Origin of the sequence: Erwinia sp., assembly GCF_049696395.1 — a bacterium.
Lineage (GTDB): Bacteria > Pseudomonadota > Gammaproteobacteria > Enterobacterales > Enterobacteriaceae > Erwinia.
In genome coordinates, this window is the sequence record NZ_JBAVTT010000022.1 from 1 (window position 1) to 49,776 (window position 49,776).

The 49,776-nt window shown below is 54.0% G+C and carries 44 protein-coding genes and 1 pseudogene; 23 read left to right on the forward strand and 22 right to left on the reverse strand.

Going from position 1 to position 49,776, the window contains the following annotated elements; genetic code table 11:
• The 7 genes from WCC56_RS02940 to WCC56_RS02970 form a co-directional block, all read left to right on the forward strand.
• Positions 1–762 (forward strand): substrate-binding domain-containing protein (locus WCC56_RS02940; RefSeq protein ID WP_424690948.1); only part of this gene is annotated, 762 nt, incomplete at its 5' end.
• Between the two features lie 2 nt (positions 763–764).
• Entirely contained in the window at positions 765–2,270 is a 1,506-nt protein-coding gene (locus WCC56_RS02945) for a sugar ABC transporter ATP-binding protein (RefSeq protein WP_424690949.1), read from the forward strand.
• Complete coding sequence (locus tag WCC56_RS02950) at positions 2,263–3,252, forward strand: ABC transporter permease (protein WP_424690950.1); 990 nt, start codon at positions 2,263–2,265, stop codon at positions 3,250–3,252. The genes WCC56_RS02945 and WCC56_RS02950 overlap by 8 nt, the downstream gene beginning before the upstream one ends.
• Before the next feature lie 14 nt (positions 3,253–3,266).
• Positions 3,267–4,304, forward strand: coding sequence for an ABC transporter permease (locus tag WCC56_RS02955; RefSeq protein WP_424690951.1), 1,038 nt, complete (start codon positions 3,267–3,269; stop codon positions 4,302–4,304).
• Positions 4,304–4,996 carry a D-allulose 6-phosphate 3-epimerase gene (gene alsE / locus WCC56_RS02960; protein ID WP_424690952.1) on the forward strand — a complete coding sequence of 231 codons (693 nt, stop codon included), beginning with the start codon at positions 4,304–4,306 and terminating at the stop codon, positions 4,994–4,996. The genes WCC56_RS02955 and alsE overlap by 1 nt, the downstream gene beginning before the upstream one ends.
• The gene (alsK, locus tag WCC56_RS02965) at positions 4,993–5,886 is read left to right on the forward strand and encodes an allose kinase (RefSeq protein WP_424690953.1); all 894 of its coding nucleotides are present in this window, start codon (positions 4,993–4,995) and stop codon (positions 5,884–5,886) included. The genes alsE and alsK overlap by 4 nt, the downstream gene beginning before the upstream one ends.
• Positions 5,883–6,845 (forward strand): ribokinase, encoded by a 963-nt coding sequence (locus tag WCC56_RS02970; protein WP_424690954.1) that lies wholly within the window; start codon positions 5,883–5,885, stop codon positions 6,843–6,845. Before alsK ends, WCC56_RS02970 begins: the two co-directional genes overlap by 4 nt.
• A gap of 19 nt (positions 6,846–6,864) precedes the next feature.
• On the opposite strand, the gene nudK is transcribed toward WCC56_RS02970, so the two are convergent.
• The 3 genes from nudK to WCC56_RS02985 form a co-directional block, all read right to left on the reverse strand.
• Entirely contained in the window at positions 6,865–7,443 is a 579-nt protein-coding gene (gene nudK / locus WCC56_RS02975) for a GDP-mannose pyrophosphatase NudK (RefSeq protein ID WP_424690955.1), read from the reverse strand.
• Positions 7,444–7,593: 150 nt separating this feature from the next.
• On the reverse strand, positions 7,594–9,063 hold the full coding sequence (ansP, locus tag WCC56_RS02980; protein ID WP_424690956.1) for an L-asparagine permease: 1,470 nt from the start codon (positions 9,061–9,063) through the stop codon (positions 7,594–7,596).
• A gap of 331 nt (positions 9,064–9,394) precedes the next feature.
• Entirely contained in the window at positions 9,395–9,670 is a 276-nt protein-coding gene (locus WCC56_RS02985) for a YdgH/BhsA/McbA-like domain containing protein (protein ID WP_424690957.1), read from the reverse strand.
• 379 nt (positions 9,671–10,049) lie between these two features.
• Here WCC56_RS02985 and narQ point away from each other — a divergent pair, with 379 nt between their 5' ends.
• Together narQ and acrD are read left to right on the forward strand one after the other, a co-directional pair.
• Positions 10,050–11,741, forward strand: a complete 1,692-nt coding sequence (gene narQ / locus WCC56_RS02990; RefSeq protein WP_424690958.1) for a nitrate/nitrite two-component system sensor histidine kinase NarQ — start codon at positions 10,050–10,052, stop codon at positions 11,739–11,741.
• Between the two features lie 238 nt (positions 11,742–11,979).
• Complete coding sequence (acrD, locus tag WCC56_RS02995; RefSeq protein WP_424690959.1) at positions 11,980–15,096, forward strand: multidrug efflux RND transporter permease AcrD; 3,117 nt, start codon at positions 11,980–11,982, stop codon at positions 15,094–15,096.
• An 84-nt stretch (positions 15,097–15,180) separates the two neighbouring features.
• On the opposite strand, the gene ypfM is transcribed toward acrD, so the two are convergent.
• Complete coding sequence (ypfM, locus tag WCC56_RS03000; protein WP_141653794.1) at positions 15,181–15,243, reverse strand: protein YpfM; 63 nt, start codon at positions 15,241–15,243, stop codon at positions 15,181–15,183.
• Positions 15,244–15,441: 198 nt separating this feature from the next.
• Between ypfM and WCC56_RS03005 the strand changes: the two genes are divergently transcribed.
• Entirely contained in the window at positions 15,442–15,873 is a 432-nt protein-coding gene (locus tag WCC56_RS03005; protein ID WP_424690989.1) for a GNAT family N-acetyltransferase, read from the forward strand.
• A 41-nt stretch (positions 15,874–15,914) separates the two neighbouring features.
• On the opposite strand, the gene WCC56_RS03010 is transcribed toward WCC56_RS03005, so the two are convergent.
• Positions 15,915–16,109 (reverse strand): hypothetical protein, encoded by a 195-nt coding sequence (locus WCC56_RS03010; RefSeq protein ID WP_424690960.1) that lies wholly within the window; start codon positions 16,107–16,109, stop codon positions 15,915–15,917.
• 143 nt (positions 16,110–16,252) lie between these two features.
• Here WCC56_RS03010 and WCC56_RS03015 point away from each other — a divergent pair, with 143 nt between their 5' ends.
• The 3 genes from WCC56_RS03015 to WCC56_RS03025 are packed head-to-tail and all read left to right on the forward strand — an operon-like array spanning position 16,253 to position 17,948.
• Positions 16,253–16,612: an ArsC family reductase gene (locus WCC56_RS03015; RefSeq protein WP_424690961.1), complete on the forward strand. Its 360-nt coding sequence runs from the start codon at positions 16,253–16,255 to the stop codon at positions 16,610–16,612.
• 2 nt (positions 16,613–16,614) lie between these two features.
• Positions 16,615–17,742, forward strand: a complete 1,128-nt coding sequence (gene dapE / locus WCC56_RS03020; protein WP_424690962.1) for a succinyl-diaminopimelate desuccinylase — start codon at positions 16,615–16,617, stop codon at positions 17,740–17,742.
• A gap of 17 nt (positions 17,743–17,759) precedes the next feature.
• The gene (locus WCC56_RS03025; RefSeq protein WP_424690963.1) at positions 17,760–17,948 is read left to right on the forward strand and encodes a YpfN family protein; all 189 of its coding nucleotides are present in this window, start codon (positions 17,760–17,762) and stop codon (positions 17,946–17,948) included.
• 61 nt (positions 17,949–18,009) lie between these two features.
• On the opposite strand, the gene WCC56_RS03030 is transcribed toward WCC56_RS03025, so the two are convergent.
• From WCC56_RS03030 to dapA, 5 genes are all read right to left on the reverse strand, one after another.
• Positions 18,010–20,031, reverse strand: coding sequence for a tRNA(Met) cytidine acetyltransferase TmcA (locus WCC56_RS03030; RefSeq protein WP_424690964.1), 2,022 nt, complete (start codon positions 20,029–20,031; stop codon positions 18,010–18,012).
• Positions 20,032–20,033: 2 nt separating this feature from the next.
• Positions 20,034–20,906, reverse strand: coding sequence for a KPN_02809 family neutral zinc metallopeptidase (ypfJ, locus tag WCC56_RS03035; protein WP_424690965.1), 873 nt, complete (start codon positions 20,904–20,906; stop codon positions 20,034–20,036).
• A gap of 172 nt (positions 20,907–21,078) precedes the next feature.
• Complete coding sequence (purC, locus tag WCC56_RS03040) at positions 21,079–21,792, reverse strand: phosphoribosylaminoimidazolesuccinocarboxamide synthase (RefSeq protein WP_424690966.1); 714 nt, start codon at positions 21,790–21,792, stop codon at positions 21,079–21,081.
• Positions 21,793–21,921: 129 nt separating this feature from the next.
• The gene (gene bamC / locus WCC56_RS03045; protein WP_424690967.1) at positions 21,922–22,956 is read right to left on the reverse strand and encodes an outer membrane protein assembly factor BamC; all 1,035 of its coding nucleotides are present in this window, start codon (positions 22,954–22,956) and stop codon (positions 21,922–21,924) included.
• Positions 22,957–22,971: 15 nt separating this feature from the next.
• The gene (gene dapA, locus WCC56_RS03050; protein WP_424690968.1) at positions 22,972–23,850 is read right to left on the reverse strand and encodes a 4-hydroxy-tetrahydrodipicolinate synthase; all 879 of its coding nucleotides are present in this window, start codon (positions 23,848–23,850) and stop codon (positions 22,972–22,974) included.
• Between the two features lie 158 nt (positions 23,851–24,008).
• Between dapA and WCC56_RS03055 the strand changes: the two genes are divergently transcribed.
• Together WCC56_RS03055 and bcp are read left to right on the forward strand one after the other, a co-directional pair.
• On the forward strand, positions 24,009–24,602 hold the full coding sequence (locus WCC56_RS03055) for a glycine cleavage system transcriptional repressor (RefSeq protein WP_424690969.1): 594 nt from the start codon (positions 24,009–24,011) through the stop codon (positions 24,600–24,602).
• Positions 24,580–25,047, forward strand: a complete 468-nt coding sequence (gene bcp / locus WCC56_RS03060; RefSeq protein ID WP_424690970.1) for a thioredoxin-dependent thiol peroxidase — start codon at positions 24,580–24,582, stop codon at positions 25,045–25,047. The genes WCC56_RS03055 and bcp overlap by 23 nt, the downstream gene beginning before the upstream one ends.
• Before the next feature lie 118 nt (positions 25,048–25,165).
• Here the strand turns inward: bcp and WCC56_RS03065 are convergent, their stop codons facing one another.
• The 4 genes from WCC56_RS03065 to WCC56_RS03080 all read right to left on the reverse strand — a co-directional run bounded on the left by WCC56_RS03065 (position 25,166) and on the right by WCC56_RS03080 (position 29,067).
• A complete protein-coding gene (locus WCC56_RS03065; protein ID WP_424690971.1) occupies positions 25,166–26,239 on the reverse strand; it encodes an AI-2E family transporter in 1,074 nt (357 codons plus the stop codon).
• Between the two features lie 102 nt (positions 26,240–26,341).
• Complete coding sequence (locus tag WCC56_RS03070; protein WP_424690972.1) at positions 26,342–27,949, reverse strand: sensor domain-containing diguanylate cyclase; 1,608 nt, start codon at positions 27,947–27,949, stop codon at positions 26,342–26,344.
• Positions 27,950–28,157: 208 nt separating this feature from the next.
• A complete protein-coding gene (locus tag WCC56_RS03075) occupies positions 28,158–28,310 on the reverse strand; it encodes a hypothetical protein (RefSeq protein WP_424690973.1) in 153 nt (50 codons plus the stop codon).
• A gap of 151 nt (positions 28,311–28,461) precedes the next feature.
• Entirely contained in the window at positions 28,462–29,067 is a 606-nt protein-coding gene (locus WCC56_RS03080; protein ID WP_424690974.1) for a DsrE family protein, read from the reverse strand.
• Positions 29,068–29,889: 822 nt separating this feature from the next.
• Here WCC56_RS03080 and WCC56_RS03085 point away from each other — a divergent pair.
• Positions 29,890–31,350: a M48 family metalloprotease gene (locus WCC56_RS03085; RefSeq protein WP_424690975.1), complete on the forward strand. Its 1,461-nt coding sequence runs from the start codon at positions 29,890–29,892 to the stop codon at positions 31,348–31,350.
• A 36-nt stretch (positions 31,351–31,386) separates the two neighbouring features.
• On the opposite strand, the gene hda is transcribed toward WCC56_RS03085, so the two are convergent.
• From hda to upp, 3 genes are all read right to left on the reverse strand, one after another.
• The gene (hda, locus tag WCC56_RS03090) at positions 31,387–32,088 is read right to left on the reverse strand and encodes a DnaA inactivator Hda (protein WP_306213096.1); all 702 of its coding nucleotides are present in this window, start codon (positions 32,086–32,088) and stop codon (positions 31,387–31,389) included.
• An 86-nt stretch (positions 32,089–32,174) separates the two neighbouring features.
• Complete coding sequence (uraA, locus tag WCC56_RS03095; RefSeq protein ID WP_424690976.1) at positions 32,175–33,458, reverse strand: uracil permease; 1,284 nt, start codon at positions 33,456–33,458, stop codon at positions 32,175–32,177.
• Between the two features lie 67 nt (positions 33,459–33,525).
• The gene (gene upp / locus WCC56_RS03100) at positions 33,526–34,152 is read right to left on the reverse strand and encodes a uracil phosphoribosyltransferase (RefSeq protein WP_424690977.1); all 627 of its coding nucleotides are present in this window, start codon (positions 34,150–34,152) and stop codon (positions 33,526–33,528) included.
• Between the two features lie 243 nt (positions 34,153–34,395).
• On the opposite strand from upp, the gene purM reads away from it, so the two are divergent.
• Both purM and purN read left to right on the forward strand, forming a co-directional pair.
• Positions 34,396–35,436, forward strand: coding sequence for a phosphoribosylformylglycinamidine cyclo-ligase (gene purM / locus WCC56_RS03105; RefSeq protein WP_424690978.1), 1,041 nt, complete (start codon positions 34,396–34,398; stop codon positions 35,434–35,436).
• Positions 35,433–36,071 carry a phosphoribosylglycinamide formyltransferase gene (gene purN / locus WCC56_RS03110; protein WP_424690979.1) on the forward strand — a complete coding sequence of 213 codons (639 nt, stop codon included), beginning with the start codon at positions 35,433–35,435 and terminating at the stop codon, positions 36,069–36,071. Before purM ends, purN begins: the two co-directional genes overlap by 4 nt.
• A 55-nt stretch (positions 36,072–36,126) precedes the next feature.
• On the opposite strand, the gene pstB is transcribed toward purN, so the two are convergent.
• Genes pstB through WCC56_RS03125 form a run of 3 tightly spaced genes read right to left on the reverse strand, consistent with a single transcriptional unit; the run spans position 36,127 to position 40,692 of the window.
• A complete protein-coding gene (gene pstB / locus WCC56_RS03115) occupies positions 36,127–36,900 on the reverse strand; it encodes a phosphate ABC transporter ATP-binding protein PstB (protein ID WP_424690980.1) in 774 nt (257 codons plus the stop codon).
• A gap of 13 nt (positions 36,901–36,913) precedes the next feature.
• A complete protein-coding gene (gene pstA / locus WCC56_RS03120) occupies positions 36,914–38,560 on the reverse strand; it encodes a phosphate ABC transporter permease PstA (RefSeq protein WP_424690981.1) in 1,647 nt (548 codons plus the stop codon).
• Complete coding sequence (locus WCC56_RS03125) at positions 38,557–40,692, reverse strand: ABC transporter permease subunit (RefSeq protein WP_424690982.1); 2,136 nt, start codon at positions 40,690–40,692, stop codon at positions 38,557–38,559. The genes pstA and WCC56_RS03125 overlap by 4 nt, the downstream gene beginning before the upstream one ends.
• Positions 40,693–40,849: 157 nt before the next feature.
• Between WCC56_RS03125 and ppk1 the strand changes: the two genes are divergently transcribed.
• The 3 genes from ppk1 to tehB are packed head-to-tail and all read left to right on the forward strand — an operon-like array spanning position 40,850 to position 45,051.
• Complete coding sequence (ppk1, locus tag WCC56_RS03130; protein WP_424690983.1) at positions 40,850–42,910, forward strand: polyphosphate kinase 1; 2,061 nt, start codon at positions 40,850–40,852, stop codon at positions 42,908–42,910.
• Between the two features lie 6 nt (positions 42,911–42,916).
• Complete coding sequence (ppx, locus tag WCC56_RS03135) at positions 42,917–44,449, forward strand: exopolyphosphatase (protein ID WP_424690984.1); 1,533 nt, start codon at positions 42,917–42,919, stop codon at positions 44,447–44,449.
• The gene (gene tehB, locus WCC56_RS03140; RefSeq protein WP_424690985.1) at positions 44,446–45,051 is read left to right on the forward strand and encodes a tellurite resistance methyltransferase TehB; all 606 of its coding nucleotides are present in this window, start codon (positions 44,446–44,448) and stop codon (positions 45,049–45,051) included. The genes ppx and tehB overlap by 4 nt, the downstream gene beginning before the upstream one ends.
• A 34-nt stretch (positions 45,052–45,085) precedes the next feature.
• On the opposite strand, the gene WCC56_RS03145 is transcribed toward tehB, so the two are convergent.
• The gene (locus WCC56_RS03145) at positions 45,086–47,296 is read right to left on the reverse strand and encodes an EAL domain-containing protein (protein ID WP_424690986.1); all 2,211 of its coding nucleotides are present in this window, start codon (positions 47,294–47,296) and stop codon (positions 45,086–45,088) included.
• A 286-nt stretch (positions 47,297–47,582) separates the two neighbouring features.
• Here WCC56_RS03145 and WCC56_RS03150 point away from each other — a divergent pair, with 286 nt between their 5' ends.
• Both WCC56_RS03150 and mgtE read left to right on the forward strand, forming a co-directional pair.
• Complete coding sequence (locus tag WCC56_RS03150; RefSeq protein ID WP_424690987.1) at positions 47,583–47,759, forward strand: YfgG family protein; 177 nt, start codon at positions 47,583–47,585, stop codon at positions 47,757–47,759.
• Positions 47,760–47,883: 124 nt separating this feature from the next.
• Complete coding sequence (mgtE, locus tag WCC56_RS03155; RefSeq protein ID WP_424690988.1) at positions 47,884–49,320, forward strand: magnesium transporter; 1,437 nt, start codon at positions 47,884–47,886, stop codon at positions 49,318–49,320.
• 218 nt (positions 49,321–49,538) lie between these two features.
• Here the strand turns inward: mgtE and WCC56_RS03160 are convergent.
• Positions 49,539–49,776: pseudogene (locus tag WCC56_RS03160) on the reverse strand (glutamine-hydrolyzing GMP synthase); the annotation flags it as partial.

The following is a 49,776-nucleotide window of genomic DNA, read 5'->3' on the forward strand; positions in this document are numbered from 1 at the left end:
GAAGATCTGATTGCGCAGAAGGTCGACATCATTGGCGTAGTGCCGAACGACCCGAAAGTGCTGGAGCCGGTACTGAAGCGTGCCCGTGACGCAGGGATCCTGGTGATCACTCACGAATCGCCAGGCCAGAAGAATGCCAACTGGGATTTCGAACTGGTTGATGCCGCCACGCACGGTATCAACCATATGAAAAAACTCGCCGAGTGCATGAAAGAGGAAGGCAAATATGCCGTGTACGTTGGCAGCCTGACCGTGCCGTTGCATCAGCAGTGGACCGATGCTGCGATCAATTACCAGAAAGAGCATTACCCGAAAATGCAGAGGGTTTCTGACAAGTTCGGCGTCGGCGAATCGCTGGATGACTCCATCCGAACCACCAATGAACTGATGTCGAAATATCCCGACCTGAAAGGAATTATGGCCTTTGGGTCGCAAGGCCCGATTGGTGCCGGACGAGCAGTGATGAACCGTCAGAAAGCCGATCAGGTTTGTGTCATTGGGTCATTCAGCCCTGGTCAGGGGGCTTCTCTGGTCAGCCGTGGCGTGATCAAAGGTGGCTATATCTGGAACCCCATGACCGCAGGCGAAGTCTTTATCCGCGTGGCCGACATGATTGAGAAGAAAGAACCCTTCACCGACGGCATGACTATCGAAGGGCTTGGCACCGTCAAAGTGGACGAGAAAAACCACACCCTGCTGGGAAATAACACCGAGAGCCTGGACAAAGCCAACCTGCCTAAACTGGTCAAAATGGGGCTGTAATCATGAAGCTAATCGAACCACACCGGCTGATTGAGCTGGCTAACCTGTCGAAAACCTTTGGCGGTAACCGCGCACTCAGCGAGATATCGCTGTCGCTGATGGCAGGCGAAGTCCACTGCCTCGCTGGTACTAACGGCTGTGGCAAGAGCACGCTGATTAAAGTCATTTCCGGCGTGCATGCGCCGGACAGCGGCAGCAGCATCACGCTGGATAACGGGGAAGTCTTTCCCCGCCTCACCCCAAAACAGGCACGCCAGTTTGGCATTCAGGTGATCTATCAGGATCTGTCACTGTTTCCCAATCTGAGCGTCGCCGAGAACATCGCTTTTGAGCATAACCTTAACGGTCTGCTGGGCTGGTACAGCGTTAAAAAGCTGCGCCAGACCGCTGAACGCATCATTGGCGAACTGAATTTCAACCTGAAGCTGAATGACAAGGTCGCCTCCCTCTCTATCGCGCAGCGTCAGCAGGTCGCTATTTGCCGTGCGCTGGTTGCCGATGCGCGGCTGGTGATTATGGATGAGCCAACCGCCTCGCTGACCCGCACCGAGGTGAACCAGCTGCTAAGAACGGTGCGTTATCTGAAAGAAAAAAATATCTGTGTGGTGTTTGTCAGCCATCGTCTGGATGAAGTGCTGGAGATTTCCGACCGGGTTACGGTGATCCGCGACGGCCGCAAAATGGGCACCTGGCCTGCCAGCGAGATCGACAGCCACCATCTGACCGAGTTAATGACTGGCCTGAAACTCGATTACGCACTCAAGCCGCCGTTTAAAAATGATGCCCGCACGCTGTTAGAAGTGGAAAACCTTACCCGCGCAGGTCAGTACCAGGACGTGAGTTTCAGCCTGCGCGAAGGCGAAGTGTTGGGACTTTGCGGTCTGTTGGGTTCAGGCCGCACCGAACTGGCGCTGTCGCTGTTTGGCATGACCCGCCCGGACAGCGGCAAGATCTGGCTGGATACCAAACCGGTGCGCTTCCGCAGCCATGAAGAGGCGATCAAAGCCGGGATTGGCTATGTGTCTGAAGATCGCCTGACGCTGGGATTAGTTCAGCAGCAGTCGGTGGCCGACAACATGGTGCTGCCGATCCTCGATAAGCTGCGCAACCGCTTCCACCTGATTAATGAGTACCGCAAAAACAAGCTGATCCTCGAGTGGATTAACCAGCTTGGCGTGCGCGTGGCCGATCCCAATCAGGCCATCTCCACCCTTTCCGGCGGCAATCAGCAAAAGATCGTGCTGGCGAAGTGGGTACTGACTCAGCCCAAAATCCTGATCCTCGACTCCCCGACGGTCGGCGTTGATGTCGGCGCCAAAGCCAGTATTTACCGGCTGATCCACGAGCTGGCGAAAGAAGGTCTGGCGATCATTTTAATCTCCGATGAAGTGCCGGAAGTCTATTACAACTGCGACCGCATTCTGCATTTCCGGGATGGCCAGGTTTATGCCGAATATCAGCCTGCTGACGTTGAGCAACAGGCGCTGGCGGAGGTGATCAATGCCTGACTTATCCTTTTTCAAACCGCAGTCGAGCCAGGGCTGGCTGGCCTGGGTGTTACTGGTCAGCGTGGTGATTTTTTCCCTCAGCAGCAGCCAGTTTCTCTCAGTGCAGAACCTGCTGGACCTGGCTGAAAGCTACGCCGTCACCGGGATTTTCGCCCTCGGGCTGTTTGTGGTGCTGGTGACGGGCGGCATTGATATCTCTTTTGCCGCAGTGGCTTCGGTCGTGCAGTACCTGATCGCCACGTTGTTTGTGCAGTTCCAGTTCGATAACGCCGCGCTGAGCATTCTGTTAGCCATCGCCTGCGGCACGCTGTTCGGCATGATTAACGCAGTGCTGATTTACTCGCTGCGCATCGTCTCCATCATCATCACCATCAGTATGCAGTCGCTGCTGTTCGGCATGCTGATGTGGCTGACCAACGGCAAAAGCCTCTACAGCCTGCCGGACTGGTGGATCCAGCTCAGAAGCGTGCTGCCGTTTGAAGTACAGGGACAACCTTTCCAGATTGGCCTGCCGTTGGCAGTGATGCTGAGTCTGGCGCTGTTGACCTGGTTACTGCTGAACAAAACCCATCTTGGCCGCCAGCTGTACGCCGTTGGCGGTGACCAGGAATCGGCACGCCGCATCGGTATCCGCGTTGGGCTGATTCATTTACTGGCTTACGGCTATCTGGGTGCGCTGGCGGCTATTGGCGGGCTGGTGCAGGTGTATCGCATGGGGGAAGTGGTGCCCAACGCCTTAGTAGGCGGTGAACTGGATGTGCTGGCCGCAACGGTGCTTGGCGGGGCAAGCCTGATGGGCGGCAAAGGCACGGTGACCGGGACGCTGATGGGCGTGTTCCTGATTGCCATCCTGAAAAACGGCCTCAACCTGCTCGGCGTCTCGGACTACTTCATGAATATCGTGATTGGCGCGGTGATCATGGTGGCCATCACCGTGACCCACTACAAAAAACGCAAAGAGACTGACGTCAGCTTCGTCTGACGCAAGGAGAACTGATGAAACGATTGCAATGGGCGAAACCAGACGGCACCACCAGCGGACTGATGCTGCTGATCGTGCTGGCGGTGGTCCTCTTCTCCTGGATGATGCCGGGCCGATTTCTGACTGACGGCACCTTTATGAGCATGGCTTTCCAGCTGCCTGAGCTGGGACTGCTGACGCTGGCGATGTTTATCGCCATTCTCAGCGGCGGTCTGAACCTGTGCATTATCGCCACCGCTAACCTGACCAGTTTATTTATCGCCTGGCTGTTGCTGCACTTTCTGCCAGCCGGAGCGGGCATCGCCCTGCAGCTTTTCTGGCTGGCTCTGGGCTTAATCGGTGCCGCCGCCATCGCCATTGTTATCGGTGCCATTACGGGCCTGATGGTGACCAAAATTGGCGCTCACCCGATCCTGGTGACGCTGGCGACCATGATGACGGTGAACGGCATTGGCATCTATCTGACGCACGGCGCAGCCGTTAGCGGCATGCCAGAAGTTTTGAATGTGCTGGGTTCCGGCACCTTGCTGGGCGTGCCGCTGCCGATGTGGGTGTTTCTGATTGCCGCCGCCGGAATGGCGCTGTTCCTTGGCAAAACCCGCGCTGGCAAATGCATTTATATGGGCGGCAGCAACATCAACGCCACCTGGTTCAGCGGCATCAATACCCACCGAATGCTGATGCTGGTGTACATCATCTCCAGCCTGCTTTGTGTCTTAGCCGGGCTGGTGATGATGGCACGCTTTAATTCGGCCCGAATGGGTTACGGCGACTCTTATCTGCTGCTTACCGTGCTGGCCATCATCCTTGGCGGCACCAACCCCAACGGCGGCTTTGGCCGTGTCAGCGGCGTAGTGCTGTCGCTGATTGCGCTGCAAACCCTGTCTACCGGCTTCAACCTGATGAATATCAGCCAGCATTTCAGCCTCGCTATGTGGGGTGCCGTGCTGATTGTGGTGCTGGCAGTGAAATTTTTTAACGCCCGTCATGCGGAATACCGCGCCGTGCGCCGTAGCGCCCTGCGCGCCAACTTAATGAAAAAGGAAGTCTGATGCGTACTAAAATCTCCCCTTCGCTGATGTGCATGAACCTGATGGAAATTAAGCAACAGCTGGCCGTGCTGAATACCCGGGCCGATTTCCTGCATGTCGATATTATGGACGGCCACTATGTGAAAAATATCACCCTGTCGCCGTTCTTTATTGAACAAATCCGCCCTTATACGCCGGTCGCTATTGATGTGCATTTGATGGTAGAGGAACCTACCCACTTTATTGAAGCGGTAGCCAAAGCCGGGGCGGATTATATTTGCCCGCACGCCGAAACCATTAACCGCGATGCTTTCCGGGTCATTAACCAGATCCGCTCGCTGAATAAGAAAGTCGGTGTGGTGTTGAATCCGGCCACGCCGGTTTCCTTTATTCATCACTACATTCACCTGCTGGATAAGATCACCATCATGACCGTTGATCCTGGCTATGCCGGTCAGCCGTTTATTCCTGAGATGGTGAAGAAGATTGCCGAACTGAAAGCGTTGAAACAGCAGCACGGCTACAGTTACCTGATCGAAATTGACGGTTCCTGCAACGAGAAGACCTACTCCACGCTGCTGGATGCTGGCGCTGAAGTGCTGATTGTCGGGACATCTGGCCTGTTTAATCTGGATGATGACCTGGAAAAAGCCTGGGACAGCATGACGCAGAAAATCACCGATTCGCAGGGCAGGCTGAGGGCGTCCGCATGACACAAACCTGGTTAGGTGTGGATATAGGCGGGACCAGCACCAGGCTAATGACCATGAGTGAAGGAAGGTGGCTGGATTTTCATAAGGTAGCCACCGCCAGCTGGTCGCAGGAGCCGGAGGCTTTGGCTGCGCTGGCAGCGTTGATTGAACAGGTGCTGGAGAAACAAGCGGTCGATGGCATCATGCTTGGTTTGCCCGGGATCCTCAGCCGCGACCGCCAGCAGGTGTTGTCATTGCCCTTTATTCAGGCGCTGGATAACCAGCCGGTGGCGGAGAAACTGTCTGTGCAGCTTGGTGTGCCGGTGGCGATGGATAAAGATGTCAACCATCTGATGCTGTGGGATTTATTACAGCTGCCTGTGCTACCGCGCAATGCTGTTGGCCTGTACCTGGGCACCGGCATGGGCAACAGTTTGTGGCTAAACGGCTCGTTTTATCACGGAGAACATGGCGGCGCAGGCGAACTGGGCCATATTCCGCTGGGTGATACTGCGCTGCCCTGCCCTTGTGGCAACCACGGCTGTGCGGAGACGCTGATCTCCGGACACTGGCTGAGTGGCTGGGCGAAGAGAGAAGTGCCGGAGACGCCGATGTCCCACCTCTTTACCCATCATCATGCGCACCAGGAGCTGCAAGCTTTTGTCCGTCGACTGGCGAAAACAATCGCTACCGAGATGAATATTCTCGACCCGGATACGCTGATCCTCGGCGGCGGCGTGCTGGCCATGGCTGACTTCCCGCTGGCCGACCTTCGCCAGGCGATCCAGCAGCATTTGCGGCCGCCGGTCACCCGCAGCGCCCTGAAAATTGTCTTCAGTGAAGCCACCGACCGGACCGGCTGTCGCGGTGCCTGCCTGGCCGCTAAGCGCCACTTTGGAGGAGCAGCATGAAAGGAAAAGTGTGTGTGTTTGGCTCGTTCAACCTGGATATCGTCTCCAAAATGAGCCGTTTCCCGATGCCTGGCGAGTCGCTGATTGCCCAAAGCAGCCTGATGGGGCCCGGCGGAAAAGGGGCGAATCAGGCTACCGCCGCCCTGCGCGCTGGCGCACGGGTTCACTATATCGGCAAGATTGGCAGCGATGATTTCGGCAGTTTTGCCCGCCGTCATCTGGAAAAAACCGGCTTTGACGCCATCACGCTGTTTACCTGCAAAGAGAAGCCCACCGGCAACGCGCTGATTTATGTCGCAGGCGATGATGCCGAGAACATGATTGCCGTTTACCCAGGCGCTAATCTGACGGTAACCGCGCAGGAAGTGGCTCGCTGCCAGCCTACCGTCGCGGCAGCGGATATCATGCTGATGCAGTTGGAAAACAATCTCAGCGCGATTCAAAGGATGATTGACGGTGCCAGAGCCTCCGAAACCTTCCTGATCCTCAACCCGGCTCCCTGGCAGAAAGTCAGCGATACCTTGCTGAGCAAAGTCGATTTACTGACGCCAAACAGCACCGAAGCGACGTTACTTAGCGGCGTGGTGGTCAGCGACGTTGCCAGCGCAAAACTGGCTGCCGAAGTGCTTCACCGCAAAGGCGTACGCCAGCTGATTATCACGCTGGGAACTCAGGGCGCGTTGCTGTCAGATGGCGAGCTGTTTTCCCTGATCCCGGTCTATCCGGCACAGCCAAAAGACAGCACTGGTGCAGGTGATGCCTTCAATGGCGCACTGGCTGCAAGGCTGGCGGCTGGAGAAACGCTGGAGAAAGCGGCGCTGTTCGCGGCCGCCTATGCTTCGGTCTGTGTTGAGCGAGCCGGAGCGGCCCATTCGATGCCGCTCTATGCCGAAGCTGTTGAGCGGATGCAGGCCTTCCCGGAGATTGCGATCCAGACTTTGCAGCCTGAAACCGCATGACAAGAAGGGTCAGAGAGGGTTACAGCTTCAGCCAGCCTTCCAGCAGGGCGTGCTGAAGCAGCATCACCGTTTTGCCGTCTTTGATGCGGCCCTCTTTGATCATCCCCCAGGCCTGAGGGAAAGGTATTTCCATCACGTCGATATCTTCATCTTCCACGCCACCGCCTGAATTGGCCCGCAGGGAGTCATTGTATTCCGCCGCGAAGAAGTGGATCAGTTCAGTCACCCCGCCCGGCGACATGTACATTTCGTAGAGCTTTTCAACGTGCCCCACCTCGTAACCGGTCTCTTCAATGGCTTCCTTACGGATGCAATCTTCCGGCGAATCATCGTCCAGCAATCCGGCACAGGCTTCAATCAGCATCCCGGTTTCATTGCCATTCACATAAGTCGCAATACGGAACTGACGGGTCAGGATGACGCTGTTTTTATCGCGGTTATACAGCAGGATTGTCGCCCCATTGCCGCGGTCGTAAACTTCGCGTTTGTGGCGGATGGTTGAACCATCGTTGGCGGAGAGATCGTAGGTGAAATTACGCAGAACGAACCAGTTTTCTGACAGGATTTTATTCTTGATCACTTCAATTTTGGCTGACATACCGGCTCCATTGCGTTTTTAAGGAGCCTGTCATCATAAAGCCGGGCCGGGAGGAAAACTATCCGAATTCTGCCTTTGCTTCGGAATATCTCCAGCGGCATAAAAAAAGGCGGCCTGTAAAAAAGGCCGCCTTTTCTGTTCAGCAACAGATTATTTCGCTGACTCTTCCTGCACCGCAGCATGTTCAGTCTGGGCGACTTCCTGCACGCGCTTACGCACGCCAAACCAGCCCAGGATCAGGATCAGGGCAATCAGTGGCACGGCAGCAATGGTGTAAGTGCCGTTAGGGTAGTCGAATGCCATCAATACCAGCACGCTGGCCAGGAACACCAGAGTCAGCCACGAGGTGAACGGTGCCCAAGGCATCTTGAAGCTGACGTCTTCCGCTTTACCTTCTTTGATCGCTTTACGCAGACGCATCTGGCAAACCACGATAAAGCCCCAGGAAGAGATAATTCCCAGCGAGGCGATATTCAGTACGATCTCAAAGACGCGTGAAGGGACGATATAGTTGAGGTAAACCCCAATGATATACACGCCAATTGTCACCAGGATGCCCATGTAAGGAACCTGCTGACCGCTCATTTTTGACATGAACTTAGGTGCCGAGCCGCCCATCGACATCGAACGCAGAATACGGCCTGTTGAATAAAGGCCCGAGTTCAGACTGGAGAGCGCCGCGCTCAGCACCACGATATTCATGATGCTGCCAACGTAAGGCACGCCCAGTTTCGAGAAGAAGGTCACGAACGGACTCTGTCCTGCCTGGTAAGCATTCCACGGCAGTAACAGCACCAGCAGCACAACCGAGCCAACATAGAACAGGCCGATACGCCAGATCACGCTGTTAATCGCTTTTGGCAGCATGGTTTTCGGGTCTTTACACTCACCTGCTGCTGTCCCAACCAGTTCGATTGAAGCAAAGGCAAAGACCACTCCCTGCACCAGTACCAACGCCGGTAACAACCCGTGTGGGAAGAAACCCCCGTTGTCTGTTATCAGGTGGAAGCCGGTGGCGTTGCCGTCCAGCGGTTTACCGGTTCCGAGGAACACCACACCAACAATCAGGAAGATAGCGATAGCCAGTACCTTGACCAGCGCAAACCAGAACTCCATCTCAGCGAACCACTTCACGCCGATCATATTCATGGTGCCGACGATAGCCAGCGCGCCAAGGGCGAACACCCACTGCGGAACATCGCCGAACGCGCCCCAGTAGTGCATATAAAGCGCCACTGCGGTGATATCGACGATGCCGGTCATTGCCCAGTTAACGAAGTACATCCAGCCCGCGACATAAGACGCTTTTTCGCCAAGGAACTCACGCGCATAGGAAACAAAGCTGCCGCTTGATGGACGGTGAAGAACCAACTCACCCAGCGCTCGCAGGATAAAGAAGGAGAAGATGCCACACACTAAATAGACGATGGCCAGCGCTGGGCCAGCAATCTGCAAACGGGCGCCCGCACCAAGAAACAGTCCTGTACCAATCGCCCCACCAATCGCAATCATCTGAACGTGACGATTGTCCATGGCCTTGTGATAGCCAGAGTCATGAGAATTTAACCAACGTCTTCTTGCGGCGCGTTTGTCTGCAACCGCTGTTTTATCAGCTTTCATGTTTTTCCTATTATCCTGTCCACAGTATTACGGTTACCCGTCCAGGGTATCCTGATGTCTGTCGCCAACCAAACGATTGCGTCCACAGCACAAACGTCTGGGCAAAACCCGGGTTCCTGTAATTATATTCTTAGCGGAAGCGGGAAAATTGCGGCGATGCATCCTAACCGTTCTGGAAAGCTGACGCAAAAGTTCCGAGAGTGAAATCGTGAGCTTTTGTAATTTTTGCCGGATGGCGCATAAAAAAACCGACCGCAAAGGGCGGTCGGTTCAGTGAGTTCACTAAGGCTACACAGGGGTAAAGCTGAGGGGTAAAACTAACGGGGTAAACTTAACGGTAAATCTCTGCGTTACCACTCCACAGGCTTGAATCACCTGGGGTGTCAGCGCGAATAACACGGTAATGTGAGGCACCCATTTCAGACGCCTTTTTGGAGAGCTGATGGGTGGCATCATCTAAAGAACCGCTGACGCTTGAAACTGAGACAGTGCCCATTGCTTGCAAATTCTGGCTCTGTTGTTCATTGACCTGAGTAGCAGCCAATGCTGAGAAAGAAGTAGCAGCAAAAAGTGTGGCAGCGATAAGAGCAGGTAATTTCATGTTCATAATTCGTTTCCTCATCGAAAGTTATCATTCGTCAGAAAGGTGATGTTCGTTACGGAATCAATTATGACCTTGCTAATGAAAAGCACAGTGAGCGAGGGGTAAAAGTGGTTAAGGATTGTGAAGAGAATGCCGATCTGTCCAAAGAAGTGTCAGTGAAAGTGATATTTAACCTGGAGTGTAAAAAGTGATGTCAAATAGCGCAGGAAAGAAACATTTTAGGCGTTTTTTTTGAAGCAGGAACCCACTGTATCCGGGTTATGGCAGCGCTTCAAGCGACGGACCGCACGTTTTGAACATTCTTTCTGCAGCCTACTCAGGTCAGTTTTTTGCCTGAGCGTTGCGGCTATACTGACTGCCACTCTTTATAAGGATCAGATGGATGTTTAAACGTTCCGTCACTGGCAGCCTTGCCCGCGCTCTGTTCGCCATCGCCCTGCTGTCTGTGCTCTCTACCAGCCTGGCATTGCTGACTCTCTCCACCAGCCTGCGCGATGCCGAAGCCATTAACATCGCCGGTTCGCTGCGTATGCAAAGTTATCGTCTGGCGTGGGATGCCTCCAGCCTGAGATCAGCGCTGCCGAAAGATATCGCCGCTTATCAGAAGTCCGTTGAATCTCCGCCGTTAACAGCGCTGGATCGGGCTTACGTCCCGGACAGTGTCAGAACCCGTTATCACCAGCTATTGTTAGCCTGGCACGCCCTTCAGCCCGAGCTGCTGGCTGGAAACACCCAGCATTATCAGCAAAATGTCTCCCGCTATGTGGCGCAGATCGACCTGTTCGTATTGGCGCTGCAACACTGGGCGGAGCTGAAGATGAAGCTGGTTGCCGGGGTTAGTCTGCTCGGTTTTGTCGCCATCGCCCTGTTGGTCTTCTGGACCCTGCGGCTGGTTAAACGTCAGGTGGTGATCCCGCTGAATAAGCTGGTTGAAGCCAGTCATGACATCGAGCAGGCTCGTTTTCAGCACACGCCGCTGGATACTGAACTGCCCAATGAACTGGGGATGCTCGCCAGAGCCTTCACCAGCATGTCCGCTGAGCTGGATAAGCAGTATCAATGTCTTGAACTGGCGGTAAAAGAGAAAACCAGCGACTTACGCCAGGCTAACCGCCATCTGGCGCTGCTCTATAACTGTTCGGAAACGCTGAGCCAGCAGCTGGACCCTGCCGATGCCTGGCCACAAGTGCTGCAGACCGTGAAGGATCATGAAGGCCTCAATGCCATTGAACTGATTGCCCAGCCCCACGGAACCCTGAGCGCAGGTCAGGTGAGTCACCAGCTGCCGTGGTTAAGTTTGCCGCTGGATCCTGAGGCTGAACACCCCAGCTCGTTCTTGCGCTGGCAGACGGCCACCAGCGAACCAAAGTTAATGCAGGGCCTCGCTAACTTACTGTCGCGCTCGCTGCAACTGGACCACGCGCAGCAAAAAGTCCGCCATCTGTTGGTGATGGAGGAGCGCGCTACGCTTGCCCGCGAGCTACATGATTCGCTGGCGCAATCCCTCGCGTATTTACGCATCCAGCTTGCCCGGCTGAAACGGGTTGTAGAGAGCGATGCGGTTCCGGCGCAGGCTATTGTTGGCGAGATTGACCGCGCCCTGACCGAAGCGAATCTTCAGCTGCGCGAGTTGCTGACCACCTTCCGCCTGTCTATTCAGCCCGCTGATTTGGCCACGGCTCTGCGACAGGTGATCGCCACCCTTCGGGCGCAGTCCAGTGCTGAGATAGTGTTAGAGAGTGAGCCAACGGTGCAACATCTGCAGGCGAAACAACAGGTTCATGTCCTGCAAATTGTGCGAGAAGCGCTGCTTAATGCCATCCGACACGCGCAGGCGTCGCGTATTGTGATCCGCTGCAGTAACGCGGCTGACGGAGAAAATCTGATTGAGATTCATGATGATGGTGTGGGCAGTGACGCGTTAATCTCTCCGCCTGGTCATTACGGCCTGGCAATCATGCAGGAAAGGGCAAAAAATCTGCAGGGCGGGATTGCTTTCCGTTCCGCCAGTCAGCAAGGAACCACCGTCTCATTGCACTTCCCCTCTCCGGGCGCTGAAAAAGGGACAGCATGACAAAGTCGCGACAGCACAAGGGCTGGCGGCTTACTTCAATGGGCTAATTAGCACGATAATTTACACTTTCTCCTCATTTTCTCCACGATTCTTCACAAGCCTGAGGGTAAAGTGTTTAATGCCGAAGCACTTTGAATAAACTAAAAAAATTTGCGGCGGACCGGACTTCAGCAGCCCGCGCCCCAGGGATAAGGCAGGCGCATTTCCTTTCCTGACTACTTGCCTGGAGCTTTATTTAATGGCGAATTTTTTTATCGATCGCCCGATCTTCGCCTGGGTGATAGCGATTTTGCTTTGCCTGACCGGCACACTGGCTATTCTTGATCTTCCGGTTGAGCAATATCCCGACCTTGCTCCCCCTAACGTCCGCATCACCGCCAACTATCCTGGCGCCTCAGCTGAAACGCTGGAAAATACCGTTACCCAGGTTATCGAACAGAATATGACGGGTATCGATAACATGATGTACATGTCCTCCCAGAGCAGTAACACCGGGCAGGCGACCATCACACTGACCTTTACCGCCGGAACCAACCCGGATGAAGCCCGCCAGCAGGTACAAAACCAGCTGCAGTCCGCGCTGCGTAAACTGCCACAGGATGTGCAGACTCAGGGCGTAACGGTAACCAAAACGGGTGACACCAATATTCTGATGGTGGCGTTTGTCTCCACCGACGGCAGCATGGATAAGCAGGATATTTCCGACTACGTTGCCAGTAACGTGCAGGACCCCCTGAGCCGTATTGATGGCGTGGGCCAGGTCGATGCTTATGGCTCTCAGTACGCAATGCGTATCTGGCTCGATCCCAATAAGATGATTAATTATGCGCTGACAACCTCGGATATCGTCTCAGCCATTGAGTCGCAAAACAGTCAGGTCGCCGTAGGTCAGCTTGGTGGGTTACCTTCTGTCGACCGCCAGGCGTTGAATGCCACTATTAACTCGCAATCCCTGCTGAATACCCCGCAACAGTTCCGCGACATCACACTGCGGGTGAACCAGGATGGTTCAGAAGTGAAGCTTGGCGACGTGGCGGATGTGGCGTTGGGCGCAGAGAAGTATGACTTCCTTAGCCAGTACAACGGCCAGGCGGCTTCCGGTCTGGGTGTTAAACTGGCCTCCGGCGCTAACGAGCTGCAAACCGATGAGTTAGTCCGCGCCCGCATTGATGAGCTTTCCCACTTCTTCCCGCATGGTCTGAAAGCAGAGATTGCTTACGAAACCACGCCTTTTGTTAAAGCCTCGATTGAGGATGTGGTCAAAACCCTGATTGAAGCGGTGATCCTGGTCTTCGTGGTGATGTATCTGTTTATGCAGAACTTCCGCGCCACGCTGATCCCAACGATTGCCGTTCCGGTGGTCTTGCTGGGCACCTTCACTGTTCTTTCGGCCTTCGGTTTCAGCATCAACACCCTGACGATGTTCGCCATGGTGCTGGCCATCGGACTTCTTGTCGATGATGCCATCGTGGTGGTGGAGAACGTGGAACGAATAATGAGTGAGGAAGGACTTTCTCCTTATGAAGCGACCAAAAAGTCGATGGGGCAGATTCAGGGTGCGCTGGTGGGAATAGCGCTGGTATTGTCAGCGGTATTTATTCCAATGGCCTTTTTTGGCGGCACAACCGGCGCCATTTACCGTCAGTTCTCGGTGACGATTGTCTCCGCAATGGTGCTGTCAGTATTGGTGGCGATGATCCTCACCCCTGCCCTTTGCGCCACGCTGCTGAAACCTATTCCTAAAGGCCATCATCATGGTCGTCGTGGGTTTTTCGGCTGGTTTAACCGGATGTTCAACCGCAATGCCGAGCGCTATGAACGCGGCGTGGGCAAGATTCTGGCGAAAGCCGGACGCTGGATGGTGTTGTATATGCTGCTGATTGCGGGGATGGCCTTCCTGTTCCTGCGTCTGCCAACGTCCTTCCTGCCGCTTGAAGACCGTGGCGTCTTCACCACCCAGGTTCAGTTGCCGCCTGGCTCAACGCTGCAGCAAACCAATAAAGTCGTTAACAAGGTCGAGCAGTACTATCTGACTAAAGAGAAAAACAATGTGCTGTCGGTGTTCTCAACCATTGGTGCCGGTCCCGGCGGTAATGGCCAGAACGTAGCGCGTATGTTTGTGCGCTTGAAAGACTGGGGAGATCGCCCAGGTGCTGAAAACACTTCCTTCGCCATTATCGAACGGGCGACGAAAGCCTTCAAAGAGATCAAAGAAGGTCGGGTAATTGCCAGTAGCCCACCGGCGATAACTGGGATGGGTAACTCCGCGGGCTTTGATATGGAATTGCAGGATCACGCTGGCCTGGGCCACGATGCGCTGATGAAAGCGCGCGATCAACTCCTGGCCGCATCAGAGGGGAATGCTTCGCTGACACGAGTTCGTCACAACGGCCTGGATGACACGCCGCAGTTAAGGATCAACGTGGATCAGCATAAAGCGCAGGCGCTGGGCGTTTCTATTGATGATATCAATGACACCTTGCAGACCGGCTGGGGCTCGACCTATGTCAACGACTTCCTCGACCGTGGCCGTGTGAAAAAGGTCTATGTTCAGGCCGCTGCGAAATACCGCATGTTGCCGGATGACATCAGCAAATGGTACGTCCGTAACAGCAGCGGCGGCATGGTGCCGTTCACCGCTTTCGCCACTACCAGTTGGGAAACCGGTTCGCCGCGCCTGGAACGCTATAACGGCTATTCCGCCGTAGAGATAGTGGGTGAATCTGCTCAGGGTGTCAGTACCGGTGCCGCCATGGACGTGATGGAAAATCTGGTCAGCAAGCTGCCTACCGGCTTTGGATTGCAGTGGACCGGTGCCTCCTATCAGGAAAGGATGTCCGGCTCCCAGGCGCCAGCACTTTACGCTATTTCACTGTTAGTGGTGTTCCTCTGTCTGGCTGCGCTGTATGAGAGCTGGTCGATCCCGTTCTCGGTCATGCTGGTTGTGCCGCTGGGCGTTATCGGAGCCCTTGTGGCAACCTGGGCTCGCGGACTGGAAAACGATGTCTACTTCCAGGTTGGGTTGTTGACGGTGATCGGCCTGTCGGCGAAGAATGCCATTCTGATTGTGGAGTTCGCCAATGAGATCAACGCTAAAGGTCGGGATCTTCTCGAATCCACGTTGGAAGCTTCTAAGCAGCGTCTGCGTCCGATTCTGATGACCTCACTGGCCTTTATCTTCGGCGTCTTGCCAATGGTGATCAGTAACGGTGCCGGCTCAAGCAGCCAACATGCGGTGGGAACCGGCGTGATGGGCGGGATGATTTCCGCGACCGTACTGGCGATTTTCTTCGTTCCGCTGTTCTTTGTGTTAGTCCGACGGCGCTTCCCGATACAGGAAAAACCGGGGAAATAAACGAACAAAGGCAGCACCGAGGTGCTGCCTTTCTGCTCTGGTGGTGGTCAAGTGTTGCCCGATCAGCCGTACTTTAAGAAGGTGTTATTTACGCGTTAACATTGCTTCGATAAAGTCTTTCCAGGTCCCCATTTCTGTATCAATCATAAATCACCTCTCTTTTATTGTGGGTCCATTATAGGATTAATCCTAAGGCGAAGTGAATCATTTTCGTACCGCAAAAGGCGATTCAATTTCGATCAAAACTGTAATTTGTGTGGCAGGGCACAGTTCTGCCGTTATCATTAGCGGGCTACTCACTAGTATGATTATCAATCGAAAACCAGAGGAACGGGCAAGATGCAGATGGTACTGAGCACAACTGACGAAAAACCCAAGGTAAACTGGCAGGCGTTGGCTGATTTAATTGAGCGTGCAGGTCTTAGCCGCCGCGATCCACAAACGCTTCAGCGCGCTTATCAGCATTCGCAATTCGTCTGGTTTGGTTACGTTGACGGTAAGTTAATGGCAACGGCTCATGCTATCAGCGACATGACCTACGCTTCCTACCTTTCCGATGTGATTGTGGACGACTCTTTTCAGGGCAAGGGCTATGGCGGGCAACTAATGGCCGCGATCATGGAATCACTGGCACCCTGCGGAAAAGTGTTCATCTATTCGATGCCGGACAAAATCAGCTTCTATAAGAAACTGGGTTATGCGCCGCTGACCACCGGAATGATTTACGCTGAAGGAACGGCATTGCTGAGGCTGCAGGAGAAGGGGTTTGTTAGCTGATAAAACTTGGGGGGCTGATTGCCCCCCGTAAACGTCCACTGTTATTTCAGAACTATTACTTTATCGTAGCCGCCGCTTTCGCTGTCGATATGCGTTTTGGCATCAGGATGGTCTGCCATCACCGCCTCAACGATGTGATTGAACTCATCACACCGGCTGGTTTTCTTCCGCACGATCACGATCATCGATTGTGTCTCTTCAACCGTATGGGCGGAAGACGCTTTCATATAGTTCATATTGTCCCTCCTTACGCTAAGTCTCTGTCTGGGTGATGATATTCTGCGCTTCCCTGCTGCCTCGCAGGCGCATCCGTTGTAGACTAAACGCCTGAACAGTATCGAATATAGTTGAAACCCACAGAAAAAAGAAGGGAACCGTCATGCTTACAATGTACGGCATCAAAAATTGCGACACCCTTAAGAAGGCGCGAAAGTACCTGGAAGCCAACGCTGTGGCGTATCAGTTTCATGACTACCGGGCTGATGGCCTGGACAGCGCCACCTTACAGGGTTTTATTGATGTGCTGGGCTGGGAAGCCTTGCTGAACACCCGTGGCACCACGTGGCGCAAGCTCAGTGAAGAAACGCGCAATGGGGTGAATAATGCGGCAACCGCACGCGATCTGATGCTGGAACACCCGGCAATCATCAAACGCCCGTTGCTCTGCAGCACAGACGGCTCTATGCTGCTGGGCTTTACTGAAGCAACTTACCAGCCATTTATTTCGGAGAAGTCCTGATTATGTTTTGTCCGGTCATTGAGCTGACGCAGCAGCTTATTCGTCGCCCTTCCCTCAGCCCGGATGATGCCGGTTGCCAGGCTATCTTGATCGAACGCCTGAAGGCGCTTGGCTTCACCATTGAACCGATGAATATTGGCGATACCCTGAATGTCTGGGCATGGCGCGGCCAGGGCGAAACGCTGGCCTTTGCCGGGCATACCGATGTGGTGCCAACGGGCGATGCCAGCCGTTGGATCAATCCGCCGTTTGAACCCACTATTCGTGACGGCATGCTTTACGGCCGTGGCGCGGCAGATATGAAAGGCTCGCTGGCTGCCATGATTGTCGCGGCGGAACGCTTTGTTACCAGCAATCCAAACCATAAAGGGCGTCTGGCATTCCTGATCACATCTGATGAAGAAGCGAGTGCCACCAACGGCACGGTGAAAGTGGTTGAAGCGCTGATGGCCCGTAAAGAGCGGATGGATTACTGCCTGGTCGGCGAACCGTCCAGCACCGAAGTGGTCGGTGACGTGGTGAAAAATGGCCGTCGTGGTTCAATGACAGCAAACCTGACCGTGCATGGCGTTCAGGGACATGTGGCTTATCCTCATCTGGCCGATAACCCGGTCCACAACGCATTGCCTGCTCTGAATGAGCTGGTTGCGACAGAATGGGATCAGGGAAATGAGTTCTTCCCGCCAACCAGTATGCAGATTGCCAATGTGCAGGCCGGGACCGGCAGCAATAACGTCATCCCTGGTGAATTCTTTGTGCAGTTTAACTTCCGCTTCAGTACCGAGCTGACTGACGCGATGATTAAGCAGAAAGTGCAGGAATTGCTGGATCGCCACCAGCTGCGTTACACGCTGGAGTGGACTGTTTCCGGCCAGCCGTTCCTGACATCACGCGGTAAACTGGTAGATGCGGTAGTAAATGCCGTTGAGCACTATAATGAAATTAAACCGCAGTTGCTGACTACCGGTGGCACTTCAGACGGCCGCTTTATCGCCCGCATGGGTGCGCAGGTAGTGGAACTGGGTCCGGTGAACGCCACCATTCATAAAATCAATGAGTGTGTTAAAGCCGCCGACCTGCAATTGCTGAGCCGCATGTACCAGCGGATTATGGAACAGCTGATCGCTTAAGCGAATAAGGTGAGAATATGGAATGGCTGAAACACTATTGGTGGCTGCTAATCATTGTGCTGATGGTAGGCGTACTGATGAACGTCTATAAAGATCTGAAGCGCATCGATCCCAAAAAGTATCTGGATAACAAACCCGATTTGCCACCGCATCGTGATTTTAACGACAAGTGGGATGATGAAGACGACTTCCCTAAAAAGAAATAGGCAGCAGGGGCATTCGCCCCTGCTCCACCCCGTTGACTGACCAGCCTCTTTACGTCCTGATTTATCCTGAAGCCCTGATTGAATTGAGGGTGCTCTGCCAGCGTTCGCTGGAAGCCAGATCAAGCGTTCTCAGCGCTCTTTGCGTTTCCTGCCGCCACCCAGCCAGTAATGCCTTGCGACCAGACAGTCCAAATTGCTGATTGAGTTCCACTGGCGACATTTCGCCGACAATCGCTCCTTTCAACAGCGGCAAATCGCTTTGACAACGGCTAACCAGCCGCCCCAATGCGCCAATGCTGGCCTCAAAAGGACGGTGTCCCCAGGCAAACCCGGCCAGCTCACGCCAGTCTTCTTCGTCCAGACTTTGATCCGCAAGCTCAGCAATGTTCAGCTCGATATCAGGGAGAAGTCGCTGTAACCACGGCCAGTCACGTTGCAGCCTGTTGCTGGCCTGCTCAACCAGATATTCTCCCTGCTCGCTTAAAGGGAGGATCGCCATTGCCGTAAAACACCCGCTACTGGCTTCCTGCTGGCTGCCAAATCGCACCAGTTTGAAGCCGCAGGCACGCCAAAAGGCCCAAAGTTCTGCCGTATAACCGAAACTGACCGATAAAAAATCCAGCCCCTCAGCCTCCTTCCTGCTTTGCTGCACCATTTGACGACCGGTTCCCTGTCGGCGGCAGTCTGGCGTAATGGCGATGCGGCTGATACGTCTTGACCGAAGCTGAGCAGCTTGGGGCCAGCCACCGTGGGCAGCAAGAGACTGAGCAACCAGATTCCCTCTTGGACGCCGGAATCCGGCCCAGACCGCGTCGGACAAATCGGCAGACAGGCCGCCCTCATCCACCAGCAACATCGCGCCCTGAACCGTTCCTCCCTGAGAGGCCAGACTGAAATGCAGGCCTGGCGCATCCATCATCCGCCGCAAATCCAGCGGGGAAGTACGGTAGTGGGCGCTCGCCAGCAACTGATACATGGCCGACAGTTGTTCAGGCTCAGTCAGCCAGGCAGACTGTTCAGGGAAGGAAAACTGCAGCGGCAGCGTGCTCTGTTCTGGTTCCGCTTCCGCAATAAGCAGCGCTTTATTGATAAAGCGCTCCATGGGATCATTCGCTGACCAACGCAGCGGCTGCTCAAGCTTGCGTAAGGTGAACTGGGGCAGACTGGCGCAGAATTTCAACATAAAGCCGCGACCGGTCCCTTCATAACCCAGTAAGGTCGACGTCAGCAACACGCGAGGATAAAGCTCTACCAGCTGCCGGAGGATTGGTGCTGGAAGGGCTGCGGCTTCATCCACCAGCAGCCAGTCAATATTCTGTGGGCGCTGTTGAGGGCTCAGCGCCAGAAGGCGATCCGGCGCGATAAACTCGAAGGCTTCTCCGGCGAACTCTGCCAGCACATCCGTGGCAACTTTCGCCGGAGCGGTAATCAGGCAGCGTCCCCGCCAGCGTGCGGCCAGCAAGCCTGCGAGGGCTGATTTTCCTCTGCCGCGCGGCGCAATAATCACTGAAATACCGGGTTCACTGGTCAGTAGCTCGTCGAGCACCGCCTGCTGCTGTGAGGTGTTATCAGGCTGCCAGTCGGGAAATGTTGGCAGAGGGGGTAAAGTGAAGGGCTGATGCTGGCGTAAGAGTGCAAGGGTCTCATCCTGCTCAACCAGCTGCTGAAAACGGCGGATAAAGTGGAATGACGGGATGGGAGCAGCCTGCTCGCTCCAACGCAGAGAATCGGTATCTGGTAACGTCGCCCAACGCGACCACTCTGGCACCAGTATCAGCAGCCAGCTGCCCGCTTTGATCGTACCGGAAAGTGCGGCCAGCGCTTCTGCATGAAACCCGCTACGGGCATCAAAAACCGCGTGGAGAAACTCCCGCCCCAGCAAGGTTCTTGCCGCTGCTGGGGCGCAGTTCAGCGGGCTGTGTGGCGCATCACCCAGCCACATCCAGTCACCCGGTAACCACGCCATCCACTGTTCAGCCTGATGCTGGCACCAGCTGTCATCACCGCTGATCACCAGAATCTGCCGAAGCCCTTGCTGCCTGAGTTGTTCGCTGTAGTGAAGCGTGTCGTTGATCCCAGCCATGTTCAGCGACTAAACGTATCGCACTGACCCGGATTACCACTATCAAAGCCTTTTTTAAACCAGCTGTAACGCTGCTCTGACGTCCCGTGAGTAAAGCTGTCGGGTACGACCCTACCCTGACCGCGCTGTTGCAGACGATCGTCGCCGATCGCTTCAGCAGCATTCAACGCTTCCTGCAAATCGCCGGGTTCAAGCACGTTTTGCTTTTGCATGTAGTAGCCCCACACGCCCGCAAAACAGTCTGCCTGCAGTTCCATTTTCACCGAAAGCTGGTTGGCCTGAGTCTGGCTGGCACCCTGCTGCATCTGACGCACTTTTTGCTCAATGCCCAGCAGTTTCTGCACGTGATGGCCGACTTCATGCGCAATAACATACCCTTGCGCAAAATCACCGTCTGCCCCAAGTTTGCTTTTCATCTCATCGTAAAACGACAGGTCAATGTACACCGTGGAATCAGCCGGACAGTAGAAAGGCCCCATGACTGACTGACCAGTGCCACAGCCGGTGCGGGTTGCCCCGCGATACATCACCAGTTTTGGCTGTGTGTAGGTTTTGCCCATTTTCTGGAAAAGCTGTTGCCAGGTATCTTCCGTCGTCGCCAGGATCACTGAGGTAAATTTCGCGGCCTCGTCCTGCTGTGGCTTGATGCTGCTTTGACGTTGCGGAGCAGGTTGAGAAACGCTGGTGCTTTCTCCCGTCAATAAAGGACTAAGGTCATAGCCATAGTAACTGGCTACCACCACGACAATCAGCAGAATTATCCCGCCCTTACCTCGAGGAATGCGCATTCTTCCCGCCCCCATTGAGGGTGACGAGCCAGAATCATCACGGCGATCGTCCACATTATCGCTCTCACGGCGCCCTTGCCAACGCATACATTACCTCTCGTTATCATCATTCCACGGCTGTAACAGTGATTTTAGACGTGTGTCTCTGCTAACACCAGCTAAGTGGGTATAACGGGAGAAGTTGACTGGATCAGACGAGGAAAAAACGGTCACTGGGGGAAAAAATAAAAGCTGCGGCAGAGTGCCGCAGCCAGAAAACTTAGTCGAGCTTCACACCCAGACGGGTAGCCACTTCTTCATAAGCTTCGATCAGGCCGCCCAGGCTCTGGCGGTAACGGTCTTTGTCCATCTTGTTCAGTGTTTCTTTGTCCCACAGACGTGCGCCATCCGGAGAGAACTCATCACCCAGCACCACTTCGCCGTTGAACAGGCCAAACTCCAGCTTGAAGTCCACCAGAATCAGTCCGGCGTCAGAGAACAATTTGCTCAGCACGTCGTTAGCTTTATAGGTCAGCTCACGCATGCGGGCCAGATTCTCTTTGTTCACCCAACCAAAGGTTTCGCAGTAAGATTCGTTCACCATCGGGTCGTGTTTCGCATCGTCCTTCAGGAACAGGTCAAACAGCGGTGGGTTGAGGATCATTCCCTCTTCCACGCCCAGACGCTTCACCAGCGAGCCAGCGGCACGGTTACGCATCACGCACTCTACCGGCACCATATCCAGCTTTTTGACCAGCGCTTCGTTATCAGACAGCAGCGCTTCCATCTGCGTCGGGATACCGGCTTCCTGCAGTTTAGTCATGATGAAATAATTAAACTTATTGTTAATCATTCCTTTGCGATCAAACTGTTCGATACGTTCACCGTCCAGTGCTGACGTATCGTTACGGAATTCGAGTACCAACAGATCCGGATTTTCGGTGCTGTAAACGGTTTTCGCTTTGCCGCGATACAACTCAGCTTGCTTTTGCATCTTCTTAAACTCCAAAAATAGAACGGGAAAAATGGGGCTGTAACTAGTTTATTCTCTGTGGCGAAAAAATCGAAGCAATCGTTTACGTACAGAGGAATAAAAAAGGCCGGAAAGTCCGGCCTTAAGGTATTACTTGCTGAAGGCAGCGTTGAATACGGCAACCAGCGCATCGTTCTGCGACTGGGTCAGCGTATGGCCTTTTGGATCGAGGAACTGCAGGCTACTGCGGTTATCCAGATCGCCGACCTGCAGCTTATAATCGCCGTTGGTCAGACCTGGGTCTTTCGCGCCTAACTGGTCCCACTCATCACTGTCCAGAGCTTTGTAGGTCACGTTCAGGCTACCCTGAGAGCGGTTAGTATCTGTTACTTTCCAGCCGGCACGTTGCAGTGCTGCTGGCAGACGATCCCAGACGGTATTGAACGGGGCACGGACAATCAGATCCGGCAGGCCGGTATCATCTGCGCCACTCTGCACGTCAATCTGCGTGGAAGTGCGCTTGGCAGCCGCGTTTTCACGTGAGGTTTCGTTTTTATCCAGGCTGTTGCTCAATTCGTTCAGCATCTGCGCGGTGTAGCGCTGAAGCTGAACAGGAGAGTTCACGCCTTTATCTTCCTGCTGCAGTTCCAGCAGTTTGACAGACAGCGCCTGCTGATAACCCTGCTGCTGCACGCTGATCTGGTAGCGGCCACGATACTGATGGTCTTCATCAGCACGGTTCCACTGCACCCAATCAGTGGTCAGCGTCTGGTTAGCATCGTTGCGGCTGGCAATCGGGTAATTCTTCGCCTGCACAACGTCAACAACCTGCGGCCACAGTGAACCGGTACGCGCGTTGTCCAGTAACAGCACGCCTGAATTACCGGCAAACTGGGTACGGGTTCCGTTCATCAAGGCCAGTGGCTGAGCCGGTGGACGAATGTCCAGCTGCTTACCAATGGCGCCAGTGCTGCTGGCGGATGGGATCTCAAAATCGCCATTCTGCAACGGCATTACCATCCCTGCCGGTGCGTGCAGATCGCTTACATCAGCCGCTTTCAGATAAGATTCATCGCCGCTGACCTGGCGCTTGTAGCGCTGATCGCTGGAACATGCTGCCAGCAGCATCACTAAAGAAAGCCCTACCACTTTTGCTACCGTGGACTTTTGTACTGAATAAGCCATTAAAACTCCCTAAATTTACAGCAGACCTGCGCTTTTCAGTGCCTGCTCAACAACCGGACGACCGGCATCAGTCATCGGCGTCATCGGCAGACGCAGCGTGTCGGTTGCAATTAATCCTAACTGCTTAGCAGCCCATTTAACCGGGACAGGATTAGGCTCAATGAATAGCTTCTGATGCAGGTGCATCAGGCGCTGATTAAGGCGACGTGCTTCGGCAAAGTTGCCCTGGCTGGCCAGTTTGCACAATTCTACCATTTCACGCGCGGCAATATTTGCCGTAACAGAGATTACGCCCTGTCCGCCAAGCTGCATGAAGTCGAGGGAAGTGGCATCGTCGCCACTGACCAGAATGAAATCTTCATCAACCAGCTCTTGGATCTGACTTACCCGCGATAAGTTCCCGGTAGCCTCTTTAATTCCGATAATATTTTGTATTTTCGCCAGGCGACCGACCGTTTCTGGCAGCATATCGCAGCCCGTGCGCGACGGGACGTTATACAACATCTGCGGCAGATCGGTGCTTTCTGCAATGGCTTTGAAGTGCTGATACAGCCCTTCCTGAGTGGGACGATTGTAGTATGGGGTCACGGTCAGGCAGCCGACCACACCGCTTTTTTCAAAGCGTTTGGTCAGGGCAATCCCTTCAGCGGTGGCGTTAGCGCCGGTTCCGGCAATCACCGGAATGCGGCCGTCGGCCAGCTCCAGCGTCATCATCACCACATCACCATGTTCGTCATGGCTTAATGTGGCGGATTCACCGGTGGTCCCTACTGAGACAATTGCCGCGGTTCCGCTGGCAACATGATAATCAATCAGTTTTTTCAAACTCGCACGGCAGACAAACCCTTTGTCATCCATCGGCGTGACGAGTGCAACAATACTTCCCGTGAACATTAGCCATCCCCTCCACAAACAAGTCCTTCATGGTACGGTTTACGGTACTCTAAAAGCAAGCAGACAAGGCCCCCAGGCCACTTGGCATAGGGTATTTTTTATGTTTACCTTAGAGTTATCACAATTGCTAATCATCATGACGGACAGGAAGCATCATTTTGCCGCAGTCACAGCAACATCATCTGGTTATCACCGCACTGGGGGTTGACCGCCCGGGGATTGTTAACACCATCACCCGCCACGTCAGCAGCTGCGGTTGCAACATTGAAGATAGCCGTCTGGCCATGCTGGGTGAGGAATTCAGCTTTATCATGCTGCTTTCCGGCAGTTGGAACGCGATTACGTTGATTGAGTCAACGCTGCCATTAAAGGGCGCGGAACTGGAATTGCTGATCGTGATGAAACGCACCACCTTCTGCGAACGTCCGCCCATGCCCGCCACTGTCTGGGTTCAGGTGGAAGTCAAGGATTCGCCACACATCATTGAGCGCTTCACCGATCTGTTTGATTCCCATCAAATGAATATCGCCGAACTGGTGTCACGCACCCAGCCCGCGCAAGAAAATCAGCCGCCTTTACTCTATATTCAAATTACCGCTCACAGCCCGGCCAGCCAGGATGCCTCATTTATTGAGCAGGCCTTCAACAGGCTATGTACAGAACTGCAGGCGCAAGGCACTATTAACGTCGTCCAGTATCCACAGCATGAAGAAAAAAGGGAGAGTAGTGATGAATCCACTGAAAGCCGGTGATAACGCACCGAAATTTAGCTTGCCCGATCAGGATGGCGAACAAGTAAATTTAACCGACTTCCAGGGACAGCGCGTTCTGGTGTATTTCTACCCGAAAGCGATGACGCCAGGCTGCACCGTGCAAGCATGCGGTCTGCGTGACAGCATGGATGAGCTGAAAAAAGCCGGTGTTGATGTGTTAGGGATCAGCACCGATAAGCCGGAGAAACTGTCGCGATTTGTTGAGAAAGAGCTGCTGAACTTTACGCTGCTTTCCGATGAAGACCATCAGGTTTGTGAGCAGTTTGGCATCTGGGGTGAGAAGACGTTTATGGGCAAAACCTATGACGGCATCCACCGAGTCAGCTTCCTGATTGGCACTGATGGCAAGGTTGAGCATGTGTTTGATGACTTCAAAACAGCGACTCACCACGACATCGTGATGGACTACCTGAAAACAGCCTGATCGTCTGGTCAGTCGGTTAAAAATAAAAAAAGGGCAGAAGAGAATGCACCTTAATTGCCGGATTATCTCCGATTATTAAGGCACAGCAACGCTTCTGCCCTTTTCTTCTGCATCGACTTTATCTGAGTTTTTTCTGCTCTACGTTCAGCTCATCAGGCCAGGCATGAACCACCGCTTTGATCAGCGTGGCCAGTGGAATGGCGAAGAACACCCCCCAGAACCCCCACAGTCCGCCAAAGATCACCACAGAAAGGATAATCACCAGCGGATGCAGATTGACGGCTTCTGAGAACAGCACCGGCACCAGAATATTGCCATCCAGCCCCTGAATAATCAGATAGACGATAATCATCGTCCAGAAGTCGCCGCCCAGGCCCCATTGCGCCAGGCCAACGCCGATAACCGGAATGGTCACCGCCAGTGCGCCAACATAAGGGATTAAGACCGAGAACCCAACCAGCACCGCCAGCAGCAGCGCATAGTTCATGCCGATAGCCAGGAAGCCGATCCAGGTAGCAATCCCAACCACCACCATCTCCAGCACTTTGCCGCGAATATAGTTGGAGACCTGCTGGTTCATCTCTTCCCACACCTGACCAGCCAGGCCACGGTTGCGAGGCAGAACACGGCTGATTGCGCTCAGCATCTGATCTTTATCTTTCAGCAGGAAGAACACCATCAGCGGCACCAGCACCAGATAAATAGCCAGCGTCATGATCCCCACCAGCGAAGCCAGTGAGTACTTCACCAGCTGGTCGCCCATCCCGCTCAGTCGGCTGCGCAGGTTTTCGATCACGATATCCACGATGCCCACGTCCATCAGCGTCGGGAAGCGCTCCGGCAAGCGGGTCGCATACTGATAAAGACTGTTGAGCATGGTCGGCAGCTCGTGAGCCAGATTGATGCCCTGTTGCCAGGCAACGGGGGCAACCACCAGCACTAACACCAGCAATAAAGAGGCGAAAATAATTAAAATGATCGCTGTTGCCCAGGTACGTGAACAGCCCAGTCGTTCAAGACGAACGGTCGGCCACTCCAGCAGATAAGCCACCACTAAAGCCACCAGCAGCGGTGCCAGCAGGCCATTAAAGAAGAAAAGAATACAGAAGGCGGCGATCAGGATGGCCAGCAAGGCGATAGCCTGGGGATCGCTGAAGCGGCGGCGATACCACTGAATTAAAAGGTCGAGCATGGAGAACGTCCTTGCGTACTAAGGGGGAAACAGTCTACCTGAAGGGTGAGGCGCTGTCGCGTGACTGTCCGGCCTGACTGGTGCCAGGCCGGACAGAAAGGGTTAGCGGCTATGCTGCTGAGGGTGCAACTCAAGCTGAGGTTCTGGCTGGCAGGTCACCACGCGGTTACGTCCGGCATTCTTCGCCTGATACAGCGCATCATCCGCCTGTTTGAACGCCTGCTCCATCGAGACTTCATCAGGTGACCAGAACGCCACGCCAATCGAGATCGAAATGTGCCCAACGGTTGGCAGCTCCAGCAGCTCAATCTTTCTTCTGACGCGCTCGGCGATAGCCAACGCTATCTCACGCTCGGCGCCAGGCATGATCATCAGGAACTCTTCCCCGCCGTTACGGCAAACCACGTCGGTCTGTCGGGAGCTTTTACTCAGCTGATCCGCCACGCTTTTAATCACGTTATCGCCGACGTCATGGCCCCAGGTATCATTCACCTTTTTGAAGTGATCGATATCTACCGCCAACACGGCGAAAGGCTGACGGGTAGCCAGGAAATATTCCAGCACCGCATTCAGACCACGGCGGTTGAGCAGTTCGGTCATCGGATCGGTCTGCACTTCAAACTTCAGTCGACCAATTTTATCCTGCAACAGGCCAATCCCGGCCAGCATCGCACGCTTAATCTGTGACGATTCATAATACCAGGAACGAATACCGTTGATCTCTTTCGACACGCCCGGCGCATCCATCTGGCTGGCCTTACGCGCCAGTTGCCAAAGTGGCAGAGCAATCAGACGGGCCAGGATCCACGCGCAGATCAGCGTCAGCAGTGCAAAAGGCACTGAGTGTTGCAGCACCTTCAATAACAGGCTGTTCAGCGGTTCCAGGGTGGTTTGCGTCGGTTTCATCGCTACAATCATCCAGCCCGGAGTGGAAACCATCGCGTAACCCGCCAGCATCGGTTCGCCGCTGGCTTTGGGGATCTGCTGATAACCATTGCTGTTCTTCTTTCTGACTTCATCCTCGATCAGCGGGGCAATTTTTTGTCCGATAAGCTTGCCGTTCTGGTGATAAAGCACGCGGTTATCACTATCAACGACATAAAGAGAGGAGCCATCGCGGTAGAACTGCTCGCCGAGCAACTCGTTCAGAATGCTTTTTTTCTTCAGGTAGATCGTGCCGCCAACGAAGCCCAGATAGCTGCCGGTTTTTGACCAAACCGGCCAGGAGACAAACACCATCAGGTTATTAGCAGCCGAAAGGCTCGGTTTGCCGATCAGCGGTTTACGCTCAGTCAGCGCCTGAGTGGTGGTACTGGTGGTCAGGTGCATGCCTTTCAGCATCAATGACTCCGGCGAAATGGCTTTCACCCAGCCCTTAGCATCCACAATCACCACCGAGTTAAAGCTGTTGGTCTGCTCGCGCAGGCGATCGACCTCGCTTTGCAACGCCGCATCGTTATCCATACCGTCGCCCAGCACCTTGGCGCTAAACGCCAGCTGTGACTGTGCCAGCTGAAAAAACATTTCAGTCGTGGAGGCCAGTTTAGTGGCGTAAACGCGGTTAGATTCAAGCGTATTGGTGATCAGCACCTCACGCTGTACACGCCAGGTGGCGTACAGGGAGTTGGCCAGAGTAATCACGATGCTGGCCACGGCTAATAACGTAATGAGCGTGCGCAAGTCCGTTTTGGGGCGACTCAGCCTCAACATGGACTCACCTCGGTGAGACGTTTCATAATATAGCGCCTTATTATTTTTTGTGCGCGTTTGTATAAGTGCGTGTTGTGCCCTGGTGAAGCACCGGCTAATTGTACACCTCTCGTTCGTTTTGGGAATATTCTGACGTCCTTAATACCAATAATAATTTGGTTTAATCGTTAAGTCCGTTGGCATCATAAAACGGGTAAGGGCCGTCAAACTAATCTACCACGCCCTGGTGCGTGATCGCACCCTGTTCAGGTATCCAGCGATGCAGTAAATACCCGGTTGTCTCCAGGCAAAAATTGGCCGGGCATTTCCAGCACGGCAGCAGGCTGAAGACCAGCAGCGTGCGGGAGGATTGGGTGCGCAACTGGCGGGCAAGTTAGCCACGATTTATGACAGAAAAAGGATCGCAGCAGGTGACTGGCTGACTCTTTCGGTGGCGGGGAAAACGGCAAAGCGTAATGAATTGAGCGCGGTTCTGCGGGCCACTGGCCCGCGTCATAGCCGGCACTACAGAATCACATAGCGAGGAAGGCGTAGCCCTGATTCTCCAGGGTGGCAACCGTGGTTGGGCTGGACAGCGCGTGCGTCACTGTTTTATCAATCCACTCATTCTGGAAATGATGGAAGGCGACAGATTGATCGCAAACCGAGACATCAACGCCCTTAGCTCGCAGTTGGCCGATCAGCTTGAGGTTGGGATTATCCATACCAAACATTTTTTTATACTGTTCGTTATTTAACATCGCTGGCGTGCCATCACCGGTGACGGAAACCACAAACTTCAGCTGTTCAACCGGTACGCCAGAAGCGACATACAAATTCACTACGCGGGCGACACGTTCAAGGCCGAGATTAGGATCCCTGGGACCATTTTCCGCTTTGGTAATCTGGAAAACGATTTTATTGCTGTCACCCACAGCCGGTTTATAAGCCACATCTGATTCGTAATGCATTTTACCGTAGCCCTCAATCGTAGGGCTCGACCAGAAACCCGCAGGTTCAGCAGCTGGACTGCCAAAACGGGCGCTAATTTTATCGGCAATATCCGGGGCCTTTGAAAAACTGGCTCCGACAAATCCGGCCACAACAGCAATGACTAAATAGGATACTACTGGACGCATAGGAGGCTCTCCGCAACAGGGCAACGAGTCAGATGGCTCACGGATAAAAGGCTGTAGGATCTCGCCAACTGCGGCGACAACAGGATCTATACCATAGCTTTGTCAGATTGTTCCCTGGCGAAAAAGGCATAAAGGGGTAATTAATTCATCAGTGAAATTATTAACATTCCGCACTGTTCAAATTAAGTTTAATATTATACATAACAACAAGTTAAAAGCAGACCCAGCATTTAACACAACGATAAAGTAGAGGTTGTATTTTAGTGATCTGTTTAATAGTAATAATTTTAATTTAAGTCAAATTATTCATGGTACTGGATTGCAGATAATAAATTAATGCGTGGTACTGGGTATTATTTATTAACCTCCAAATCCAGCAATAATATTAATATTCACTCTGTCACGCTTTCACCCTTTACCGGGTGCTTTTAGGACTAAACCTAATCAAATTTCATGCCACCATCAGAATTATTGAATAAATTTACCTAACTTTAAACAAAAAAAATCGTCATCTTAGCCGCTACGCTTTTTTAAAATGTGACAAAGGACGCAAAAAAAGCCGTTATATCAGCCGCCGTCCAGATTCTTCCCCCGCTAAAAGAACAGCAGAAATCACCGTTATTCAGCATGAGACAGTCAATTTTTTACGGCAATTTTGGACTTTTTGCAGAAAATCATTCAGTAACCGGCTGTTGCAACCGTTTCCTTCCCCTCAACATATGATTATTATACCCTGCGAAAAGGGCAACGATTGCCAGCAGCAGACAGAACATTTGCTCACACTGCCGGTCGAAAGTAGACGTCATCAGAATGGGATCCCGCATGATCAGTAGATTGAAGCAGTGTGCTCTTGCCTCACTCATCTTTTCTCTTACGGCCGCTTCACTGCCGTTAAAAGCCGATGTCAGCGATAATCTGCCGGATATTGGCACCACGGCAGGCAATACCTTGTCTATCGGCCAGGAACTGCAGATGGGCGACTTCTATGTCCGCCAACTGCGCGGCAGTGCGCCGTTGATCAACGATCCGCTGTTGAACGACTACATTAATCAGCTGGGTCAACGGCTGGTTGCTCATGCCTGGTCGGTTAAAACGCCCTTCCACTTCTTCCTTATTCGCAATGATGAGATCAACGCCTTCGCCTTCTTTGGCGGCAATGTTGTTCTGCACTCGGCTCTTTTCCGCTATACCGATAATGAAAGCCAGCTGGCCTCGGTGATGGCGCACGAAATCTCACACGTCACCCAACGTCACCTGGCCCGAGCGATGGAAGAACAGCAACGCAATGCCCCGCTCACCTGGGTGGGTGCACTGGGATCGATTCTGTTGGCAATGGCCAGCCCGCAGGCTGGGATGGCCGCATTAAGTGGCACGCTGGCTGGCGCGCAACAAGGGATCATCAGCTTTACTCAGCAAAATGAACAGGAAGCCGACCGCATTGGGATTCAGGTGTTGCAGCGCTCAGGGTTTGATCCGGAAGCGATGCCGAACTTCCTGCAGAAACTGGCCGATCAGTCGCGCTTCTCCTCCAAGCCACCGGAAATCCTGTTAACTCACCCCTTGCCGGATAGCCGCCTGTCGGATGCCCGTAACCGTGCTAATCAGATGAAACCGGTGGTTGTACAGTCCTCGCAGGACTATTACATGGCTAAAGTTCGCGCGCTGGGCATGTACTCTACGGGTCAGAATCAGCTGACTGATGATCTGCTGGATACGCTGAATAAAGGGAATACGCGAGAACAGGCTGCGGGACAATACGGCAAAGCGGTGCAGTTTTTACAGGCCAAAAGTTTCGCTAATGCCAAAAAAATTATCGCGCCTCTGCTGGCTAAGCAGCCGAATAACGTCTGGTATCTGGACATCATGAGCGATATTGATATCGGGTTGAACCAGCCGCAGCAGGCTATCTCTATGCTGCTGGCCGCGAAGGGGGTCAACGCAAGCGCGGTAGTCCAGCTAAACCTGGCGAACGCTTATGTTGAAGCGAAGCAACCCGCTGAAGCGAGCAAAATTCTCAATCGCTATACCTGGGCACACAAAGACGATCCTAACGGCTGGGATTTGCTGGCGCAGGCCAGTGCCGATCAGGGATTAACCGATGAAGAGGAAGCCGCCAGAGCGGAAAGTATGGCGCTGAATGGTCAGCTTGATCAGGCTATCAGAAGTTTGAGCAGCGCCAGTGCCTCCGTGCCGTTAGGCAGCCTGAAGCAGGCGAGATATGATGCGCGAATCGATCAGCTTCGCCAGTTGCAGCAACGCTTCAAGCCTTATATGAGATCCTGATCGCGCCGGGCTGAAAACAGAGTTCGGTACGGGGAATTACAGGCCTAGCGCTTCTTTCACAAAAGGAATGGTCAGCTTACGCTGGGCACTGATGGAAGCGCGGTCAAGCTTATCAAGCGTCACGAACAGCGTACGCATTTCACGATCCAGCCTTTTCAGCAGAAAACGGCCCACGTCTTCCGGTAACTCAAAACCACGCAGCCTTGCCCGCAGCTGCAGAGCCTGCAACTTGTCCTCATCCGATAACGGCTGAAGGCGATAAATCTGTCCCCAGTCCAGGCGTGACGCCAGATCGGCTAACTTGAGGTTTAACTGACGGGGAGGACGATCGGCGGTAATCAGTAAGCGGGTTCTGCCGGTTTCCAGAATGCGGTTGTAGAGGTCGAAGATCGCCATTTCCCAGGGTTCGTCCCCGGCAATGCATTCGATATTGTCGATGCAGATCAGCGGCAACTGCTCCATACCATCCAACACTTCCGGCACAAACCAGGTGCGCTTATCCAGCGGCACATAGCCAACGGCCTCGCCACGAGCGGAAAGTTCTGCGCAGGCGGCATGCAGCAAATGGCTGCGACCTCCCCCTTCACGCGACCAGAAATAAAAATAGCTGCCGTGCTCCTGTTGCAACGCACTTTGCAGCGCGGCAATCAGCGACGGGTTCTCCCCCGGCCAGAAGCTGGCGAAGGTTTCGTCATCGGGCAAATACAAGGGCAAAGAGAGCTGTGCCGGTGTGTTCAGAAGCACCTCAGTGTTGATCGGGCAAAATCCGGCTGGAGTTTATCACAACTTCCTTCCGTTAATAAACGCAGCCGGATCGCCCTGGCTTACAGGTGATCGCGATCCTGTGGATCGAGCACCTCTTCTTCAGGACGGATCAGGCTGATAGCCTTAAAGATCAGGCTCAGCAGGATGCCAATAATCGTGGCCAGCGCCATGCCTTTCAGTTCAGCAGCACCGATATGCACCGTAGCGCCGCTCACACCGATAATCAGGATTACGGAAGTCAGGATCAGGTTCTGTGCCTTGTTGTAATCCACTTTCGATTCAATCAGCACGCGAATACCTGAAGCGCCAATCACGCCGTACAACAGCAAGGACACGCCGCCCATCACCGGCACAGGAACGGCCTGGATCACCGCCGCCAGTTTACCGACGCAAGAGAGCAGAATAGCCAGAATAGCCGCGCCGCCAATCACCCAGGTGCTGTAGACGCGGGTGATTGCCATCACGCCAATGTTCTCACCGTACGTGGTGTTTGGCGTGGAGCCAAAGAAGCCGGAGATCACCGTTGAGATGCCGTTAGCAAACATCGAACGATGCAGGCCGGGATCTTTCAACAGATCCTTTTTCACGATATTGGCGGTAACCACCAGATGACCAACGTGCTCAGCAATCACCACCAGCGCCGCAGGCAGGATAGTTAACATTGCGTACCATTCGAAGCGCGGAGTGTAGAAGGTTGGCAGCGCAAACCAGTGCGCAGCTTCTACCGACGACCAGTCCACAATGCCCATCGCCGAGGAGAGCGCGTAGCCGGCAATCACGCCAATCAGAATCGGAATAATGGCCATAAAGCCCCGGAACAGCACCGAGCCAAAGACCGTCACACCCAGCGTTACCATCGAGATAATGAGGGTTTTGGTGTCGACGGAAGCGCCATCAGCAGGCAACAGCCCAGCCATTTTTGCCGCTACGCCAGCCAGTTCCAGGCCAATAACCGCCACAATCGCGCCCATCGCTGCTGGGGGGAACATCACGTCCAGCCACCCGGTGCCGGCCTTTTTGACAATCAACGCCACCAGGCAGAACAGCACGCCACAGAGAATAAAGCCGCCGAGCGCCACTTCATAACCCAGCGGCAACAGCAGTAAAACCGGGGAGATAAAGGCAAAGCTTGAGCCGAGATACGCCGGAATTTTGCCTTTACAGATAAACAGATAGAGCAAGGTGCCCACGCCGTTAAACAGCAATACCGTGGCTGGGTTGATATGGAAAAGGATAGGCACCAGCACGGTTGCGCCAAACATAGCGAACAAGTGCTGGAAGCTGAGCGGAATGGTTTGCAGCAGCGGTGGCCGCTCGCTAACGCCAATTGCACGACGTGTCATTGTAAACCCCTTTGTTTTACCCATTAAAAAGCCGACTCTGCGGTCGGCTTGTCTCGTTATTAACGGCTTATTTGGTGCCGAAGATCTTATCGCCTGCGTCACCAAGGCCCGGAATAATATACCCTTTCTCATTCAGTCCCTGATCGATGGACGCGGTGTACAGCTCAACATCCGGATGCGCTTTCTCCAGCGCAGCAATCCCTTCAGGAGCCGCCACCAGCACCAGCACTTTAATGCTGACGCAACCGGCCTTTTTCAGCAGGTCGATAGTGGCAATCATCGACCCGCCGGTCGCCAGCATTGGGTCTACCACCAGCGCCATGCGCTCTTCAATGTTGGAAACTAACTTCTGGAAATAAGGGACGGGTTCCAGCGTCTCTTCATCGCGGTAAACACCCACCACGCTGATGCGCGCGCTTGGCACGTGCTCAAGCACGCCTTCCATCATGCCCAGTCCCGCACGCAGGATTGGCACAACGGTGATTTTCTTGCCTTTAATCTGTTCGATTTCTACCGGACCGTTCCAGCCTTCAATGGTCACCTTTTCGGTGGCTAAATCGGAGGTGGCTTCATAAGTCAGCAGACTTCCCACTTCTGAGGCGAGTTCACGAAAACGTTTGGTGCTTACGTCATGCTCACGCATCAGTCCCAGTTTATGTTTGACCAGCGGGTGTTTGACTACCACGATCTTCATTGTTGTACTCCCGGAGTGTTAAGCTGCAAAAAAAAATCGCGAGATTATAGCGCCATTTACGCTCAGTGCTCTATGACTTAATGCAACTTTTGATTAAACCGCCCTCACCCGACAATAATTAGCTAAAATCCAGATATCCGCAACGCGTCAGAAGATGGCACTCGCAAACGTTTGCCTGCGCTGTTAGAATTGCCGCGCTTTATTTTCCATACCACCAACCGCAAACCGCGTGGGGATTTCGCAGTGACCGACAAAACCTCTCTCAGCTATAAAGACGCCGGCGTAGATATCGATGCTGGTAATGCTTTAGTCGATCGTATCAAAGGCGTAGTGAAAAAGACTCGTCGCCCGGAAGTGATGGGTGGACTGGGCGGTTTCGGTGCCCTTTGTGCGCTGCCGCAAAAATACCGTGAGCCAATCCTGGTTTCCGGCACTGACGGCGTCGGCACCAAGCTGCGTCTGGCGATGGACCTTAAACGCCACGATACTATCGGTATCGATCTGGTCGCGATGTGCGTGAATGATTTGGTGGTTCAGGGCGCCGAGCCGCTGTTCTTCCTGGATTACTATGCCACGGGCAAACTGGAAGTAGACACCGCAGCCAGCGTGATTACCGGCATTGCTGAAGGCTGCTCGCAGTCTGGCTGTGCACTGGTAGGCGGCGAAACCGCTGAAATGCCTGGCATGTACCACGGCGAAGATTATGACGTGGCAGGCTTCTGCGTCGGCGTCGTTGAAAAATCAGAAATTATCGATGGTAGCAAAGTTCAGGACGGCGACGTACTGATTGCCCTCGGCTCCAGCGGCCCGCACTCTAATGGCTATTCGCTGGTGCGTAAAATTCTGGAAGTCAGTAAAACCGACCCGGAAACGACTCAGCTGGAAGGCAAGTCGCTGGCCGACCATCTGCTGGAACCGACCCGCATCTACGTGAAAAACATCCTGAGCCTGATCGAACAGGTTGATGTTCACGCGATTGCTCACCTGACCGGTGGCGGCTTCTGGGAAAACATCCCACGCGTGCTGCCAGACAACACCCAGGCAGTCATCGAAGAGTCAAGCTGGCAGTGGCCTGCTGTCTTTGGCTGGATGCAGGAAGCGGGCAACGTCAGCCGCTTTGAGATGTACCGCACCTTTAACTGTGGCGTGGGCATGTTAATCGCCCTCAGTGCAGAAGAAGCCGACAAAGCGGTGCAGCTGATGACCGATGCAGGCGAAAAAGCCTGGAAAATCGGCGTAATCAAAGCCTCCGATTCCGAAGAGCGTGTGGTCATTAACGCATGAAACGGCTAGTCGTGCTGGTTTCCGGCCAGGGGAGTAATCTTCAGGCTATCCTGGATGCCTGCCAGCAAGGCCAGATCCACGGCAGCGTTGCTGCCGTATTCAGCAACAAGTCGGAAGCTTACGGCCTTACACGAGCGCGTGAAGCAGGTATTCCTGCCCACGCACTCGCGGCTTCCCAGTTTGCTGACCGTGAAGCCTTCGATCGCCAGCTGATGCTGGAAATCGATGCTTATGCCCCCGATTTAGTGGTGCTGGCCGGTTACATGCGGATCCTCAGCCCGACGTTCGTCCAGCACTATGCCGGACGCATGCTGAACATCCACCCTTCCCTGCTGCCGAAATATCCGGGTCTGCACACTCACCGTCAGGCTATTGAGAATGGCGATGAAGAGCACGGCACCTCGGTGCATTTCGTCACAGAGCAGTTGGACGGCGGTCCGGTAATCCTTCAGGCGAAGGTGCCGGTGTTTGCAGAAGACAGCGAAGAGGATGTCAACGCCCGCGTTCAGCATCAGGAACACGCTATTTATCCGTTGGTAGTAGGCTGGTTTGTCGATGGCAGACTGGCAATGCGGGAAGGTGCAGCCTGGCTGGACGGTGAGAAGCTGCCTGAAGAAGGGCATGCTGGCGACTAAGCGTTGACCGTGACTGCGTAGAAAGGGGGAGATCGCTGATCTCCCCCTTTTTTTATTAGCCGTAGCGACCGGTAATGTAATCTTCAGTCCGGCGCTGGCGCGGGGTGGTAAACAGCTCGTCAGTCTCGCCAAATTCCACCACGCTTCCCTGATGCATAAACGCGGTGAAATCAGACACCCTGGCGGCCTGCTGCATATTGTGGGTGACCAGAATCAGCGTGAAGTGCTGTTTCAGGCTGCTCATCAGCTCTTCAATGACCAGCGTCGAAATCGGGTCCAGCGCTGAAGTTGGCTCGTCCAGCAGCAGAATTTCCGGCTCAATCGCAATGGCTCTGGCAATCACCAGACGCTGCTGTTGCCCGCTCGAGAGCGTCAGCGCGTTCTGCCAGAGGTTATCCTTCACTTCGCCCCACAGCGCGGCGGCACGCAAAGCCCGCTCAACCGCCTCATCCAGTACGCGCCTGTCGCGAACACCTTGCAGCCTCAGGCCGTAGACGATGTTTTCATAAATAGTTTTAGGAAACGGATTTGGCCGCTGGAACACCATGCCGACTCTGCGGCGCAGCGAAGACAAGTCCTGACTGGCACCGAGGATCGACTGCTGATTCAGACGAATATCGCCCTCGGTCCGGCAGCCATCAATCAGTTCATTCATCCGGTTCATACTGCGCAGCAGCGTGGATTTTCCACAGCCGGAAGGGCCAATCAGCGCGGTGATACGATTTTTGGGAATGCGCAGGCTAATCTCTTTCAGCGCCTGCTTCTCGCCATACCACAGCGACAGGTTCTCCAGCTCAAGCGTGCTTTCCAGCTCATCAGGCTTCACCATGTTTCTCTCATAATCAGTTCATCAAAGCGCGATAGCGTTCCCGCAGGCGGTGCCGCAGCACCATCGCCAGCAGGTTCAGCGCGAGAATTATCGTTACCAGCAGTAAGGCCGTGGCAAAGACCAGCGGACGATCCGCCTGAGCATTCGGGCTCTGGAAAGCCAGATCGTAAATCTGGAAGCCAAGGTGCATAAACTTGCGATCCAGATGCAAATAAGGGAACACCGCATCGATCGGCAGTTCTGGCACCATTTTCACCACGCCAACCAGCATCAGCGGTGCAGTCTCTCCGGCTGCTCGGGCTACCGCCAGGATCAAACCGGTCAGCATAGCAGGAACCGCCAGCGGCAGGGTCACATGCCACAGCGTTTCCGCCTGAGTAGCGCCCAGTGCCAGCGAACCCTGGCGCAGTGAGTCAGGAATGCGTGACAGACCTTCTTCAGTGGCAACAATCACTACCGGCAGCGTTAACAGCGCCAGGGTCAGCGAAGCCCACAGCAAGCCTGGCGTGCCGAAGGTGGGATCCGGTAAGGCGTCAGTAAAGAACAGTTTGTCCAGGCTGCCGCCAATCAGCCAGACGAAAAAGCCCAGACCAAAAACACCGTAGACAATAGAAGGCACGCCAGCCAGATTCACCACCGCAATCCTGACCAGCCGGGTCATCAGGCCATTACCGGCATATTCATGCAGCCAGATTGCGGCAATCACCCCAAGAGGCATCACCACTATCGACATCAGCAGCACCATCAGTACGGTGCCAAATATCGCCGGGAACACGCCGCCTTCCCCCATGCTGTCGCCCTGCGTGCCGCTGACAAAGTGCCAGACCTGCCAGACAAACTGCAGCCATTTCTCGCCGTAGCTCATCGCATTTGGATACCAGGCGCTCAGGATTTCATTCATCACAATGCGATGCTGCTGCCCCTGCGCATCCCGCAGGATCAGCACCGTGCTGCTGCTTTCGCTGTTCAATGCCCTAAGCTGCTGCGCTTTCTGCATAAACTGGCGCTGAAGCTCAGCGCTGTCTGCCTGATGAATAGACTGTGCCTGAGCCGTGTACTGGTGCTGTTGCTGAAGATGGCGCTGTTGCTGGGCCAGCTGCTCCAGTTCGCTGTTCAGCTTAGCCATGCTCACCCGACGGATCTTTTCCGCCTGCGACATATGCTGCTGCGCCTGTTTTATCCGCTGCTGCAAAGTCCGCATCATATTGCGAGCCACCAGCGGCTGGCCATTCTCCAGCAGGCCGTCAAACCAGCCATAGGCCATGCCCCCGGAACGACGTTGCAGCGCAATCACGCCGGTGGGCTGCTCGCTGGAGACGATCTGGCTGCTTAAAATGCTTTGAAAATCTGAGGCGGCAAAGTCACGGTTGCCGGTTTTGATAAGGTAACGAGTCAGTTCTTCCGGCAGCCCTGCGGGCAAGACGCGACCACTTTCCTCAAGCTGCTGCCGGGAAACAGTCTGCGACTGCGCCACTTCCCCCAACATCTGCGTGGTGCCCACCTTTTGCTGCACCGTATAGAGCGTGACCGGATGCGGCCAGAAATACTTCACCCCCTGCCAGGCAAGCAGGGTTATCAGCAGAATAAAGGCCAGCAGGCTCACGGCAACCGCGCCCCCTGTCAGCCAGCGCCAACGGTGATTACTCATCACAACACTCATAGCGCGCCCTCATGCTGGCCATAACGCCTGCGCAGACGTTGGCGGATCACTTCAGCCAGCGTGTTCACCGTCAAGGTAAAGACCAACAGCACCAGCGCGCTCAGGAACAGAATACGGTAGTGACCGCTCCCGGCAGCAGCCTCTGGCATTTCAATCGCCACATTAGCGGCAAGGCTACGAACGCCCTGCAATAAACCGCCTTCAGTCACCGGCGTATTGCCCGTCGCCATCAACACAATCATGGTTTCACCCAGTGCACGGCCAAAGCCAATCATCAGGGCGGCGAAAATGCCGGAGGAAGCACCGGGCACCACCACGCGAGTGAGTGTTTGCCACTGCGTTGCCCCCAACGCCAGCGAGCCCTGGCCTAAAGAAGCCGGTACGCTGAACAGGGCATCTTCCGCCAGAGTGAAAATTAAAGGGACCAGCGCAAAGCCCATCGCTACACCAGCAATCAGCAGGTTACGCTGTTGATAACCGCCACTAAAACGATCAGCCAGTCCTTTGCCAAACAGGCTGTGCTCCAGCGCTGGCAGCAACCACAGGCAGAAGAAGCCGGTCAGGAGCAGCAGAGGCAGCAAAACCCAGATTTCGCGTCCTTCATCACACAGGCGACGACGCCAGCGCGGAGACAACTTCAGCGAGGCCCAACTGCACAGCAACAGCATGCCAGCCAACATCAGCGGCAATAACAGTACGCCGAGCAACCTGTCAGCCAGCTGCGGGGCAAGCCATAACCCGGCAATCAGGCCGATCACCACGCTTGGCAAGGCCCCCATCATCTCGATAGCTGGCTTCACCCAACGCCTTAACCCTGGCGCCATAAACCAGGCCGTATACATGGCTGCCGCCAACGCCAGCGGAGTAGCAAACAGCATCGCCAGTCCGGCGGCTTTCAACGTACCGACCACCATCGGCACCAGGCTGAACTTCCCCTGATACTCGTCGTTGGCCGAGGTGGACTGCCAGACATAATCAGGCGAAGGATAGTGTTCATACCAGACCTTCTGCCAGAGATTGCGCCAGCTGATATCGGGCCACGGATTATCAATTTTGTAGTGCTGCATCACGCCGGCATTTTCGACCAGCAAGCCGTCACCCTGCGGTGAAAAGGCAACGTTCTCCGCGCCAGAGTTAAGCTGGCGTGACAAAATTGCCCCTCTTTGCTTGCTGGCATACAGCTTGAGTTCTCCCGCAGGACTGAGGGTGGCAAAGACGCGACGATGCGCTTCACTGAACAGCAGCCCGCGATCTTCTGCCCCGGCAAACTGACGGATGGGCTGCAAATGCGGCCCGGTTTCGCTGGCGATATCAAACCACTGGGCAATCCCGTCGGCGTCTGACAAAAGCAAAGAACTGCCGCCGCTCAACAAAGCAATTCGCTTGGGTGCTGAAGTCAGGCTGCGTGTATCCCGCAGAACTGGCCCTTCCGCGGTTATCCGCCAGACACGTAAAATAGACCCGGAGACGCCAAACAGCAGTTTGCCATCCGGGGAGAGCAGCAGTTGAGTAACGTCCTGCACAGGCAGCGTGAACCTCACCACTGCACTGCCAACTGCATACTGCAACAGCGTGATCTGCTGTTGACTGCTTTGCGCAATCAGCCAGCGATCGTCAGCATGGGCAATGCTCATCACCGTTGCGCTTGGGTCGCTGCCGGCTAATGGCTTATCGCCCAGCGGGAACTTCCAGACAGGTTCTCTACCCGCTACCGTGAGTTGCGGCTGTACCAGCACCACTCCGCTGGCACTGCTAAGTAACACGCTGCCATTGTCGGCAGTGGTCACTGCACTGACCTGACCACGGGAAAGCGGAAAGGCCACTGAAGGCGGCTGGGCATCAAGAGGGATAAAGAAGCCCTGTCCCTGGCGGTCAATACGCCATGCCCACTTTTGTTGGGTATCCATACCCAGCGCCACCGCCGGTTCTGAGGCCGGGAGCTTGAGGGTATGTGCGCTCCCGAGGGTCGGGGAAGAGAACAGCGGCACCACAACCCACAGCAGCCAGACAAACAGCAACAGCATCACCAGCAGGATCGCCAGACCACAGACTCTGACGACGAGGCGAGTCAGCCGATCAATAAACTGACGGCGCTGGTCGTTAAACTGGGCGGGAATGGGGGTCGAACTCATGCGTTGATTGCTTTCCAGTGCGCTTAGAAGCCGCTATGTTGCCCGTATGTGGTTAATAAGACAATCATCAATGTCCGTTGGACTTTACTGCCATACTCTCGCCATAATGACCTGAGACAATGGCCGGTCAAGGGCAGGATCTTCAGACGGAGTAAAAATGGGTCAGGAAAAGCTGTATATAGAAAAAGAGTTGAGCTGGTTATCGTTCAACGAGCGCGTACTCCAGGAAGCGGCTGATAAAACCAACCCCCTGATTGAGCGTATGCGATTTTTAGGCATTTACTCCAATAACCTGGAGGAATTCTATAAAGTCCGCTTCGCCGACTTAAAACGCCGCATTCTGATTGGCGAAGAGCAAGGCATTCCTAATACTCCACGCCACTTACTGAAAAAAATTCAGGCGCGGGTGCTGAAGGCAGATCAGGAATTTGATGGCCTGTACAATGACTTACTGCTGGAGATGGCGCGTAATCAGATCTTCCTGATCAACGAACGCCAACTTTCACCGAATCAGCAAAGCTGGTTGCGCCACTATTTTAAACACCAGCTTCGCCAGCACATCACCCCGATTCTGGTGAATCACGACACCGATCTGATCGAGTTTCTGAAGGATGACTACACCTATCTGGCGGTTGAGATTATCCGTGGTGAGCAAATCAGCTATGCCTTGCTGGAAATCCCTTCAGACAAGGTTCCGCGCTTCGTTAACCTGCCGCCAGAAACGCCCCGCCGCCGCAAACCAATGATCCTGTTGGACAATATTTTGCGCTATTGCCTGGGCGATATTTTCCGTGGCTTCTTTGATTATGATGCGCTAAATGCCTACTCAATGAAGATGACGCGCGATGCCGAATACGACCTGGTAACAGAGATGGAGTCCAGCCTGCTGGAACTGATGTCCTCCAGCCTGAAGCAGCGTTTAACCGCCGAACCGGTGCGCTTCGTTTACCAGCGCGATATGCCGGACGCGATGGTGGAGATGCTGAGCAAAAAGCTGAACATCACCAACTACGACTCTATCGTACCAGGCGGTCGCTACCACAACTTCAAAGACTTCATCAGTTTCCCGAACGTTGGCAAGGCGAATCTGGTTAACAAACCGCTGCCGCAATTGCGTCATATCTGGTTTGATCGTTTCCGTAACGGCTTCGATGCCATCCGCAACCGCGATGTGCTGCTTTACTACCCTTACCACACCTTTGAACATGTGCTGGAACTGCTACGCCAGGCGTCATTTGACCCGGCGGTGTTAGCCATCAAAATCAACATTTACCGTGTAGCCAAGAACTCGCGCATTATCGATGCGATGATCCATGCGGCTTACAACGGCAAAAAAGTTACCGTGGTGGTGGAGCTGCAGGCGCGCTTTGATGAAGCAGCGAATATCCACTGGGCTAAGCGACTGACCGAAGCCGGTGTGCACGTGATTTTCTCGGCGCCTGGCCTGAAAATCCACGCCAAGCTGTTCCTTATCTCCCGCCGTGAAAACGGTGAGATTGCCCGTTATGCCCACATCGGCACCGGTAACTTCAACGAAAAAACCGCCCGTATTTATACCGACTATTCGTTGCTAACCGCTGATGCGCGTATCACTAACGAAGTGCGCCGGGTGTTTAACTTTATTGAAAACCCTTATCGTCCGGTTACCTTTGAGCACCTGATGGTGTCGCCACAGAACTCACGTAAGATGCTGTATCAGCTGATCGACAATGAGATTGCCAATGCCCAAAAAGGCATTCAGGCTGGCATCACGCTCAAAGTTAATAACCTGGTCGACAAAGGCCTGGTCGATCGGCTTTACACCGCCTCCAGCGTGGGCGTGAAGGTAGACCTGCTGATCCGTGGGATGTGCTCCCTCATACCCAATCTGGAAGGCATCAGTGAAAATATCCGCGTAATTAGTATTGTTGATCGCTACCTTGAGCACGATCGCGTCTATATTTTTGATAACGGCGGCGATAAAAAAGTCTATCTCTCCTCCGCTGACTGGATGACCCGCAATATCGATTACCGTATTGAAGTGGCTGTCGCCATTCTTGACCCTATTCTGAAACAGCGGGTGCTGGATATTATTGGCATCCTGTTAAGTGATACGCTAAAGGCGCGCTTCGTAGACAAAGAGTTGAGCAATAAGTATGTACCGCGCGGTAACCGCCGCAAAGTGCGCGCCCAGCTGGCTATTTACGATTACATTAAATCTCTGGAACAACCTGACTAACTCACTATGCCAATATCCCAGAAAAATACGCCCAAACCGCAGGAATTCGCCGCAATCGACCTGGGCTCGAACAGTTTTCATATGGTGATTGCCCGCGTGGTGGATGGCGCCATGCAGGTGCTCGGCAGGTTGAAACAGCGGGTTCATCTGGCCGATGGCCTGGATCACAACAACGTACTGGGCGAAGAGGCTATTGAGCGCGGGTTAAGTTGCCTGGCGCTGTTTGCCGAACGTCTGCAGGGTTTCAGCCCGGCCAACGTGACCATTGTCGGTACGCATACGCTGCGTGAAGCGGTAAACGCCGAAGATTTTCTGCGTCGTGCCGCAGATGTGATCCCTTACCCGATTGAGGTGATCTCCGGGAACGAAGAAGCCCGTCTGATCTTTATGGGCGTGGAGCATACGCAGCCGGAAAAAGGCCGCAAGCTGGTGATCGATATCGGCGGGGGGTCAACCGAGATGGTGATCGGGGAAGACTTCGAACCTAAACTGGTCGAAAGCCGCCGCATGGGCTGCGTTAGCTTTGCTAACCTCTACTTCCCTGGCGGGGTGATCAGTAAAGAGAACTTCCGCCGTGCGCGCTTAGCCGCAGCGCAAAAGCTGGAAACCATGGCCTGGCAATATCGCCTGACCGGCTGGCAGTTTGCGCTGGGCGCTTCCGGTAGCATCAAAGCCGCCTGTGAAGTGCTGCTGGCAATGGGCGAGAAAGAAAAGTTAATCACGCCTGAACGTCTTGAGATGCTGTACGACGAAGTGATCAAACAAAAGTCGTTTGATGCACTGAGTTTACCTGGCCTTTCTGAAGACCGTAAAGCGGTGTTTGTGCCCGGCTTAGCCATTCTCTGTGGCGTGTTTGATGCGCTGGCTATTCGCGAACTGCGTCTGTCTGACGGTGCGCTACGCGAAGGTGTGCTTTATGAGATGGAAGGCCGTTTCCGCCATCAGGACATCCGCAGCCGCACCGCCCAAAGCCTGGCAAATCATTATGCCATCGACAGCGATCAGGCTCGGCGGGTACTGGAAACCACGGAAAAACTCTACCTGCAATGGCGCGATCAGAACCCTAAGCTGACGAATCCGCAGCTTTCTGCCCTGCTTAAATGGGCCGCGATGCTGCACGAAGTGGGACTGACCATTAACCACAGCGGTATGCAGCGTCACTCCTCTTATATCCTGCAAAACACCAATTTGCCTGGATTTAACCAGGATCAACAAACGCTGCTGGCAACCCTGGTACGCTTCCATCGCAAAGCGGTGAAAGTCGATGAGATGCCTCGTCTTACCCTGTTCAAGAAAAAGCAGTTCCTGCCGTTAGTGTTCCTGTTGCGCCTTGGCGCGCTGCTGAATAATCAGCGCCAGGCGACAAATACGCCAGATCTGCTGAAACTGGACACGGATGATGGCCACTGGACGCTGACTTTCCCGGTCGACTATTTCAGCCAGAACAATCTGGTACAGCTCGATTTAGAACGCGAGCAGAGCTACTGGAAAGAAGTGACTGGCTGGCAGCTAACGATTCAGGAAGAGACCAAGTCATGATTGTCAGGCCCGATAACTACTACACCGAAAAATATCAGCTCTCCCCCACGCATTCTGAAGTGCTGGAAGCGTTGCAGCAGATAGCGCCCGGAAGGGCGCTGGACGTGGGCTGCGGCAGCGGCAGAAACTCACTTTACCTCAACCTGAAGGGGTTTGACGTCACCGGTTGGGATAATAACCCGGCCAGCCTGGCCCGACTGAACCAGATCATTGCCGATGAACAACTGACCGGGATCGAGACGGCGGAAAAAGATCTCAACGATCTGCGTTTCAATGGCGGCTGGGATTTTGTGCTGTCCACTGTCGTGATGATGTTTCTGCAGCCGGAAACTATCCCTCAGCTGATTGCTGATATGCAGGCCAGCACGGTGAAAGGCGGTTATAACCTGATTGTTGCGGCGATGGATACCGAAGATTATCCGTGCAATCAGGGCTTCCCGTTTGCCTTTAAATCGGGCGAACTGAGCGATTATTACCGCAAATGGCACATCCTGAAATACAACGAGCACGTGGGGCAGCTGCATCGCACTGACGAGCAAGGTAACCGTATTCCGCTGCGCTTTGCCACGCTGCTGGCACAGAAAGAAATGACTAAAGACTGACAATCTTACCGGGTTCAGGCTGGCGCCGGAAAACTTAAGTGCTGGCCTGAATCATCTCCTGCAATGGCTGTGCCGAGCCAATGTAGTCTCCCTGAAGATAGTCCACGCCTAACTGAAGTAACGCCTGTTCTGTTTCCTGTGAGTTTACGCCACAGGCAACCACCCTCATCCTCTTGCTTCTTGCCAGCGTACAGATTGCCGCAATCACCTGATAATCCAGGCTGTCCTGCAACATGCCGTTGATAAAACGGGCGTCCACTTTCAGCATATCGCCTTCCACCTCTTTTAACCGCGCATACCCGCCAAACTTGCTGCCAAAATCGGTGACGACCACCCGACAGCCAAGTTGCAGAAGCTGTAAAACAGAGCGCCCTGCCCAACTGGACTGATTCAGCAACGGGCAGTCCTGTACCTGAATAATCACCTGCCAGGGCTGGAGGTCGTGGAGATCCAGATACTGTGCTAATTCTTTCGCCAGCGTAGGTCGGCATAAGGTGGAGATAAACAGGGTCACGGCAAAACGGTTGCCGGAGAGCTGATGCCGGTGCTGATGGGCAAAAGCCAGCATCTGCTCAATCACCCAGCGATCGATATCCCAACTTAGCCCTAATTCATCCAGTTTCTCTGGCGGCAGTATTTGCCCTGCATCGTCCTGCATCTCGAGCTTCAGATCGTAGTAATCGTCCCCACGCACACCGCGAACCCGCTGCGCCCAAATCGGATAGCCCTGATGACGTAATCTGTGTCGGACCTGATCCAGCAAAGCCACTTTTTCCGCGACCAGGCGCTGAACCGGCAAACTTTGATTTCGCATCAGCCCTTCCGCCATACCGGTTCTTAGTGACTGTTCTGCCATGGCGCTCATTTCCCCCAGCAGTTCATAGAGATGGGTGACCGGGCGGCGAACGGTGCAATAGCTCAAGCCAATTTCTGGGTGGATTGGCAGCCCTTCCCAGCGCAGATGAAACACTTTCAGCTTCCCCTCAATATTTTCCAGCCGCTGCTGATGGGCGGAGTAATTCAGTCTGATAGCCAAATCAAAACCGGGCAGTTGGTAGACCTGTTCACCCGTTTGCAGGTCAGTAAGCAGATAGCTCGCCAGACTGCGTTTGTACTGGATACGTAGCCGTAATCCATAAATACGGCTGAGGCGTTCAAGTTCCGGAATACTCAGGAAACAGAGAATAGTCAACGGGATGCCGTTCAAATCGGTGCTGAGCGCACGCAGATTGGGTAAGTTAAAAACCGGATCGCTCAATGCCGCCAGTTTAGTTTTGAGCAATATCTGGCGTTGGCGGGTACTGATCGCTGCCATCATCAGGATGGTCAGACTGAATACCAGCAGGTTTGCCGACATCACCGCCAGATGGTACGGCTCGGTGCCAGGGCTCAGGAATCTGTCCCGCAATTGATACAGCACCACCAGCAGCACGGCCCAGCTTAATGAGGTAAAGAGGTAGCCGAAACGCATGGCTGACCACAGCATCAGAGGCAGCAGCACAGGAATACCATAATCGGTGGCTAACAGGTTTTCTTTGTTTTGCTGAACCAACAGCAGCATCACCAAAAGGAATCCAATCAGAGAGACCCACGCCACGCACTCATACGGGTAGACATTCGCTGCCCGTTGCCTGGTTAGCCGCAGGTAAAGTACCTGCCAGAAACGTGGCTTGCGAATGCAACGAATTACAAAGTAGTAAACCTGCACCATAGTTACGCAGGACAGCAGGACGGATTGAAAATTCAGCAGCGTATGCAGGGTGAAAAAGCTGGAGGAGAAAATGGTCCCCCCAATCGTTATCAGACCGGAATTTGCCACCAGTTGAACACTCAAGATAAACAGCCCCGGAATAAAAAAAGCCAGCCAAAGCAAACGCACTGATGTCAGGCTCAGGCCACCATAATCCGCCTTCCAGCGTCTGCCCGCATGGAGTTTGTAGCCCTTCCATCCCGTAGCCAGTACCGCCAGCGTTAAGCCAATAATGATCACCGCGGGAAGTGGACTAAAACGGGAGAAATAGTAGAGGCTTAGCACCAGCGTGATGCCTGGCATCGCTCGCCAGTCAAAGACCAGCAGCATAGCAATGTACATCGCCAACGGCAGGTAAATCAGATAGACATAGCCGCCTTCAACCATCAGACGGATGGAGAGATGAGTGGAAAGCGGCATCAGCAACAACGGCAAAATCAGCGGTAAACCCAGTGAGCTTTGGCTGAGGCGAGAAATCCAGTTTGTGATTTTCATGGTGCTCGACAGGTTGGCAGAGACGTTGGGCTGCTTTGCAGGTTTGCGCGATCTGAAGTCGCATTCGGTCATAGTAAAGTCAGCAGGTAAGGATAAATTGATTCAAATCAATCCAAACTGATTTGCTGAGACGAATGCCCGCTCGTTTAGAAAAATGTGTCTTAAGCCAGGCTAGAATCTGATTTGACGCAATCTGTAGGTCCGCACTCAGAGTTAACGTTGACCTGCTAAGCTGGCTGTGCCTAAATTGCACTATCGCCTTCGGGCTCTTCTCAGGAAACTTTGCGTGAACAGCGCTATGTCATTTAGAAAACGTCGTAAAACCAGCCATATGACCCGTATCGTGTTGCTGGTGAGCTTTATTATCTTAGTGGGACGGTTAATTTTTGTGGTTCCCGGCGCCATTGAACATCATCAGCAAAAAAAACAGGACGTTGCCGCGCCAACCGTCGTGACGAAATAATCGGCTCTCACATCGTATTCCCCCCAGGGAGTTGCTATAAAAATGCGACTTCTCTCACTCTTTTGCCTGATTTGAGCAATACTTACCGTCTCGCTCGTCTTTTGCCAGACACAAGGGAATTTTTATGTCTGTAGCCTTATCCCATACTGAGCAATTAGCTGAAATCCGTGGCCGTATCCTCAATCTGCTGTTAAATGACGGCGATCTGGTGGATACGCTGCTCGAACGTCCGCTGAATGAATCCCCTGCCGAAGCCAAAGCGCACGAAGAGCAGGCGGAAGAGATCAGGCAATACATTCCCCTGCTGCACGCCGCTGACATTGCTGACCTGCTGGAAGCCTTGCCGGAGGACGAACGCCTGGCGCTGTGGCATCTGATCGATACCGAGCGTCGCGGTATGGTGCTGGTAGAAGCCTCTGAGAGCGTCTGGGAAAGCCTGATCGAAGAGATGAGCGACCGGGATTTGCTGCGCGCCATCGCCCCGCTGGATATTGATGAGCAGGTTTACCTGTCGAAGTATCTTTCGCGAGATTTAACCGGCCGTTTGCTGACCTCCCTGGATCCGGCGTTACGCTCCCGCGTGCTGGAGGTGATGGATTTCGATCGCGATCGTGTGGGTCGGATCACCGACTTCAAACTGATCACCATGCCTGCTGATGTGACTTTGGCCACCGTGCAGCGTTATCTGCGGCGTAAAAAATCCATTCCAGAAGGCACCGATAAACTTTTTATCACCGACGAGAACAATACCCTTCTTGGCGAGCTGACGCTGACCGACATTTTGTTGAACAAGCCGAAGAAGATGGTTCATGAGGTGATGAACGATAAGCCGACTACCTTCCGCATCGATGATAAAGCCGAAGATGCTGCCGGGGCGTTCGAACGTTACAACCTGATTTCTGCAGCCGTTATTGATGCCAAAGGCAAGTTAATGGGCCGCGTGACCATCGAAGACGTGGTTGACCTGGTCAATGAAGAGAACGACAGCAATATCCGTAAAATGGGGGGGGTAAACCCGGATGAAGATGTCTTCGCCCCGGTCCGAAAAGCGGTGCGCACTCGCTGGACATGGCTGGCCGTAAACCTTTGTACCGCTTTTGTTGCTTCAAGGGTGATTGGCTTATTTGAAGGAACTATCTCGCAAATCGTGGCGCTGGCAGCACTGATGCCGATTGTGGCGGGTATCGGCGGCAATACCGGGAATCAGACCATTACCATGATTGTCCGGGCGCTGGCGCTGCACCAGGTTGAACCGGGTAACTTCTCCTTCCTGATTGGCCGCGAACTGGGTGTTGCGCTGATCAATGGCCTGTGCTGGGGAGGAATTATGGGTGGCGTGACCTGGGCGATGTACGGCAATCCGGCGCTGGGCGGCGTAATGATGCTGGCGATGGTGCTGAACCTGCTGCTGGCCGCGTTGATGGGCGTTGTCATCCCGTTACTGATGACCAAATTCAAGCGAGATCCAGCCGTGGGTTCCAGCGTGTTAATTACCGCACTGACCGATACCGGCGGCTTCTTCATTTTCCTCGGTCTGGCGACAATTTTCTTAATTCACTAACCGGTCAGCTTCACTAAACAATCAAAGGGCGAAATTATTCGCTCTTTTTTTATGTTCGCAGGTCAATCAATTGATCGCTTACGGCGGACCCCTGGGCGTTGCCGCAGTGCAAAAATGGATGGATTAAGGGGGTAAAACATCCCCGAAATAGTATAAAAAAGCCCGCAAAGGCGGGCTTAATTAATTTAACCTTCAGTCACTTACAACGTAGCGCAGGTTTATTCCCACTCAATCGTAGCCGGGGGTTTGCCAGAAATATCATAAACCACACGGGAGATGCCGTTGATTTCGTTGATGATGCGGTTAGAGACGCGGCCCAGGAACTCATGAGGCAGATGTGCCCAATGCGCGGTCATAAAGTCGATGGTCTCTACAGCGCGCAGAGAAACGACCCAATCATATTTACGGCCATCGCCCATCACGCCAACGGAACGGACTGGCAGGAACACGGTGAAC

Excerpts from the sequence above, each read along its gene's own strand:
- narQ (WP_424690958.1), top strand. The coding sequence starts at position 10,050 with ATGTTTAAACGTTCCGTCACTGGCAGCCTTGCCCGCGCTCTGTTCGCC.
- WCC56_RS03125 (WP_424690982.1), bottom strand. The coding sequence starts at position 40,692 with ATGAGTTCGACCCCCATTCCCGCCCAGTTTAACGACCAGCGCCGTCAG.
- purC (WP_424690966.1), bottom strand. The coding sequence starts at position 21,792 with ATGCAAAAGCAAGCTGAGTTGTATCGCGGCAAAGCGAAAACCGTTTAC.
- WCC56_RS03005 (WP_424690989.1), top strand. The coding sequence starts at position 15,442 with ATGGTACTGAGCACAACTGACGAAAAACCCAAGGTAAACTGGCAGGCG.
- pstA (WP_424690981.1), bottom strand. The coding sequence starts at position 38,560 with ATGAGTGTTGTGATGAGTAATCACCGTTGGCGCTGGCTGACAGGGGGC.
- WCC56_RS03025 (WP_424690963.1), top strand. The coding sequence starts at position 17,760 with ATGGAATGGCTGAAACACTATTGGTGGCTGCTAATCATTGTGCTGATG.
- WCC56_RS02985 (WP_424690957.1), bottom strand. The coding sequence starts at position 9,670 with ATGAACATGAAATTACCTGCTCTTATCGCTGCCACACTTTTTGCTGCT.
- WCC56_RS03080 (WP_424690974.1), bottom strand. The coding sequence starts at position 29,067 with ATGCGTCCAGTAGTATCCTATTTAGTCATTGCTGTTGTGGCCGGATTT.
- ansP (WP_424690956.1), bottom strand. The coding sequence starts at position 9,063 with ATGAAAGCTGATAAAACAGCGGTTGCAGACAAACGCGCCGCAAGAAGA.
- WCC56_RS03070 (WP_424690972.1), bottom strand. The coding sequence starts at position 27,949 with ATGTTGAGGCTGAGTCGCCCCAAAACGGACTTGCGCACGCTCATTACG.
- ppk1 (WP_424690983.1), top strand. The coding sequence starts at position 40,850 with ATGGGTCAGGAAAAGCTGTATATAGAAAAAGAGTTGAGCTGGTTATCG.
- WCC56_RS02955 (WP_424690951.1), top strand. The coding sequence starts at position 3,267 with ATGAAACGATTGCAATGGGCGAAACCAGACGGCACCACCAGCGGACTG.
- upp (WP_424690977.1), bottom strand. The coding sequence starts at position 34,152 with ATGAAGATCGTGGTAGTCAAACACCCGCTGGTCAAACATAAACTGGGA.
- purN (WP_424690979.1), top strand. The coding sequence starts at position 35,433 with ATGAAACGGCTAGTCGTGCTGGTTTCCGGCCAGGGGAGTAATCTTCAG.
- WCC56_RS03015 (WP_424690961.1), top strand. The coding sequence starts at position 16,253 with ATGCTTACAATGTACGGCATCAAAAATTGCGACACCCTTAAGAAGGCG.
- WCC56_RS02970 (WP_424690954.1), top strand. The coding sequence starts at position 5,883 with ATGAAAGGAAAAGTGTGTGTGTTTGGCTCGTTCAACCTGGATATCGTC.
- tehB (WP_424690985.1), top strand. The coding sequence starts at position 44,446 with ATGATTGTCAGGCCCGATAACTACTACACCGAAAAATATCAGCTCTCC.
- dapA (WP_424690968.1), bottom strand. The coding sequence starts at position 23,850 with ATGTTCACGGGAAGTATTGTTGCACTCGTCACGCCGATGGATGACAAA.
- mgtE (WP_424690988.1), top strand. The coding sequence starts at position 47,884 with ATGTCTGTAGCCTTATCCCATACTGAGCAATTAGCTGAAATCCGTGGC.
- WCC56_RS03010 (WP_424690960.1), bottom strand. The coding sequence starts at position 16,109 with ATGAACTATATGAAAGCGTCTTCCGCCCATACGGTTGAAGAGACACAA.
- acrD (WP_424690959.1), top strand. The coding sequence starts at position 11,980 with ATGGCGAATTTTTTTATCGATCGCCCGATCTTCGCCTGGGTGATAGCG.
- alsE (WP_424690952.1), top strand. The coding sequence starts at position 4,304 with ATGCGTACTAAAATCTCCCCTTCGCTGATGTGCATGAACCTGATGGAA.
- ppx (WP_424690984.1), top strand. The coding sequence starts at position 42,917 with ATGCCAATATCCCAGAAAAATACGCCCAAACCGCAGGAATTCGCCGCA.
- bcp (WP_424690970.1), top strand. The coding sequence starts at position 24,580 with ATGAATCCACTGAAAGCCGGTGATAACGCACCGAAATTTAGCTTGCCC.
- WCC56_RS03085 (WP_424690975.1), top strand. The coding sequence starts at position 29,890 with ATGATCAGTAGATTGAAGCAGTGTGCTCTTGCCTCACTCATCTTTTCT.
- WCC56_RS02950 (WP_424690950.1), top strand. The coding sequence starts at position 2,263 with ATGCCTGACTTATCCTTTTTCAAACCGCAGTCGAGCCAGGGCTGGCTG.
- pstB (WP_424690980.1), bottom strand. The coding sequence starts at position 36,900 with ATGGTGAAGCCTGATGAGCTGGAAAGCACGCTTGAGCTGGAGAACCTG.
- WCC56_RS03065 (WP_424690971.1), bottom strand. The coding sequence starts at position 26,239 with ATGCTCGACCTTTTAATTCAGTGGTATCGCCGCCGCTTCAGCGATCCC.
- WCC56_RS02945 (WP_424690949.1), top strand. The coding sequence starts at position 765 with ATGAAGCTAATCGAACCACACCGGCTGATTGAGCTGGCTAACCTGTCG.
- WCC56_RS03145 (WP_424690986.1), bottom strand. The coding sequence starts at position 47,296 with ATGAAAATCACAAACTGGATTTCTCGCCTCAGCCAAAGCTCACTGGGT.
- uraA (WP_424690976.1), bottom strand. The coding sequence starts at position 33,458 with ATGACACGTCGTGCAATTGGCGTTAGCGAGCGGCCACCGCTGCTGCAA.
- bamC (WP_424690967.1), bottom strand. The coding sequence starts at position 22,956 with ATGGCTTATTCAGTACAAAAGTCCACGGTAGCAAAAGTGGTAGGGCTT.
- alsK (WP_424690953.1), top strand. The coding sequence starts at position 4,993 with ATGACACAAACCTGGTTAGGTGTGGATATAGGCGGGACCAGCACCAGG.
- dapE (WP_424690962.1), top strand. The coding sequence starts at position 16,615 with ATGTTTTGTCCGGTCATTGAGCTGACGCAGCAGCTTATTCGTCGCCCT.
- nudK (WP_424690955.1), bottom strand. The coding sequence starts at position 7,443 with ATGTCAGCCAAAATTGAAGTGATCAAGAATAAAATCCTGTCAGAAAAC.
- ypfJ (WP_424690965.1), bottom strand. The coding sequence starts at position 20,906 with ATGCGTTGGCAAGGGCGCCGTGAGAGCGATAATGTGGACGATCGCCGT.
- WCC56_RS03030 (WP_424690964.1), bottom strand. The coding sequence starts at position 20,031 with ATGGCTGGGATCAACGACACGCTTCACTACAGCGAACAACTCAGGCAG.